Here is a 53,976-nt window from a genome sequence, read left to right on the forward strand (position 1 = left end):
GAGCCCGACCATGGTGTCCACGATCTTGGCGTGCAGTGCGGCCACCCGGAAGTCGTCGTCCACCACCAGGATCCGGATGTCACGTGGCATCGTCGAGCACCCCCTGCGGCAGCGTGGCCATGACGGTGGTCGGCTCGTCCGCGCCGGGGCCGCCGCGCTCGACGACGGTGACCTCTCCCCCGTGCCCGCGGGCCACCTGCCGCGCGATGACGAGGCCGAGGCCGCGGCCGCCGGGCACCGTCGGATCGGTGCGGGTGCTGACGCCCTCGACGAAGGGATCTTCGACCGTGAACCCCGGACCGCTGTCGGTGACGATGATCGCGAGATCGTCTCCGTCGCGCAGGACGTCGATCTCGACCTCCCGGGGCTCGTCCCCGTCGGCGGCGGCGTCGATGGCGTTGTCGAGGAGGTTGCCCACCAGGGTGGTGGTGTCCACGGGGTGCGTGAGGACGCCGACCAGCGCGGTGTCGGCACCGACGCGCAGCACGACGCCCCGCTCGCGGGCGCGCGCCGCCTTCGCCGACACGAAGGCCTTCAGGTGCGGCTCATCGAGACTGTCCAGCCCGGAGACGGGCAGGACGCCCGCGCGGCCGGCGATCTCGTCGAGGTAGGCGATGGCCTCGTCGGTGCGGCCGTCGCGGAGCAGGCCCGCGACGACGTGCACCCGGTTGGCCGACTCGTGCCGCTGCGCGCGCAGCGCCGAGCTCATCGCCTGCACCGAGTCGAGCTCGCGGGTGAGCGCCTCGACATCGGTGCGGTCGACGGCGGTGAGCACCGTGCCGAGGTCCGTCTCGCCACGGTGCACGCGGCGCGAGGCGACGAGGACGACCCGCTCGTTCACGGCGGCGGCGACCGGTGTCTCGGTGGGCGTCGCCACGACCCCCGAGACCCGTTCCGTCAGGCCCAGATCCGCCAGCGGCGTGCCCGCCTCCGCGGTCACGCCGAGCAGCTCGCGGGCACGGTCGTTGATCACCCGGACGATCCCCTTCGCGTCGATGGCGATGACGCCCTCCGAGCCCGAGTGCAGGACGGCGTTCTGCTCCCGGATCAGCTCGGCCATCTCCTCCGGCTCGAGCCCCAGCGTCAGGCGGCGCCACCGTCGGGCCAACAGACCGGAACCGACGATCCCGACGGCGAGCGCGAGGGCCGCGAGGCCCGCCAGCAGGAGCAGCGTGCGCCGCGCGGCCTCGGCCACCGTCTCGGTGGAGATACCCACGCTGACCAGGCCCACCACCGTCCCGTCGGGACCGAGGACCGGAGCCTTGGCACGGACGGAGTCGCCGAGGGTTCCGCGTTGCTGGGTGAGCTCGACATCGCCGCCGAGCGCCGTCGACGGATCGGTGCTCAGCGGCGCGCCCAACTGGGACGGGTCGGGGTGGGCGATCCGGTAGCCGGCGTCGTCGGCGATGACCACGAACAGCACCCCCGTGCGCTGGGTGATCGCGACCGCCTGGCGTTGCAGCGGAGCGGCGGCGAGCTCCTCCTGCGTGGCCGGACGGCCCGCGCGCCGCGCCGCGGACTGGGCTGCGGCGCCGGCACGGACATCGGTGTCGGAGGCGACCGTCTCCGCGATCGCCTCCGCCCGGTGCCCGTACTCGGTGCGGGTGTCGGCGTCCACGCGGTGCACCACGATGCCGAATCCGGCTGCCAGGCTGACGATGATGATCACCACCTGGAGCAGGAGGATCTGCGTCCGCAGCCGGATCCTGGGCATCGCCTCAGCCTAGTCATCCGATCCGCGCTCAGAAGGGGATCTGACCGAGGAGGACGCCGACCACGAGCATGACGATCGACACGACGACGGCGCGCCACAGCACCTTCTTGTGGTGATCGGCCAGGCCGACACCCGCCAGCGCGACGAGGAGCAGGATGGCCGGGACCAGGGGGCTCTGCATGTGGAAGGGCTGTCCCGTGATCGAGGCGCGAGCCATCTCGGCGGCGCTGATCCCGTAGTGGCCCGCCGTCTCCGAGAGCACCGGCAGGATGCCGAAGTAGAAGGCGTCGTTGGACATCAGGAAGGTGAACGGGATCGAGAGGATGCCGGTGATGACGGCCAGGTGCGGCCCCATCGACGCGGGGATGATGCCCGTGACCCAGGCGGCCACCGACTCGACCATGCCGGTGCCCTTGAAGACGCCCGTCAGAACCGCTGCGGCGAAGACCATTCCGACCACCGAAACGATCGACTTCGAGTGCCGCGTGATGGCCTCCTGCTGCTCCGCCACCTTGGGGAAGTTCACGGCCAGCGCGATCGCGGCGGCGATCATGAACAGCACCGGGATCGGCAGCAGGTCCAGCGTGAGAACCGCGAGCAGCGCGATGGTGATCGCGGCGTTGAACCACAGGAGCTTCGGGTTGCCGTGCACGCCGAGGGCCGCGGTCAGCGCACCGTCCTTGGTGCCCGACGAATCCTCGTCGGTCCCACCGGTCCCCGCATCGCCACCGATGGTGCCGCCCCCACCCCCGGAGCCCACACCGGAGAGGACGCGATCGCGGATCACGATGCTGCCGATCCGCTTGCGCTCCATGAGCCCGAGGTGCCAGGCGAAGGCGAGGACCACGACCATACCGGCGATGAGCGACGGGATCATCGGCACGAACACCTCGGACGGCGAGATCTTCAGCGCGGCGGCGGCGCGGGCGGTGGGGCCGCCCCAGGGCAGGATGTTCATCGTGCCGTTCGCCAGTCCCGCCACCACCGTGAGCACGACGGGGCTGACGCCGAGCTTGAGGTACAGCGGGAGCAGCGCGGTCGTGGTGACGATGAAGGTCGTGGAGCCGTCACCGTCGAGCGAGACGACCGCGGCCAGGACACCCGTGCCGAGCACGAGCTTGGCCGGGTCCTCGCCGACGACGCGGACGACCGCGCGGATGACCGGGTCGAACAGGCCGACGTCGATCATCACCCCGAAGAAGATGATCGCGAAGAACAGCATCGCCGCGGTGGGTGCGAGGTCCTTGATGCCGTCGGTGATCATCTTGCCGATGCCGGTGCCCGCGCCGGCGAGCAGGCCGAAGACCACCGGGACGGCGATCAGCGCGACGATGGGCGTCGCGCGGCGGGTCATGATGACGACCATGAACGCCGCGACCATGGTCAGTCCCAGGACTGTCAACATGGGATTCTCCTCGTGAGTGAGTGATCGGGATAACACGAGGAGCATGGACGTGATGGGCTTCACAGCGCGCTCTTGTGCGTGTTAGTCGCACTTCTGCGCGTTTCGCGCGGCGACTCCCGAGCACCCCGACCTACCCTGGGTCCCGTGCACTTCACGGAGTTCCACGTCCGCCTCGCCGCCTACGGACTCGCGGTGAACACTGCCGACGAGGTCCTCGTGACCTGGTTCAACGGAAGCACCGGCGCACCGGCCTGCTGGACGATGCCGGGCGGCGGCGTCGAGTTCGACGAGAACTGTTCCGACGCGGTGATCCGGGAGTTCTTCGAGGAGACCGGGTATCACGTGACGCCCGGCCCGATACTCGGCGAGCACCACACGACCTTCCCCGCCACCGCCGACCGGGCCCCGGTGCGCTCGCAGCGGTTCCTCTTCGCCGTCACCGTCGAATCGGGCGTTCTCGGCACCACCGAGGTCGGCGGGACGACCGAGTTCGCGCGGTGGGTGCCGCGACCGGAACTCCGGTCACTCACGCCTCGCGCGGACATCGTCGACGTGGCCGCGGACGCCCTCGATCGTCCGGCACGCGGCGACGGTCAGCCGAACGTGAACGAGTAGGCCGTCAGGCCGGGGCTCAGGTCGACGGTGACCGTGCCCGTCCCCGAGGCCGGCCGGTCGACGACGGTGCGGATGTCCGGCGGACCGTCGACGGCGATCGTGCGGGTGGCCCCGTCCTGGCTGACGGTGAGCGTGCCCGTGCCGCCGACGTCGAGGTACACGCGCTGCGCGGTGTACGCCAGGGTGAGGCTCGCCCCGCTCCCCGCGCGGATGTCCTCCGCGCCGACGGTCCACGTCCCGGCGAGCGCGAAGGTGTTGGGCTGCACCGTCTCCGGGCGGCCGAACACCCGGGTGCCGACCTCATAGTCGCCGGTCCCGCCGTAGCCCTGCTGCTTCCCGGCGCCGAGGTAGAGCTCGGGCGTGCGGTCGGCGTTACGCGGGGTCGCGTCCGGGACGTCGGTCGCGGGCGGCAGGACCGCGCCGGGGTGCGCCGCGAGCAGCAGGGACCGGATCGCCGCCTCGGTCCGGTCGTAGTGCCCCTCACCGAGGGTGACCAGCCGGATCGCGCCGGTCGCGTCGACGAGGTAGCCGGCGGGCCAGGCCACGTTGCGGTAAGCCGCCCAGGTCGCGGACCGGTTGTCGACGGCGATCGGGAAGGTCAAGCCCAGCTTGCGCGCGCCCGCCGTCACGTTGCCGACGTCGTGCTCGAAGGCGTACTCGGGCGTGTGCACGCCGATCACCTCGAAGCCGAGGTCGCGGTAGTTCTTCCACCAGGCCTCGGCGTGCGGCAGTTCGCGCTGGCAGTTGATGCAGGAATAGGCCCAGAAGTCGACGAGCACGACCTTGCCGCGCAGCCCGTCCATCGTGCGGGGCGCGCCGCCGATCCAGGGGTCGATGCCCGCGAACTCCGGTGCCCGCCCGCAGTCGGCGAGCTGCGCCGTTCCGGTGAACGCCGCCTGCTGGCACTGCTGCAGGGACCCCGTGCCGGAGACCCGGGGCGCGATCGCCGCGGCCCCGAGCCGATCGCCGACGGCCTGTGTGTAGTCGGGCACCCGGCGCTGGATCAGGTCGGTGACGTTCAGCGCCAGCGCGACGGCGAGCGCGATCACCAGTACTCCACCGACGGCGCGGATCAATCGCTGGCGCCGCTGCAGCGCCCGGACCCGGTCCGCGAGGCGGTGCCCGGTGAGCGCGATGGCCAGCAGCGGGATCGCAGTGCCCACGGCGAACGCCGCGGTGAGCACCAGTGTGCGCGGGCCGATGGTGTCCGTCGCGCCGGCCAGGGCGATCGCCGCGAGGACCGGGCCGGCGCACGGCACGTACACCGCGCCGAGCGCGACGCCCAGCGCGAAGCCGCCCGCGGCACCGTCGCCCCGCAATCCCGGGACGCGCTGCGGAAGTCGGGCGAAGGGCCGCTCGAGCAGGCGCTCCATCGGCGGGACCAGCATGGCAGCGCCGAGCAGGAGCAGGGCACCGATGCCCACCCAGCGGATCAGTCCGGTGGGCAGGCGCAGGAGCGAGAGGACGACGGTGCCGAACAGCGTGAACAGCGAGAAGCTCAGGACCAGGCCGGCCACGATCGCGACCGGGCGGGCCCGGGAGGTGGGGGCACCGTCGGGCCCGGTCCCGGCGCTACCGAGCAGGACGACCGGGAGCACGGGGAGCACGCAGGGCGAGACTCCCGCGAGGACGCCGCCGACCAGTCCGACCAGCGGCAGCGCGAGGTCGGTCACGTCACCAGGTGGTCCCGTTCATGCCCGGGATCACGCAGTGCCCCCACTTGTCGACGCGACCGATGATCATCATGTCGTAGCCCGTGCAGTTGGAGTTGATCGTCGCGCAGGTGTGGACCGAGGTGATCACCTTGTTCTCACCGGGCTTGCCGCAGTGGGAACCGACGGGTGGCTGTGCGGGCGGCGGATCGGCCGACGCCGTCCCGCCGCTGCCGAACAACGCGGCCGCGCACGCCGCGACCGCGAAGATCCGTACTGATCGCTTCATCGAGCACCTCCTGTGAGGCCCCCACGTCCAGTGCTGATCGTAACGCCGCGCACCGGCTGCGCGACACCCCATTTCACCCGATTTCCGCAGGTCACATCCTGTACGCGTACGCACTGTCGAGTGCCGTCCTGTGCGCCCCCGGCAGGAATCGAACCTGCGACCTAGAGATTAGAAGGCTCTTGCTCTATCCAACTGAGCTACGGAGGCTGGTGGTGCGGTGGTCATCCTATCGGCAACCTCCCATGTCACTGAGTCGTGCATCGACATGATGTGCAACTAGTTGCATATTTGTCGAGGCGACGGTAGCGTCGACAGCGTGGCCCTCGAACACGCACTGCTCGTCTCCCTGAGCGAGCGCTCGGGCACCGGGTACCAGCTCACCCGGCGCTTCGACCGCTCGATCGGGCACTGGTGGCGGGCCTCGCACCAGCAGATCTACAAGACGCTGGCGCGGATGTCCGAGAACGGCCTCGTCACCTACGTCGAACAGGCGCAGGACGGTAAGCCGGACAAGAAGGTCTACACGATCACCGACACCGGGCGGAAGACGCTGTCGGAATGGATCCGCACCCCGGGGAAGGATTCGACGGACCGGCGCGAGCTGGCCACCAGGATCCGGGGCGCGGCACCGTCGGACCTGCCCGACCTGGCGAACGAGGTCCGGCGCGTCCGGGACCTGCACGCCGAGCGGGCCGAACTCTTCCGCACGCTCGAGAGCCGCGACTACCCGACCCCGGCCATCCTCACGGGCACGGAGCTGCAGCAGTACCTCGTACTGCGCGGCGGCGTGCTGTCCGAACAGGGCACCGTCGACTGGCTCGACGAGGTCCTTCGAGCCCTACCCAGCCCAAGCCCTGAATCAGCGGATTAAGGATCAACCATGTCAGCCAAGTACCCCCACCTCTTCGAGCCCCTCGACCTGGGCCACACGACGCTCAAGAACCGCGTCGTCATGGGCTCGATGCACACCGGGCTCGAGGACATGCCCTGGGACATCGGCAAGCTCGCCGCCTACTTCGCGGCGCGCGCCAAGGGCGGCGTCGGCCTCATCATCACCGGCGGCTACTCCCCCAACATCACCGGCTGGCTACTGCCCGCCGGGGCCAAGATGTCCTCGCCGATCGACGCGATCCTGCACAAGCGCGTGACCGACGCCGTGCACAAGGAGGGCGGCAAGATCGCGATGCAGCTGCTGCACGCCGGCCGCTACTCCTACAACCCGCTCAGCGCCTCCGCCAGCGCGATCAAGGCTCCGATCAACCCGTTCAAGCCCCGCGCGATGTCGGGCTTCGAGGTGCGCAAGACCATCCGCGACTTCGGCAACGCCGCGCGCACCGCGCAGAAGGCCGGCTACGACGGCGTCGAGGTGATGGGCGGCGAGGGCTACCTGATCAACCAGTTCCTCGCCGCGCACACCAACAAGCGCACCGACGAGTGGGGCGGCTCCGCCGAGAACCGGCAACGCTTCCCCGTCGAGATCGTCAAGGAGATCCGCAAGCGCTGCGGTAAGGACTTCATCGTCGTGTTCCGGCTGTCGATGGCGGACTTCGTGCCCGACGGACAGACCCGCGACGAGATCCTCACGCTGGCGCACAAGCTCGAGGACGCCGGCGTCGACATCCTCAACACCGACATCGGCTGGCACGAGGCCCGTGTCCCCACCATCGTGACCTCGGTGCCCCGCGCGGCGTTCACCGCGTTCACCGCCGACGTGACCCGCGCCGTGAACATCCCCGTCTGCGCCGCCAACCGGATCAACATGCCCTCCACCGCCGAGGAACTCCTCGAGCGCGGCGACGCGCAGCTGGTCCAGGTCGCCCGCCCACTGCTCGCGGACCCCGAGTGGGCGAACAAGGCGCGCGACGAGCGAGCCGACGAGATCAACACCTGCATCGGGTGCAACCAGGCCTGCCTGGACCACGCCTTCGTGCACAAGAAGGTCTCGTGCCTCGTGAACCCGCGCGCGGGACGCGAGACGGATCTCGTTCTGGCGCCGACCCGTTCGGCCAAGCGCGTGGCGGTCGTGGGCGCGGGACCGGCGGGGCTGTCGGCGGCCGTCAGCGCCGCGGAGTGCGGACACAAGGTGGAACTGTTCGAGGCCTCGGAGAAGATCGGCGGCCAGTTCGGCTACGCCGCGAAGATCCCGGGCAAGGAGGAGTTCAACGAGACCATCCGCTACTTCACGACGATGCTGGACCGGAACCAGGTGGCGGTGCACCTGAACACGCGCGCCGACGTCGAGACCCTGGCCGGCAAGTTCGACGAGGTGATCATCGCGACCGGCGTCGTGCCGCGCGTCCCGTCCTTCCCCGGCGTGGAGCACCCGAAGGTGATCACCTACGCCGAGGCGATCAGCGGCGCCAAGGAGATCGGCGACACCGTCGCCATCATGGGTGCCGGCGGCATCGGCTTCGACGTGGCCGAGTTCGTCACCACCGACAAGTCCCCCACCCTGCACCTCGACGAGTGGAACGCCGAGTGGGGCGTCACCCGCCAGGGCGACGTGCCCGGCTTCATCACCAAGCCGGCCCCCGCACCGTCGACCCGGTCCAAGGTGTATATGCTGCAGCGCAAGAGCACCCCGCAGGGCATCGGCCTCGGCAAGACCACCGGCTGGGTGCACCGCGCGACGGTGAAGATGAAGGGCGTCGAGCAGCTCAAGGGCGTCAACTACGAGAAGGTCGACGACGCAGGCCTGCACATCACCTTCGGCGAGGAGCGCACGGACGCGCGCGTGCTCGACGTCGAGACCGTGATCCTGTGCACCGGTCAGGAATCGGTGCGCGACCTCGACGAGGCGCTCGCCGAACGCGGCGTGAAGACGCACGTCATCGGCGGCGCGGCGCTCGCCGCCGAGCTGGACGCCAAGCGGGCGATCCGGCAGGGCACCGAGCTCGCCGCGTCGCTGTAGCGCGGCGGACGGGTACGGCGCCCGCCACCGCGGTCAGCCGGCCGCGCGTCCCGACAACCGGACGGGGCGCACCGCGATCTTCACGCGGTGCGCCGCGTCCGCCGGGACGTGCGGCCCCTCGCCGTAGTGCTCCGACAGGCGCGAATGGAAGGCGCCCGTGGGGTCGGGCTCGATCCGCTCGACCCGGCCGCGCACCTCGAGGTAGTTCTGCGGGTCCGCGGGGTCCGCAACGGCGATCGCGACCCGCGGCTCGTGCCGGATGTTCCGGTACTTCTGCCGGGCGTCGGTGTGGGAGAACCAGATCAGGCCGTCCTCGAACAGGAACCACATCGGGTTGACCTGGGGCGCGCCGTCCGGGCGGACCGTCGCGAGGTCGACGATCAGCGGGCGTTCGAGGAGCGAGCGGGCGGAGTCCGGGATCGGTACGGTCACACTGCAGACTCTGCCGCATCCTTCTGGTCGGCACTGTCGGACGAGACGATCGCCTCGTCGCGATCTCGTGCTCGGAGGCGGCCGATCACAGCATCGACACTGATCGGACCGGCACCGGTGAAGGCGAACAGCAGCAGCACCCAGCAGTACAGGACGGACAGCTCGCCGTCGTTCGCGAGCGGCGAGAGGCCATCGGCGGCGTGGAACGCGAAGTAGGCGTACGCCATCGATCCGGACGTGATGATCGCGGCGGGCCGAGTACCGGCGCCGATCGCGACGAGAAGACCGCCCACCAGCTGGATCACGGCGCCCCACCAGCTCGGCCAGGCGAAGACCTCCGGGCTGGACTGCCGCCCGCCGAGCAGGCCCCAGAAGGTGGCGGCGCCGTGGAGGGCGAAGAGCACGCCGATCACGATCCTAAGCACGGACAGGTACACAGGGGCCCAGCGGTTCATCATGGTCACCTCGAGCGTATCGGTAGAGTGGTGAGGCTAACCTAAACCACTCGCACCGGGTTCGCCATCCGAGTCGTGGCCACCCGGGCGGAGCTCACGGTGGCGCACTGCCGCTCACCAGCCAGGACCGTCGTCGTCACAGCGCGATCTTCGCGATACGGCATTGCCGACACCCTCCCGTACGATCTTCCCCATGCCTGTACCCGCACCCAACACGTCCGCCCGCGCCGTCGTCACCGGTGGCTCCTCCGGCATCGGTGTCGCCCTGGCCACGGAACTCGCCCGGCGCGGCCACTCGGTGATCCTGGTCGCCCGCAGTACCGGTCCGATGGAGGAGCTGGCCGCGAAGCTGCGCGCCGAGTTCGGCGTCGAGGCGGAGGTCCGCGGCGTCGACCTGTCCGATCACGCGGCCCGCGGCGTGCTCTGCGAGGAACTCGCGTCGCGCGAGATCTCCATCCTCTGCAACAACGCCGGCACCGCGACCTTCGGCCGCGTCATCGACCTCGACTTCGACTACGAGCGCGCCCAGCTCGAGCTCAACGCCAACGCCGTGCACGACCTGACGCTGGCCGTACTGCCGCAGATGGTCGAGCGTGGCAACGGCGGCATCATGATCACCGGCTCCGCGGCCGGCAACATGCCGATCCCGAACAACGCCACCTACGCCGCCTCGAAGGCCTTCGCCAACACCTTCTCCGAGTCGCTGCGCGGTGAGCTCAAGAACACGGGCGTGCACGTCACCCTGCTGGCCCCCGGCCCCGTGCGCACCGAGCTCCCCGATCCCGAGGACCGCTCCACGGTCGAGAAGGTCGTGCCCGAGTTCCTCTGGGTCAACACCGAGTACACCGCTCGGGTCACCCTCGACGCGCTCGAGCGCAACAAGATGCGCGTGGTCCCCGGGCTGTTGTCCAAGGGCATGTCCATGGCGGGCCACTACACCCCGCGCGCGATCATGGCGCCCATCGTCGGGCAGATGTACAAGAAGCTCGCCGGTAACTGACGAGCCCGCCCCGCACCGAGAAAAGTCCGGTCATTCGTCTCCAGGATCCTGGAGACGAATGACCGGACTTTTTCTGGCGTGCCCGCTCAGCGGCGTCGCTTGGTGCCGAAGATGCTGCGGGAGAGCTCACGGCCAGCACTCGAGGCCGCGGACCGCAGGAAGGACTTCACGGCCGGGTTGCTCATCACGTCCGAGACCCAACCGGACTCTTCCTCCTCCTTCTTGGGCGCGGGCGCGGGCGGCGGCGCCTGCTCGGCCGGCGCGTTCTCCTGCTGCGCCTGCTGGGCGTTCTGCGCGAGCTTCTCGAACGCCGACAGGTTGTCGACGGTCTGCGAGTACTTCGCCCACAGCGGCGAGGCCTGCGCGGCCGAGCGGATGGCATCGTCGCCGATCGCAGACATGAGGGAGCGCGGGGCGCGCAACCGGGTCCACGCGACCGGCGTGGGCGCTCCCTTGTCGGAGAGGACCGTGACGATCGCCTCGCCGATGCCGAGGCTGGTCAGGGCCTCGTCGAGCTTGTAGGCGGGCGAGGTCGGGTAGGTCTTGACCGTCTTGGACAGCGCGGCCTGGTCCTCGGGGGTGAAGGCGCGCAGCGCGTGCTGGATGCGGGCGCCGAGCTGGCTGAGCACCGGGTTCGGGATGTCGGTGGGCAGCTGCGAGCAGAAGAACACGCCGACGCCCTTCGAGCGGATCAGCTTGACCGTCTGCTCGACCTGGTCCTTGAAGGCCTTGCTGGCGTCGGCGAAGAGCAGGTGCGCCTCGTCGAAGATGAAGACGAGCTTCGGCTTGTCGAGGTCGCCCGCCTCCGGCAGGTACTGGAACAGGTCGGCCAGGACCCACATCAGGAAGGTCGAGAACAGCGTGGGCCGAGCGGCCTGGTCGCCGAGCTCGAACAGCGTGACCACACCCTGGCCACCCGCGGTGCGAAGCAGGTCACCCATGTCGATCTCGGGTTCGCCGAAGAAGGTGTCGCCGCCCTCGGCCTCGAGGTTGACCAGGGCGCGCAGGATCACGCCGGCGGTCTGCTTGCTGACACCGCCGATACCCTCGAGATCCGCCTTGCCCTCGGCCGAGGTGAGGTACGCGATGACCGAGCGCAGGTCCTTGAGGTCGAGCAGCTCGAGCTGTTTCTGGTCGGCCCAGTGGAAGATGAGGCCGAGCGTCGACTCCTGGGTGGCGTTGAGCCCCAGCACCTTCGACAGCAGGATCGGGCCGAAGGAGGAGATGGTCGCGCGGATCGGGACGCCGACACCCTTCGTGCCCAGGGAGACGAACTCCGTCGGCACTCCTGCCGGCTTCCAGTCGTCGCCGGTATCGGCGGCGCGGGCGGCGGTCCTGTCGTTCGCCTCGCCGGGCTTGGACAGGCCCGCGAGGTCGCCCTTGATGTCGGCGAGCACCACGGGGACACCGTTGGCCGACAGCTGCTCGACGATGAGCTGCAGCGTCTTCGTCTTACCGGTACCGGTGGCGCCGGCGACGAGGCCGTGCCGGTTCATCATCGCCAGGGGGATCCGCACCTTCGCGGACGGGTCGACGGTGCCGTCCACCAGGACGGTGCCGAGCTCCAGCGCGGGGCCCGAGAATTCGTAGCCGGCCGCGATGGTCTGCGCCGGGGAGTTCGCGTTGTCAGTCACGGGGGAAACACTAGCTTGGATACGCTGAACCGCGTGGACGACAAACTCGTATGGGTCGATTGTGAGATGACCGGCCTCGACCTGACCTCCGACCGCCTCATCGAGATCGCCGCATTGGTGACCGACGGGGACCTGAACATCCTGGGTGAGGGCGTGGACCTGGTGATCCACGTGGACGACGACGCCCTGGCGGCGATGCCGCCCGTGGTGCAGGACATGCACGCCCGCTCCGGCCTGACCGAGGAGGTCCGCAGGTCGACGGTGACCGTGCGCGAAGCGGAGGAGGCCGTGCTGGCGTACCTGCGTGAGCACATCGAGGCCGGCGCCGTGCCGCTCGCGGGCAACTCGATCGCCACCGACCGCAGGTTCATCGCTCAGGAGATGCCCGAGCTCGACGGCTTCCTGCACTACCGCATGGTGGACGTCAGTTCGATCAAGGAGCTCTGCCGGCGCTGGTATCCGCGGATCTACTTCGGCCAGCCCGACAAGGGCCTGGCGCACCGCGCGCTGGCCGACATCCGCGAGTCGATCCGGGAGCTCAAGTACTACCGCGGAACGGCCTTCGTTCCCGCGCCGGGACCGTCGACCGACGAGATCTCCGCAGTCGTCACCGAGCTGGGTCCGGCCTGATCGTGCAGGTCAGGTAGCCCGGCCGCGTGGAAGCCATACCGATTAGCTTCCACCGGAGCCGTCGGGTAAAGTTCTTCGAGCCTGGCGATCCCAGGCACCTGGTGGGTGTAGTTCAGTTGGTAGAGCACCAGATTGTGATTCTGGCTGTCGCGGGTTCGAGTCCCGTCATCCACCCCAGTCGGTGAAGGCCGGTCGATCAGCAGAATTGCTGCCCGACCGGCCTTCGTCGTACCACCGGATGCGCAGCGCCCCGGCCGATGTCCGATCTACGCGGGCACCTTCGCCGCGAGCGCGGCCGCACGGTCGAACTCGGCGTCGACGGCACCGTCGGCCTTGAAAGTGGCGAGGCTGACGCCGATGGCGACCACGAGGTTCGCGAGGAAGCCCGGGACGATCTCGTAGAGATCGAACGGCGGCCACTGGCCCCAGACGAAGGCGACGGCCGCACCGACGATGAGGCCCGACAGCGCGCCCGCGGCGGTGAGCCGGCGCCAGAACAGGGCCAGGATGACGATCGGGCCGAACGAGGATCCGAAACCGGCCCAGGCGAAGCCGACGAGTTCGAGGATACTGTCGGACGGGTCGATGGCGAGTAGCACCGCGATCACCGCGACGATGAGCACGCCGAGGCGCCCCAGCAGCACGTAGGTCTTGTCGGAGATCTGAGTGTCCCGGCCGGTTTTCTCGGCGAAGATCTTGAACAGGTCCTCCACCAGCGCCGACGAGCACACAACGAGCTGCGAGGACACCGTCGACATGATCGCGGCGAGGACGGCGGCCAGCACCAGACCCGCCACGAACGGGTGGAACATGATCTGGGCGAGCACCAGGAACACGGTCTCCGGGTCCTTCGGCGCCTTCTCCGGATGCAGAGCGAAGTACGCGATGCCGATGAACGCCGTGGCGATCGCGCCGAGCGCGGTGGCGACCATCCAGCTGATGCCGAACCGTCGGGCCGTCGTGGCCTCCTGCGGCGTGCGCAGCGCCATGAACCGCACGATGATGTGCGGCTGCCCGAAGTAGCCGAGGCCCCACGCGGCGGCGGAGATGATGCCGAGGGCCGTGCCGCCCGCGAACAGGCTGAAGAAATCGGGGTTCACGGAGTCGACGGTGTCGATGGTGATCGACGGTCCGCCGACCTTGATGAGCGCCACGATTGGGACGGCGACGAGCGCGGCCAGCATGAGCAGGCCCTGCGCGACGTCGGTGAGCGTGGCACCCAGGAAGCCGCCGAACAGGGTGTAGATCATCGTGACCACGGCGACGATCAGCATGCCGTGCATGTACTGCACGCCGAAGGTGCTGTCGAAGAACTTGCCGGCGGCCACCATGCCGCTGGAGACGTAGAACGTGAAGAACACCAGGATGATGAGCCCGCACACGATGCGTAGCGACCGGGACCGGTCGCGCAGCCGATGCTCGAGGAAGCTCGGAATGGTGATCGAGTTGCCGGCTACCTCGGTGTACGAACGCAGGCGCGGCGCGACGAACTTCCAGTTCAGCCACGCCCCGACCGTCAGTCCGATCGCGATCCACGCCTCGACGAGCCCCTTGGCGTAGATGGCACCGGGCAGGCCCATCAGCAGCCAGCCCGACATGTCGGAGGCGCCCGCGCTCAGCGCCGCGACCCACGGCTTGAGACCTCGACCGGCGAGCATGTACTCGTCGAGGTTGTCCTTGGTGCGCCGGTAGGCACTCCAACCGATGTACAGCATCGCGGCGAAGTACAGCGTCACGGCGATCGTCTGATAGGTCTGGTCCGACACAGATGTCCCCTCTTATCCGAGAACCGGAACTGGCTGTTCGTGCATGGTTTTGCCGGTGACGAAAGCCCAGTTCGGCACACTGATCTCGTTCGAAGCAGTGCACCGGGAATGGTAGGCTCGGCGACGATTTTCTGCGGCGCTTTCGACGCGCGCCGATTCACGACTGGAGACCGAGACCCTAGGAGGGTTCGACCTTGGCCGACGGGACGCGCAACGGTGCGGCACTGCGACGCGGAACGATCGGGGTGGTCACCGCTCTGGTAACGGGAGCCCTGCTGATCCCGGGGACGGCGACCGCGGCTCCTGCTCCCTCGCCGGCGGTTCCGTCCTCGCCCAAGCCGAGCGCCCCCGCCAAGCCGAGCGCCCCCGCCAAGCCGAGCGCCTCCGCGACGCCGAAGCCCGCGGCCCCCTCCACGCCGAGCACGAGCGCACCGTCGGCCCCGAGCACCGCACCGACGCGGACTCCCGCCCCGAAGTCCGTGGCGCCGGGTGATCGCATCGACATCCTGCAGCGCTCGCTCGGTGGCGGCCGCTTCGAATCCCTGCAGTGCACCATGGGTTTCGCGGTCACCGCGCCGAACGGCGAGCGGCTGGGCGTCACGGCGGGGCACTGCGGTGCGCCGCAGCAGCCGGTCGGGGTGAAGAAGTGGATCGTCGGCGAGGTCGTCCAGTCCCAGGCCCCCGAGGTCAAGGAGGACCCGAACCGCCCGGGGCACTACTCCCCCGTCGACCCGTTCGGCCCGGACTGGGGCACCTTCCGGCTCACCGACCCGGACGTGAAGCTGCTGGCGTCCGCGCCCGGCATGGCTCCGCGCTCCGTGGGCACCGCGCGCGTCGGTGATCCGGTGTGCCAGCTGGGATCAGTGAACGGCCGACGGTGCGGCAAGGTCACCAAGGTCATGAACGACTGGGTGGTCTCGGACATCGTCACCACGCAGGGCGACAGCGGCGGGCCGCTGGTGCGGACCTCCGACAACGCGGCGATCGGGATCATCACGGACGCCGTGACCCTCACCGACAGCGACTCCGGCCAGGTGACGCAGCGGCTCACGCAGTACTACTCGCTGAACGCGGTGCTCCGCGCTGCGGGCGGCGCCCAGCTCGCGACGCGCTGACACGCCGATCCCCGCGCGGCGGGGCTCGGATGTCATTACACTGCCGCCATGGCGATCCTGGACGACCTCAAGACGCGGTTCCTGCAGCTGGGCAAGCACAAGGCGGTGTCCCGCATGGTGCGCGCCACCGTGCCGCTGGACAAGGCCGTCACCCGGATCAGCGGCGGCGCGGTGCATCTCATCCCCGAGGCGCTGCTCCCCCAGCTCACGCTGACCACGGTGGGCAAGCGCAGCGGATTGGCCCGCACGGTGCCGCTGCTGTACGTGCGCGACGGCGATGACTACGTGGTGATCGCGTCCAACTTCGGCCAGAAGCACCACCCGGCGTGGTCGTACAACCTCGAGGCGAACCCCGACGCGGAGGTCCTGCTGGGCACCCGCCGCACGGCGGTGCGGGCGCGGCGGGTCTCGGAGTCGGACCGGAAACGGTTGTGGCCCAGCATCGTCGCGGTGTGGCCCGCGTACGACGACTACGTGGACTGGGCGGGTGGCCGCACGATCAAGCTGTTCCGGCTCACGCCTCGCTGACGACGCTCCCACTCGCGGTCAGGAAGGGCGTCACGATCTCGGGTTCGACGGTGCGCGCCGTGGCCGCGGCCCGGGAGGGGGTCACGTCGACGGCGCCGAACGCACCCGCGGCGGTCGCCACCGTCAGCGTCGCGACGCGAGCCCGGCGCTGGAAGAAGGTCTCGGTGGTGACGAAGCCGATCACCCCGTCGAACTCGAGCGCGGTCCGGGTCCGCGCCAGCGTGCCCGCCCCGACGATGACCAGTCGCTCGTCGGTGACGGATCCCAGGTTCGCGTAGCGCACTCGCGCGCAGAACGCCGCCAGCCCCAGGACAACGCCCACCAGGGGCAGTACCTTCCAGATCCACGTCCCCGGCACGACGACGGCGACAGCAATCAGCGCCGCGACGGGAATCACCGATGCCAGCAGTGCTCGGGTGTACCTCCGGCGCAGGGCCATCGGACCGTGCGCGACGAGCGGCGTCTCCACCGCGCCGGGCCGGCCCAGGATGGCGTCCGCGACGTGCACCGCCTCCTCGCGCGGCGCAGGTGGGAGCAGCGTCGGATTGCGATCGGTCCCCGTCGCGATCGCTCTGAGCTTCGCGCCGCCCGGGATGCGCATGAGCACCGGTTCGTGCAGCTGGACACCGCGCACGCGCTTGCGCTCGATCGTGGCCGCCACAGTGGAGATGAGGCCGCGGGTGGAGTGCAGCGCACCGTCGGACCGGCGGACCAGGCGGAAGCCCCAGAACGCGAGCACGTAGGCGACGACCGACACGAGAACCGAGAGCACCACGACCAGCACGATCGCGCCCGGAATGATCACAGCCGCACCGAGATCGAGGATCCGGGCGAACCAGGACTCCGCGAGCTCCGAGCCGCGCTCGCGCAGGCCCGCCTCGTCGACGATCCGGAACCCGATGCCCGCGCCGGCCGCCACCACGGCGAACCCGGTGAGCGAGAAGGGGGCGAAGCGGATCCAGCCCGGGCGCAGGCGCGCGAGCTCCTCCTCGGGCCGCTCAGGGGCTATTACGGGCGCGTTGTCGCCGTCGGCGTGCGTGTCCGGGTTCGACGGTGTCGTCGGTGCCGCCGTGCGCCGCAGGAGGTCCCGGCCCAGCTGCTCCGCGAGCGCGGCCGGGATCGGGTCGAGCACGAGCGCGGATTCCTTGCCGCCCACGCCCGTGCCGACGACGACCTTGCGCAGCGACAGGGCGCGCTCGATCGGGCCGGCGGTCACGTCGACGCTGCGGATCCGGTCGCGGCGCGCGGTGGCGGATATCTTGCGCACCAGGCCGTGTCGTAGTTCGAGCTGATCCTCGGTGACGCGCCAGCGGGTGGTGAGCCACGGCAGGAGGCCGACCAGCACGCTGATCGCCACACCGGCGATGACGAAGAACACCGGTCCCGCGGCGCGCCCCAGGAAGAAGACGCCGATCAGCGCCGGAATGAGCGACGGGATGGACTTGATCACCCGGGTCCCGATCCCCCACGGCGACAGTCGGTTCCACTCGGTCTCGTCAGGTCGCGTCATCAGCGTCCTCCGCCGCGCTCACGGTCAGGCTCGCCGCAATGGACTGCGCGGTCTCCGTCGGCAGGCCCGAGATCCGCACGGTGCCCGCCGACGAGGCCGTGGTCACCGTCACCGTCGAGAGGCCGAAGGCGCGCTCCAACGGTCCGGCGACGGTGTCGATCACCTGCACGCGTGAGACGGGGATCAGTACCCGCGTGCGGGTGAGCCAACCCGCCTGCGAGTACACCGCGACCGGGTTGATCTCCCAGCGGTGGAATGCGTACCGGAACCGCGGCATGACGATCAGGTGCGCCGCCGCGCCGGCCGCGAGTACCAGGAAGGCCAGGACGGCGACGAACCACGGCACGGCGGGAATGACGGCGAGAACCACTGTGACCACGGGGATCACGACGACCCAGCGGATCCCGGCGCGCACCGTCCACCAGGTCTTCGCGCGGGGCGAGACCTGATGAGCGGGTGGTCTGAGCACCTCGGCAGTGCCGGTGGCACCGGACGCTCCAGGGTCGACGGGGATTCCGGGGACGGCCATGCGCCCAGCTAAGCAGAGGGTCCGGCGCGGTGCCAGCGCCCACGCGGTGGGCCAGGCGCGCGAGCTCGGCGACAAGCGCAGAAACACCACCTGAACAGCCGATTTCATGTTTCCCGTTCCGTCTTGCTAGAGTACTTCAGCACGCAGCGAGCGAGAGCACGAGGCGAGCAAGTACGCGCCATTAGCTCAATTGGCAGAGCAGCTGACTCTTAATCAGCGGGTTCGGGGTTCGAGTCCCTGATGGCGCACAATAGTAGCAGGTCAGACCGGGTATCTTACCCGGTCTTTTCTCGTTCCTGAGGGTCGGCGGGTCGAATACGGGTTGAATACTCCGCCAGCGCTTCCCGGTTGTCAGGTGCCTTCTCGCTCGGCTTCACGTAGTGCCTGCGCGTCGTCTCCGGCGTCGCGTGCCCGAGCTGACGCTGCGCAGCTTCAAGCCCCTTCGCCTCGTACACTGCCGTCGATACTGTCTTGCGCATGGTCTTCGGGACGACCCAGCCCATGTCGTCTCCGCGCGCTTCACGGAGGTGACGGCGGACATTGCTCTCGCTTTGCGCAGTCCCGTTCCTGGTCGGGAAAACCAGGTCGAACGGCAGCTGCAGGTCGCGCTGCTCCTTGAGCGCCTCCACCGCCAGCGGCGGCAAGCTCAACTCGTACGGCGCCCCGCCACTCTTGCGGCCCTCAACACGCTTGCTCGCCTTATCCAGGTGCCAGCCGACGTACAGCGTCGGGTGGTCCGAATCGAGATCAAGGACATCGGCCCATGCCAACGCCAGGACCTCCCCGATCCGGATACCCGTGCCGAGCAATACGTCAACGATCCTGAGGCGGTCGTAGCCCCGCTTCGGGCCGTGCGTCGCACCCTGATGCATCCACGCGTGGACACGCTGCCGAAACTGCACCGCTGCCTCGGGCGTGAGCACCCGACGATCTGTCTGAGCGCGCGGCGGCACGTACCCACGCAGCGTGGGGTTCACGTCCAGCGCCTCGTACCGCACACCGAGATCACAAATTTGAGACAGCACCGTTTTCGCCATGCGTCCGTTTGCCGGCAGGGTGCGCAGGAAGCGGTCAACGCGCTGCGGCCGGAGCTCGCGCAACGTGACCTTCCGCAGTGCGGGCACGATCACCTTCTCGAGACACCGCTCATACTGGGAGATCGAGTCTGAGGACTTCGACGGCTTCGCGCCGCGCTCGACCGCCTGGTCGTGCTCGAGCCGGACGTGCGCGAGCCACAGTTCCGCGAGCTCTTCAACCGTGCTGTCAGGCGTCAGATCTCCCCCGCCGCCGTTGGTCCGCTTGCGCTCCTTGAGCTTGCCGCGGAGCGCCGCCTTGGCCTTCGCCTGGCTGGCTCCGTGCGCTTTCACCCGGCGGGTCACTCCGTCGAGGTCCCGGTACCGGGCGACCGCCTCCCACACACCGGGACGGAGCTCTGCGGTAGTCAGCTCCCCGTAGGTGCCGATCTCAAGTTTCGGCCTACCCATGACCACCGCCGCCGTCCTCAAGCTCAGCCCGCACGGCCTCAACCAACTCCTTCACAATCGGCCTCCCCATGGCCCCGAGCCGCTGCGGCGACGGATCTAGTCCGGCACGCCGCGCGCGCTCTTCTGTCCCGGAGTGCCCATACAGGCGCCGCGCAACCCGCAGTACGACTTCGGGATGGTCGCCGACCTGCTTCACGACAAGGTCCTCCACAACGCCGTAGGCGCGGTCATCTCTCGGATCCGGTTCAGGAACAGTGCCGATCTCCGGAGAGCGCGGAGGAATCATCGGCACTGGCTCGCCGTGGAGTGCGATACGCAGCGCTGCGACCTCCCTGCCGGTGGTCCATTCCGGGAGCAAGTCCGCGAGGCGGACAGCGTTTCCACCGAGCAATGTGAGCGCTCGTGCAACCGCCATCATCGTCTCCAGATCTGGGACCCCGCGACCGGCTTCGACCTGGGCAACACGTGCGCGACTCCAGACAACACCGAACCGGGCGAGTTCGCGCGAGAGCTGTTCTTGCGTCGCGCCGGCCGCTTCTCGTAGCGCCCGGACACGTTCTCCGTACGCCTTGCCGAATCCCAGGATCATTCCCACAGGGTAATTGATGGTTGCGCTGTTCGCGAGTCCTATGCTTTCATGGAGTCACAGAGTAACCATCAGGCACGCCGTGATCCGAAGGATTCCCATGTCGCTTCCCAGCCCCGCCGACGCCGAGCGTCAGGTCGTGACCCGTACCGCCGTCAACCTGGGCGTCGCGGCCGTTCTTCTCGGCGTCAGCCAGGCCACCGCCTCGCGCACCGTCGCCGACGGCACCTTCCCCGTCCCGGTCGTCCGAATGGGCACGCGCGTCATCGTGCCGACCGCCCCGCTCCGCGACTTGCTCCACCTCCGTGCCTCCCATCCGGCGGCTTGACTACCCGCGGCGCAGGTCGCCGCACCCGGTACAGGGCACCGAACCCCCGCTGAAATCACCGAAAGGAGCACTCACATGACCGATCTCATTAAGCCCATCCCCATCAACGACGCCCACCTGGACCGCCTCCGCGGTGCGATCGACGTCGCCGAGGGCCGAGCCACGGCATTCTGCGTGCACCCGGAAATCCTCGCCGAGATCGCGACGCGGGCCGAAATGCGTCTCGCCGTGCTGCCTCAGAGACTGTGGTCCGGCACCAAGGTCACCTACCTGCCGGCCGGGCCGTGGGCTCGCAGCTATAACGGCGGGCGGTCCGTCAAGGCCACACAGGTGACGCTGGTCCGCCGGTCGCGGGATTGGGTGCTGACCTCCGTGTCGCGCCAGTGGCAGCACAACGGTAAGCGTGAGCGCCTCGATGTCACGCTCCCGGCGAAGGTGAGTCCCGAGGTGTTGAACCGCTACCTCGCCGCGGCCTCCGGCCTCACTCTCAACTCCAGCACTGTCGAGGCGGCCTGATCCGACCGGCACGATGGCCGGCCTCGCCCCAGAGGCCGCTCGCCGCGTCGGCCGGACCCGCCGTCGACCATCCCCTAAGGAGCAACCGTGAAACCTCTCCGAGCGACGCAACTCCCGAAGCTGCGCGCCGACATCTTGACCGAGTTCGATCGGTCCGTGGACTACTGCGCGGACGCTCTCGAATTTGCGCGAACGGTCGGTGTCAACAACCTTCACCCCGACGACCTCGCCGAGCTACCGACGATCACCTCGCTGGCCCTCTCGATCGACATCCAGAGCGCGGGGATCTCAACTGGCGACATGTGGTGGGTGTCGGCCGACATGGCTACGCTCGCCGTCGACACCGCGATCGATGACATGGAACTCCCGGCACTGCCCGAGCTCCAGCCTGGGGAGGCTGGTGGCCTCATCTACTTTCAGGGCGGCATCACGATCCAGCTCGGCCCTACCGCCACCGCCATCGACGCTCTCACCTGGGCCCCGTACCACGGAGCCCAGACGGGAATCGCTGTATGGCAGCGGACCGAACACGGTGTGCGCAGCATCGGACTGGACGCCATGGGTGTCGACGCGCACACAACGGCAGAGTTCCTGGGCCGCTTGGCGATCGCGACCACTCTTCTCGCCGGCGAGACGACCGTCGCCGAAGCCCGCCAGGCTACGTTCGCGCGAGACGGCGACCCCCGCGACACGCGCAATCGACCGGTCCCCGGCGTGACCGTGATCAACGTTCGCCCTCGCCCGAACCCGACCAGGGGGCCGAACGGCGAACCGGTCACCGGCGAACGCGAGTACACCCACCGCTGGATCGTCCGCGGGCACATGCACACGTACAGACACGGCAAGGGCCGCGCACGGACCAGGAAGCGGTGGGTCGCCCCGTACGTGGCCGGCCCCGAAGACAAGCCGCTGATCGTAAAGGAGCACGTGTGGGCCCTGCGCGGCACCGGCGCACGTGATCGCGCAGCCTAGCCGACCCGGCACCGAGACACACCACCTGACCCCTTAACGGAAGGAATCACATGCACACGAACACCAACCCCACCGCGCCGTTCTGGAACCTGTCGCAGCTCACCATGACCGGCGACGTCGACGAGTCCTGCGGGTGCACCTGGTACAGCTGGCACGACACCGACCTCCTCGTCCACAGTGCCGACTGCGCATCCGTTCCTGGCCGCACGTGGTTTTCCGACCCCAAGCTCGCCGAGCTCCTGCAGCTGTCGACGGGGAGCGATGGAACCGCCGACACCGCTGACCTGATGGGCGCGGTCATGTACATCGTTGGCCCCGCTCGGGTCCACGCCTGACCAACCACCCTCACAACGGAAGGACCACGTGTCTAACCTCAACCGCTGCAACGGCTGCCGGCGCCGTCTGCACAGCAACATCGAAGGCTGGAACGCCCAGTTCTGCAACGGCCGGATCGCGTGGATCCTCTGTCCTGCTTGCCAGACTCCTGGGGAGAACGCCGAGGCCGAGGTCAACGAGGCGACCCTCGACTACGGGACCGGCCCCCTCGGGGAGCAGATCGCTCGCCCGAAGACCGGTCGCTGGTAACAGCGTTCCGCTACTGGGCCACGGCGCACACACCGCGGCAGTATGCGCATCGATGGCTGCACGGACCGTTCCCGCCATCTCCGTCCTGAATTCGTCAGTGCCTCAAAGAGAAGCTGACAGCGTGGACGACCTCCCCGAGCTGATCCACTTCGCCCGACAGCACCATGCAGCACCGGAAGCGTCGCGCACACCCGCGCCTGATCCCGCCGCCCGGCATCGAGCACCCCGCGATCACGGTGCCGTCATCGCCGTCGGACTGGCGTTCGTGTCGGAATGCTGCCGCGCAGTTGCGACGGGCTGGGGTGCCGGTGCCACACCGAGGCGGTCGAGGCTAAGGGATCGACTCCCCTACTCAGCCCGCCGCACCAGCACCGTGTGCTCCGCCGTCCACCCGCGGCACATACCACCGGGACACTGCCCGATCACGGCGTGGGCGTGAAGCGCGTCGGGCGCGAGGTCGATCACGGTGCCGTCGGGCAAGATCCAACCGACCGTGCCGTCGACCAGCTGCGCTCTCGGAGTCATCTCGGCGGTGAGCGCGGCGAACACCCCGTCCCGGCCGAGCAGGTAACGGAAGTCGTGATCCGCTACGGTGCCGTCCGCGTGCCAGATCCGCACGACGGTGCCGCCGCGACACTCGACTGCCGTGATGGGCCACGGAACCGCCACTACTTCTTCTCCTCGATCATCCGCTGAATCTCGGCCTCGAGCTCGCCACGCTGAATCGCCGTGCGGATGCGCTCCCGCTCCGCGCCGCTCACCTCGTCACCCGGGCCGATCAACCGGATACAGTTCCCAGCCACCGTGTCCCACCGCCCGCCGTAGAGGTGCCGCTGCACCCCGCCGGTCTCGATGTGCAGACGCTCGGCCGCATCCGGGGCTTCTGGGCCGCGGAACTCCATCCTGGTCACGGTGGACACCTCCCCGGCATCAACGGGCCGAAGCTCGATGGTAAAGCCAGCGGCGTCGGTCACCTCGACGTACGCGCCGCGCTCATCCTCACCGCAGATCGGCTCCGCGTTCAGTACCGCGGCGTAGGCAGACGCGACGTGACTCAGAACCGGCGCCAAGGTGTAGAGCGTGATCCTGGACAGCCGCAGCGGCGCTGCCGGTCCCAACTCGACCGGACCCGCCGCCGTGTACTCGCCGCGCTCGACCGACTCGCTCATACGTTGCCAGTAGGCGTCGTCCCTGGCCATCAGCGTCCCTCCCGACTCAGCACCACGGCCGTGACCGGCACACCGATCAGGCGCGGCGGTTCGCCGCCCACCATCGTCTGCCACTCGGCACCGGGACCGCCGTCGATCTCCTCGGCGGCGGCCTCCGGTGTCGCGTAGCGTCCGAGGTACGTCTGCTCTTCGCCGCGTTCCAGCTCCTGGACCTCGACCACGCCGGCGCCCGCCACCCGGGCGAAGCCGCCTTCGTATCCGCTCCCCAGCACCAGGGTCTCGCCGGGCAGGCCAGCGAGCAACGCCCCCAGTTCCGCTAGCGTCATCGCTCCATCACCGCTTCCTCATCTCGATCTCGAGTTCCTCTTCCGACGCCGGCCGCAGGTCCCACGCCTCCAGACTCACGCAGATCGACCTCTTCGCGCTGCGGCGCGCCGAGCTATGTGTGTGCCCGTGGACGAGCCATCGACGCAGGTCAGGGAGCTGCCACTGCGTGAACTTCTCGCGCGCGTAACGATCTGGCGTCCCGGCGTTGGGAAAATGAGACAGCAGCACCTCGGTCTCGCCGAGGTTGATCCGGCCGGCGATGCTGACCGACGCGAACACCTCGGCGTACCGGGCGCGCCACTCCTCGCTGCGGCCGTTGAGAGGGTGGCTCAGATCGTGGTTACCGGCGACGAGGTGCATCGGCGCCGGGACCGAACGGAGCTGCGCCAGAGCAGATTCCGCCACGCTGTGCCCGCCGCAGGACACGTCGCCGAGCACCCACAGCTCATCGTCCGGGTCGAGCGCGTACAGCGGCGCAGTGATTTCGGCGTCATGCGCGCCGACGCTGCTGAAGCCCCGCAGATCCGCGATCAGGCGGTGCCCCAGGTGCAGATCGGCGGTGAAGAACCTGGTCACGGCGTCTCCTCGCCGGGGTCCGCGGGCGGCCGGAGCCAAACCACGAGGTTGCCCATCCCCTCGGCGAACTCACCGCACGACGGGCAGAGCCGCCGCTGGGAGTCCAGATACACCGCAGGTACCGGCTCCGCGCACCACTCGCAGGTCCTGAGGCTCTGCTTGCGGGCCCAGCCGATCGGTCCGCCGAACCGTGCGACCACCTGCCGATCCTGGTCGTACGCGGCGATCCGCAACTCGCCGTCCTTCGACTTCACCTCGGCCACGAGCACGTTCGGGTCGATGCGCCTGAGCTGCCGCCAGCACTGGACCGCGAGCCCATACCAGCCAGGTTCGATCGACAAGAACCGGTCCTCGGCGGGCATCGCCGCGAGCATCTCCCGCAGGTCCGCCTCGTGCTCGCCGGCATCGAGCAGGCGCCACGGCGGGCGGGGCCGCTCAGTAGCGTGCCACCGGCCCCAGTCCTCGATCTCCCGTGCGATCGGGTCCCCGATCAACGCTGCGGGACAGGGCAGCTCGGCAACGCGACCGTCCTCGAACAGCACAATGAACAGGTTCCCGGTGCGGGTGCTCTCCATGGGTGTGGTCACGGCGCCTCCTGCTCGGCTGCGAGCTCCGCGGCCCGCTCGATCACACGCTGCGCGTATGCGTGCTCGCCCCGCTGATTCAAGTCTGCGGTCGAGGTCCAGAGACACCGCGAGGCCAGCAATGAGATCGCATCCTTCTCGCCACCAGTGACTCGCTTCGCCGCGTCCGGGGGCAATGAGCACAGGAGGCGATGCAGGGCCGCGGCCTGCTGCATGACGCGGTACAGCGCGGCGCGGGTCTCGAGGTCGTCGTCGAGTTCGGTCATAGTTCCTCCTGCATCACAATGAGTTTCACGCCATCGAGGTGTACGACGATGAACCCCTCCATGTCCGCTGCCCTGATTCCCGCCGCGGCGAGGGTGGCGGTCACCGTGGCGAGATCAGGCACAGCAAACTCGAGCACGGCCGGGGCCGACACCGATCTGCGCCGGCGCACCACCACCGCGGCGTCACCGACCTTGACCCGGCCGCGACCGGGCTCATGCGTGCTCGCTTCCACCTCGCTGCCGGTGATCAGCGCGAGAGCGGTCGTGACCGCGGCAGGATCCGCAGCGGCGAAGCTGACCTGGGTGAGGGAGGCGGGCATGTACCCAGTCTGGCTCCAGGGACTGACATCCGCGATCGGATTCTCGTCGCGCCCCCGGACCGATCGGCGCACCGGCCAGGTGCACACTGCGGGGATGAATGGCGAACCGTTCACCTACGCCGTCCCTAACTCTGCTGTCCGCAGAGACATCGCCGAGGCAGTTCGCGGCGGGCCACCCGTCGAGCAGTTGGCCGCTGAGGTCGGATCAGCGAGTCCACCGTCCGCGGTTACGTCCGGCAGTTCGAGAACGCGGAACGCACGATCCGCCGTCTTGACCCCTGGCAGCGCGACAGCATCGGACGCAGCTGACGGAAGCGGTGGGAGCGTGAACTCCGGGGCAGAAGTCGTGAGGCAGCTGCTCGGCGAGTAACCGCTCAGGCTGGTGCCGAAGCGCGCTTCTCGATGCGGTCCCTGTCGTGGCCGATCGCCGTCGTAATCCGCACGCACGCCGCGTCGCTTAGCTCCGCCGGGCCGCAACGACTATGGGATCGGTCAAGGCCTCCCGCACCGCCTGCTCACGACCGCCGGACAGGCGGCTCCACCGTGCAGCGGCGGAACTCGCTGTGCAGATGAAAGATTCGCCGCTGCCGCGGTCAGGATCCGTCCTCTGTTTCAGAGAACGGATGCTGTCGCATGGCGCGAGGAGGCTTGAGCGGCAACGTGTTCGAATGCTACGAGCTGCTCGCGTGTGCTACCCTTTCCATAAGTCGCGAGTCCGAGCGCGGCGTCGGTCCATGAGACCGCCACAGGCACGTGCCGAACACGTTGGCAACTGCTCAGCTCCCGCCTCGGAGGGGACTGCGGAGGGTCGGCCAGCATCGATCACTCGATGCTGGGAGTATCCTTGTCCACCAGTCTCACCGCCCCCATGTACACCGACGTTGCTGGCGCGGCAACGCACTTCGCCGTCACCCCCTGGACGATCCGCCGCTGGATCCGGGCCGGCACCCTGCCCGCCGTGCGTGTCCCCGGCGGACAGCTGCGCATCCGCCTCTCCGACCTCGACGCGGCCGCCGTCCCCGTCCCGTACGCAAGCACTATCGCCGCCATCCGCGACTGGCTCGACGGGGGTCGGGCGGGAGCGCTCGCGTTGGTCGGCCCGGCCCGTTCCGGCAAGACCACGAGCATCCGCACCGCTCTCGGCGGGCGCACCGACGTCACCTGGACCACGCCGGGGCTCCTGGCGACCCGCTCCGGGTTCATGGAGGCGAACAACCCTGCGCCGGGGGTCATCGTGATCGAGGGCGGGCATTTCGACGAGCCTGCCACGACGGCGCTCGAGACCCTGTCCGCGCCGATCGCGGGCATCGTCCGGGGCCACGTCGTCACTAGAGCCCCCGTGCTGATCGAGGCCAACGAGCTGTGCTTCTCGGGCGAGTACGCAGACAGCATTCAGGAGCGGGTAACCGTGCTGCACCTCGACGGTCCGGCAGGTGCCTGATGCGCGCACCGACCATGCAGGTCACCGTCCCGCTGCCGACTGGCCACCCGATCCTGGTACGCACCCTCGCCGACCTGAAGCCGCTGATCCGAGGGCTGGTACCGCCGGACGCCGTGATCATCTCTGCCGACGTCTCCGCGATCGACGTGCGCTGCACCGTCGCGCTGCCCGAGCAGCTCGCCCTCATCCCCGCCGCCTGAACAGCGAAACGGCGCCGGGGTTGTAGGCCCGCCGCCGCTCACATTCGCTGTTCCCTCGCCAGAAGGAACTGCCTTGATCGTACCCCAGTCCACCCCGAACGACCCCGCGGACGCAGAAGGCCCTGGCTGCACGTCGGCCACAGGCGACTCGACTGGTCAAGTCACCGAACAGCCGAACGTCGCCGCCACCGACCTGCCGGGTCGACCCCTTACCGATGCGCATCGCCGGTACCTCGCCGGTGAAGGCATCGGCTCCTACGTGCGGCACCTCGCCGATGCGGGGTGGGTCCGCAGCACAGAGCCGGGGGACCCGCTCCCGGACGACTTCAACCTGCGCGAGGAGCGGCAGCGCGGAATCTGGTTCGCGTATCCGAAGGCCGATGGGTCGATCCGGTGGCAGATCAAGCCCGACGTGCAGGACGACGGCGAGCCCAAGTACGTGAGCGCCAAGGGCGGCCCGCTCGGCTATGCCCTCCGGCGGCGGGGCACCTCGGACCTCGTTATCGTCGCGGAAGGGACCAAGCAGTCCCTGGCGGCGGCGGCCGCTGTCGAGGCCGCCGCGACCGGCTTCGCGCGGGACGCGGTGGAGGTCGCCAACTCCACCGTGATCGGCATCCCGGGCGTGACCGGGTGGTCCGAGGACGGGGCACTGCCGTTCGACTTCCACCGCCTCTGCCAGGGCAAGCGCGTCGTCATCATGACCGACAAGGACGCCGCCACGAACATCGACGTGTACCAGGGCGCAGAGCGTCTGGGGCAGGCCCTCACACTTGCCACCTCCGTGGCCTACGCACCGAACCCCGGCGGCGGCAAGGACGGCCTCGACGACGTCCTCAAGCAGGTCGAGGAGGCGGAGCGCCCCGGTCTGCTGGCCGCCATCGTGGCCGGCGCCTCGAACAAGCCCGCTACGAAGAAGCCTCCCGCCAAGACGATCGTCACCGACGACATGCTCCCCGCGTCCGGGGCCTCGCTCGTCATCACGTCGGCGGACGCCTACGACAGGATCGCCCGCGAGCTGATCGACCGGTGCTTCATGCATGCGACCGAAAAGGCGCCTACCTTGGCGTTCAACGGCGGTCTGTGGTGGACGCACACCGGGTCTCGGTGGGAGGCACTGGAGGACAACACCATCCCGGGCATGGTGTGGACGCTGTTGGCGTCGGCCGTCATCGTCGACAACCCCGGCGATGCGTTCGGCCGCCCGTATCCGATCTCGAAGTACCGCCGCGACAACGTCCTCGAAGGCCTGCGGGCTCGTCTCGCGACGGACCCGCCGAAAACGCAGACCGCGGCGTCGTACTGGATCGCGTGGCACAACGGGAAGTGGCGGCACACCGCTGACCCCGCGGGGCCGGTGATCGCCTGCTCGAACGGGCTCCTCACCCGCAGCCCGGATCCGGCCACCGGCCAGCGCAACTTCTACGCGCATACCCCGCGGTACTGGAACCTCACGAGCCTGGCCGTCGCCTACGACCCGGCCGTGACGGAGTCCGAGGCGCTGGACAAGCTGCTGATGGGCGCATGGCCCGACGATCCCGACTGCCGTCAGCTCGCGCTCGAAGTCATCGGGTACATCGCCTCGGGGGACATGAGCCTGCAAAAGATCTTCTTCTTTTGGGGCCCGAAGCGCGCTGGCAAGGGCAAGCTGCTCGACGTGCTGACTCTGCTCGTCGGGGAGTCCCAGGTCGAGGCCTCTGGCCTGTCCGAGATGAGCCGCCCCTTCGGCATCGAGAACTGGATCGAGAAGGGGCTGGCGATCCTCGACGACGCCCGCGACGAGCACGTCGATGTGGGCCTGCTGAGCCGCCGGATGCTTTCGGTCTCCGGCTGCGCGATGACGCCGGTCGAACGCAAGGGGATCAAGAACTGGTCGGGCCGCCTGGCTACCCGCATCGTCATCACCTCCAACTTGCTCATCGAGCTGCGCGACCCCGCCGGGGTGCTCGCCTCGCGGCTGGAGGTGTTGCCGTTCGCCAAGTCGTTCTACGGCGCCGAGGACCTCACGCTCGGCAACCGCCTCGAGGCGCAGATGTCGGCGATCCTCAACCTCGGGCTCGCGGCGTACGACCGCATGACTGCGGAGTCCCGGGGCTTCATCCGTCCCGCCTCCGCCGCGCGGGATCACGAGATGCTCGCCACCACCCAGTCCGCAGAGGAGCAGTTCCTCGAGGAGAGCTGTGTACTCGGCCCGGAGGAGCGCGACAGCAAGATCGAGGTCTACAGGGCCTACACCCGCTGGTGCGATGAGACCGGTCGCAAGGGTGCCCGCACGGAGGCGTCGTTCTTTCGCGTCATCTACTCGATCACCGGACGCGCGGTGTACCCGGTCAAGGCCGCCCCGTCCGAGGGGCGGCAGCCGATGGTCCAGGGCATGCGGATCCGCCGCGCCACCGACGGCCTCAACGCCGCGATTCGGAACGGGTCGCTAATCCCGACCGACCCCGGACAGGTCGTCGTGCATCCGCAGTTCGCGGCGGCAGGTGTCCGGGATGGTGTACGGGATGTGTCCGGGGTCGCGAATCTGGCGGGACATCCTGAAACCCCAGGTCAGAGGGATTCCCTGTCCGGGGTGTCCGGGGTGTCCGGGCAGGGCGGCGGTTGCGGAAGAAATGACGGAATCGCATCGAACGACGCCAACGCCTCTGTTTGTTTCACCGACCAGGCCCCTGGACACCCTGGACACCCCGGACAGGTGGATAGCGCCGCGCAGCTCGCGTCCGTGACCACCGACGCCGCGATCGTCGGCCTGCACTTCGCCCCCGCCAACGGGGATCAGGCGGCCACCGTTACCGTCGCGACCGACCTCGCTGCAGTCGCCTTGACGCTGGACAGCGCCGAGAGCATGGCGGCTCTGCGGAGCTGGCTGAAGAGCCCTGCCTGCACCCTCTCGGTGTACGACGGCCCTAAGATCCTCGGGGCTCTCGCTGATGCGGGTCTGTGTGACCTCGGCAAGCTGTGGTCACACACTGTGGACGCGCGGATCCTGGATCAGCTCCTCCAGCCGGGCGATGGGAAGACCTTCGCCCACCGTTCGCTGGGGGAGGCGATGCGGCGCTGGTTCCCGCACGTGAAGTTCGTGCGCAGTATGGAGGCTTCGGCCACCGCGATGCTCGCAGCGCACCTCCTCCCCGGCGTCCCTGATGAGACCCGGGTGCGCGAGCACACAGTCGCCGCGACCGTTCACGGGGCTGCCCGACGCGGCATGGTCGTGGACAAGACCGCGGTGACCGAGGCGGCCAAGGTCGCCCGGGCAGAGTCGGATGCACTGGCGGTGACGCTCAGGGACCGGTTCGGTGTCTACAAGCCTGAGGCCAGCGGGGCGGTGAAGGACGCGTTCGCGAGGCTCGGGGTCACCCTCGCCGGCGACACCTCACGAGAGACCCTGCAGTCCCTGCCTCTCACCGGGGAGGCCGCGGAGCTGCGGACTCAGATCATCGGGTGGCGCCAGGCATCCGCCGCGGTCAACAACGACCTGGCGCATCTGGCCGCCACCAAGGCCGACGCCGACGGGGTGCATCGGGCTCGCCCGATCGTGGACACCCTGGGCGCGGTGACCGGCCGGTTCACCACCTCCGAGCCTCCGGTGGCTGCGCTGCGGAAGGACTTCCGCCCGGTGCTGTGTGCGGAACCGGGGCACGTGCTGGTGTCGGCCGACTACGCATCCATCGAGATCCGGGTTGCTGCGGCTCTCTCCGGTGACACTGCGCTGATCGAGCGCCTGAAGGCCGGGGTGGACCCGTACACCGCGGCGGCGGAGCTGGCGTGGGGCGCACCCGCCGATGAGATGCAGGCGGCGGAGCGGCGGCAGCGCGCGAAGGCGGTGCTGCTGGGCTGGCTGTACGGCTCCGGCGACGAGCTCACCGCCACGCAGATCCGCACGACCGTCGAGGAGGCGAAGCGGGTTCGAACCGAGCTGGCCGCCGCCATGCCCCAGCTCGCCGCGTGGGTCGCCGGGGAGATCGAGCGGATCCGCAACGGCGGCGCGGTCGCCACCGCTACGGGCCGCCTGTTGGCCGTGCACCCGTCCCGCGCGGCGACGTGCGCCGTGAACCGGCAGGTGCAGGGCACAGCCCGCGACCTGCTGGCGCTGGCGATCGAGCGCCTGGTCGGCATGGGCTGGGGCAAGTTCCTCTGGCTCACCGTCCACGACGAGGTTGTACTGCAGGTTCCGGAAGGCGCGGCGGCGCAGGCAGTCGTGATGCTCGAACAGGCGATGGCCCTCTCCATCGGCGGTGTCGCACTCCCGGCGAAGGCTGAGGTCCTGGGTACCAACTGGGGCAAGGTGTAGTCGACGAGGTTGCTGGCCGCGCGCGCCACATGCGCGGCACAGCACGGCGCCCGGTAGACCGGCGAAAACGGTGCGAGCGCGGAGGTATCGGTGCCACCGACCGCGCTGAATCTAGATCATCCCGGCTCGCGTGCTCCGCCCCGGCCTCCCCAGCGACGGCGTCGGGGCCGTGCTGGAGGAGGCCAGGTCCGGGCTTCTTCGCGGCCGGCGAGGGACGCGGCGAGCTGGGCGAGGTCGCGGTGGATCAAGCCCGGGGAAGGTGACTGCGGGAGGGTCGGGCCTCGGTCGGTGCGCGGATCGGCTACGCGGGATCGCGTGCGATCTTGATGTGCGCGCCGGCCTCGCTCCGCGCGGTGCCCGTTGCGCCGGGCTTCGGCCAGGCCCGCCGTACCAGCCGCCGAGCCTCCGTCAAATAGATCGCGCCACTGCTGTACTGCACAACCGCGGCGACCACCTCGGCCTCCGTATTCAGCCACAGGGCCGCTTCTACGCCGCCGACTGGCCTGTGAACCTCGAGGGTGATGGCCATCGCCCATTTCCTTTCGCTCGGTGGACTCCGCATCCACCGTGCCCGGGGGCCTCGCTCCCGCGCCACTCGCGACACGCAACCCCTTCGGGCCGGACCTCCTTCGCAATGTCACGAAGAAGGTTCACCGCTCCGTCACCCGCCGCACACCTTCCCCCGTGGACACCACCCCGCCACGCCGTCCGCGGTCGGGAGAGCACCTTCGTTACTGCCCACGCCGCCGAGACCTCGCCGCCGGCCCCGCTTGGCACGATCTGGACATGATGATCAGCTACCGAGGCCGCGACGCCCGCGTCGACGTCGACCCCGAAGCCGGTTCCGTGACGGTGACGCCGTCGAAGGCCGACGGTCCGTGGTCGGTGCCGCTCGGGCAGGTCGAAACAATCGGCGTGCGGCGTTCGACGTTGCTCAAGCGCGGCACGCTGCGGTTGCTGGTCCGCGGGCAGTCGTGGACTGAGCTGTCGGATTCGTCGCCGAACGCGGTGGCGCAGCTTCACGCGGTGCCCCACGGCCTCGACGACGACCCGATCGCCTTCGCGTCCGCCCTGGCGGAGTTCCGCATTCCGATGGTCACCCTCGACGCGAAGGGCCAGCCGATGAAGGTCGGGAAGCCGAGCAATTGGGGGCGGCGGACTGGGCTGATCGGCCTGGTACGTGCAGGCTTAACGGCGTGGCTGCGGGCCTCGTTAGAAGAGGAGCGCGTCGAGTACGCCGCCGGTTGCAGCGGCCGCGACGATGAGGTCCCACGATCTGAGGTTGAACGCGTCGGTCAGTCGGCAGGCGGCGATCACAGCCAGAATGGTGATGGGCATTGTGAGTTCCTGTCGTTGGCGTGAAATGCGTGACAGGATCAGTGAATTCACTTGCGTAGGGATATGCAACCGGCGTGGCGGGCTCGAATCGTCGCCTTTAGCGACGATTGTAGACGAGTCGCGCGCCGGGCGTGTCGGTCTCGACCCAGGGGTGATACTTCGGATGTATTGGGCGACTGATCGTTGGGCACGGCGGTGGTCTCCGCGTCAGCCGTCGCCGTCGCCCTCGGCGGCCTCAACGAGGTCCAGGAAGTCCTCGTTGGAATGCACCGCCAGCCCGAACTCCCTCGCCTTGGCCTGCACGGCCTTGTCGCTCGTGACGACGGTCCAGGTCGGTGCGAACAGCTTCGCGTCGTCCGTGCGCTGGCCGTCGAGTGCGGTCGCGACCACGAGAGGGTCGGCGTTGCCGAGGTTCGCGTAGAGGTCCACGAGCTTCGTCTCGCCGACTGGCACGGACGCCATGACTTCGATGAGGTTCGCGATCACGCCCGGGGTCGTCGGGTACTCGAGCTGCCGCAGTTGCCCGATGTCCGGGAAACCCTGGGCCTCGTGGAGCACCTCGCTCGGGATGCGGCAGTGCTGCCGGAAGAAGTCGCCGGCCCGGCGCTCGCGCTTGATCTGGGACAGAGCGTTGTTGTCGATGACGTACACATCCCCGAAGGCGCTCATCGCACGGCCCCTCGGAAGTCCTCGATCTCGTGGGGCTTGATGTGGCGTAGGCATACGGCCCGGCAGAACTCTCGCGGGGAGATCCTGCCCGCGTCGAGCGCGTCCAGCATACGGCGGGAGAGCTCGCGGCCGTTGTAGGTGCGCACTGCGTTGACGGGCTTGGGCTGCCGTGCGGGCGTCTTCTCGCGGCGGGCGTACTCGTGGCGCAGTTCCTTCAGGTGGGCGGACGAGTCAGCGGGGGTAATTAGCCCGAGCCGCATCGCCCTGACCGCCACGGCGCTCGGCGTCACCTTGAACAAGTCGGCCGCGGCCTTGACACCGTCCAGCGAGTCGAGCGCCGCGCCGCGAAGGTCCTGCTTCGGCATGAGCATCGCGCCGACGACGTCGTACTCGCGTCTCACGTCGGTGCCGGCGCTGGAGCCGTCGTAGGTGACCGGCGCGAAGATTCTCCGCGCGACCAGAACGCTCAGGAGGGCGAGCGTGAAGACCATCCGGCCGGTCGGCTCCTGGTAGTCGCCGTGGTCCCCGCCCGAGAGGAAGACGTAGGGGACCTTCGGGTCCTTGATCGTCATGCCGCTGAAGTTCTTCACACCCCTGATTCGCTGCGGCATGAAGTTGTTGACGCTGCGCGAGACGAGGACCTGGTTCGCCTCGAGTCGGGCGATCAGCAGTTCGAGCGCATCCTTCTTGGTGCGTGCTGACCGGATCGCCGAGCCGGACAGGCCGAGTGCCCGCATGAGCTTGTCTGCGTCCTCCTCGACCGACCTGCCGCCCCTACGGAGCAGCCCGACGATCCTGTTCTCCTCAAGGGTCGGGTCCTTCTGCTTGAGCAGCGCCTGCTTGCGCAGGAGGTCTTTGACGATCAGCTCGACGTCCCTGAGCATCACCTTGTCGCGCGAGTTCACGGAGAAGTTCTCCTTCGTGAGGCCACCCAGCAGCTTGTCCGTCTTGATCCTGATCTGCGCCTCAACGACCGGCAGCGGGGCGAAAAACAGCACCCAGGGAATCTCGCCCTTCCTGGCCAGGAAAACGAGATCCGAGAAGGTGATCGAGGAGGACGCGACCGCATTGCGATAGGCGGCGTAGGCGCTGGCGACCGAGTTGTCGAGGAGCGCGGCGAACACCGCCTGGTCGACCCGTATCCGATCGCCGCTCAGCAGAACCTCAATTGCCATGTGCGGCTACGTCCAAGCGGCGCGTAAGGCCGCCACGAGCGTCGGAATTGTCCTCACGCTTCCCCCAGGGCTCGTCGATCTGGGTGCGACGATAGTGGAGCACGACGCGGGTCGGCGGCGCAATCAAGGATCAGAAACGGGTGAGCTGGTGAACACGGCGACTAGGTGTAGCGGTCAGGGAGGTTGTGAACGGCGTGGCGTTCGGTAGATGAGGTGAGGGCCTCCGGTATCGATGTGGTTACCACACACACGCCGATCACCAAGAGGCCCTCATGTCCCACGGTAATGCCTTCCTGACCGAACGTGGCCGTCTGGCCCTAGCGCAATGCGTCGTCGATGACCAGTGGCCTCTGCGCCGCGCCGCAGAACGGTTCAACTGCTCGCCGGCGACGGCGAAGAAATGGGCCGACCGCTACCGCCTCGGCGGTGCCGCGGCGATGGCCGACAGGTCCAGCCGGCCGCGACGATCACCGAACCAAACCCGGCAACGCCGAGAGCGGCGGATCATCGCACTGCGGTTTCAGCTCCGGTGGGGCGCAGCACGGATCGCGGCCCATTTGCACCTGTCCCGATCGACCGTCGCGGCCGTGCTGCGCCGTTACCGGATGCCGCTGCTGCGCCACCTCGATCAGTGCACCGGACTGCCGGTCCGCAAACCGCAGCCTCACCGCTATGAGCACAGCGCCCCAGGCGATTTGATTCACGTCGACATCAAGAAGCTCGGCCGCATTCCCGACGGAGGCGGACACCGCAAGCTCGGCAGAACCGCAGGAAACCGCAACAACAAGAAGCAGGGCCGCGGCTACAGCTACCTGCACCACGCGGTCGACGATCACACCCGACTGGCGTACTCGGAGATCCTCACCGACGAGCGCAAAGAGACCGCGACCGCCTTCTGGCGGCGAGCGGAACTGTTCTTCGCTGAGCACGGCATCATCGTGCGCAGGGTGCTTACCGACAACGGGTCCTGCTACCGATCGACAGTGTTCAACACTGCCCTGGGCACCGCAGCGCACAAGTGGACGCGGCCGTACAGGCCTCAGACCAACGGCAAAGTCGAGCGGTTCAACCGGACCCTCGCCGCCGAGTGGGCCTACGCGCAGCTCTACCGCAGCGACGAAGCCCGCGCGGCCACCTACCAGGACTGGCTGCACCACTACAATCACCACCGACCGCACTCCGGCATCGGCGGACTCACCCCGATCGAGCGGCTACGCGTTCACAACGTCCCCGGCCTCAACAACTAGGCGCCCAATAGTCGTCACGCGGATCTCTGAGGGAGGATCACGGCTGCTGTCATTTCCTAGCCGAAACACCCTCTCACCTGGCAGCCCTCCTCGCCGCGGCTCATCCCTCGCCTACCAGAATCGCCCGTATGTCCGTGACCGAGATCGCCGGGTACCGCATCATCCGCCAGCTCGGCGCCGGGGGGATGGGGCAAGTCTTTCTCGTCGAGCATCCGCGACTGCCGCGCCAGGATGCGCTAAAGCTTCTGGACGCTGGCGTTTCGCGTAACGACGACTTCAAGCGGCGATTCCAGCGGGAGGCCGATCTCCTCGCACAGCTGAGCCACCCGAACATCGTGACCCTGTACGACCGTGGCGAGTACGACGACCGGCTCTGGATCACGATGGAGTACGTCGACGGCACCGACGCAGGCGAGCTCGTCAAGGCTCACGGGGCCCTCGACCCCACCCTGGCGCTGGAGCTCATCGCCGGTGCCGACGCCGCCCTCGATTACGCGTGGCGCAAACACCGGATCACGCACCGAGATGTAAAGCCCGCCAACATCCTCGTCGGCATGGACGGCACCGAACTCGAGGCGGTGAAGCTCGCGGACTTCGGTATCGCCAAGGCAGCTGGCGAGGCCACGTCGCTCACGTCGACGGGCATCACGGTCGGGACGATGCAGTACATCTCCCCGGAGGCGATAGAGGGCGAGGACGTCGACAACCGTGCCGATGTCTACTCCCTGGGCTGCACGGCGTTCCACCTTCTCACCGGTCGGCCGCCGTACACCGGCAAGTCGATCACAGCGTTGGTGACCGCGCACCTGACGCAGAATCCGCCGTCGGTAAGCGAGGTTGCGCCGCAGCTGCCGGCCGGCCTCGATCCGGTGTTCGCGAAGGCGCTCGCGAAGTCGCCGGAAGATCGGTACCAGTCGTGCGCCGAGTTCGTTGATGCGCTGCGCGCCGCGCTCGAGGACCAACTCGGCGATACCCGCACGATCGTGGTGCCTGCTGTGCCGAAGCGGGAGATCGCTCCGGACGCGGTCACCGAGCTGCGGGCTGCGGGGTCGGACTCCGACGCGGAGGCGACGCACCTGCGACCCGCCGCGGAACCGGCGAGCCCGGCCAGCAAGTCGCGCACCGTGCCGGTCCTCGCGGCGGTCGTCGCGGTGTTCGCGGTCGCTGCGGTGGTGCTCGGCGTGTACGTGACGCGGTCGGGCAGCGAGCTATCGGCCTCCGCGCCAACCAGTTCGACCACGGCGATGCCCGCGTTGGCGCCGGCGGTCACGGTCAGCGCGACGCCAACGACCACGACGACTGCGGCGCCGGCGGTAACCACGACGGTGCCGGTGACGACGGCAGTCTCAGGCCCGAAGGCGTGCGGCACATACTCGCGCGCCACTGTTCCCGGCTCGTACTCGTTGTCGGTCACCAAGGGGGCTGTGACCTGCGCTTCGGCACGGCAGACAATGACCGATTTCTACGACGGCAAGGGGACGAACAAGGCCCGTAGCTACGCAGACGTCGGCATCTATCTCTGCTGGTGGAACTCGGCAGGGGAGATCGACCGGACCGGAGTTGTGAGCTACTGCGAGGGAGGCGGCGCGCGCTTCGAGGTGAGCCAGCAGTAACGGGCCCGGAGGCCGCAGACGGTGGCGAGCGGACGGCAGGATCGGCGGCCGGGTTACGTAGTGGCTCCAGGCCCCGCAGACCCAACGCGCGAGCTCGTTCGATGTGCATACTGATTCCATGGCCGACTCCGGACAGATCAAATCAGACGACTCTGGTTCGAGTTGTCCAACGTGCGGCCGCCCGTTGGCGCCGGCCGCACCGCCGACAACGAACGCGCCTGTCGCGCTCGCACCAACGGCGCCACCGATCGCGCAAGCGCCGGACACCCATGAGCCGAGGATCGTTGCGCATACCAGACGCGAAGTTGCTGAGATCGCCGGCGTCGCAACGATCACCGTCCGCACGTGGATCACAACAGGGAAGCTACCGGCCGTCGGGCCCTGGAGCGATCTGCAGATCGCGCATGCGAGCGGCATCTCGCGGGGCGGTTCGCCACGTGGCGCTCTCTCCGAGCACGGCACCACTAGTCGCTGGAGATTCGGGTGCCGATGCGGTGCGTGTCGTAGAGCACACAACGCCGAGACGACGAGGCTCCGAGGTCCGAACGTCGACTGGGCGAACGTAACTCCCGTTTTGCTCGCTGAACTGACCCGAGGCTCCTCGTATCGCGCCGCAGCCGAAGAGGCAGGCGTCACCATGCAGGCGATCGCCCGGCACCGCCCGCGCGATCCAGAGTTTGCCTCGGCGATCGATTCCGCGCTCCGCGCCGGCCGTGATCCCAGCCTGGCTCACGGTTCCCACGGAGGCTGGAGGGCAGGCTGCCGTTGCCCTGAGTGCCGCACCTATCACGAAGCGACGCGCTAGGCCACCTGCCCTGCGTAGTCGTCCACGGCACTCAGCGTCCGAGGTTCGGAGGTTCCGATGCACCACCGTTGAGGTAGTTGCACATTCTCTTCGCGAGCGTGAGATCCTCCGTTTCCCAAGCCTTTCGGTTGCAGGAATCCTCGGAGTGCAACACCCAGTCACCCTCTTGCCGGTCCCAGTACGCGATGCCCCAAAACTCGGTGTTGCCCCAACCTTTGCGCTTGCCGAGCGCGCGAATCACGTAGCTCATGGAGACGATTCTGGATCGACCATCTAATCGCTGGCTTCGATTCCACTTGTCGCGCTGAGTGCCCGGTATAGGGTGCTGCGCCCGACCCCGATCCGCTCAGCAGCGACGGTCACGCTCTTCCCACTCGCGATGATCAGCTGCGCAGTCTCGAGCTGGTCCGGCGTCATCACCGGCTTCCGACCCCACCTGTTATGCCGTTCCCTGTAGCTGGCGACGCCGGCGGCCACCCGTTCGGCGGTGAGCTCGCGCTCGAACGCGGCGAGGCTGGCCATCACGTGGAAGATCAGCCGCCCGGTCGCGGTCGAGGTGTCAATGGTCTCGTGGAGCGACCGCAGGTGGATCCCGCGGTCGGAGAGCTCACCCACGACATCGAGCAGGTGCGGCAGGCTACGGCCGAGGCGGTCGAGACGCCAGATGACCAAGGTGTCCCCCGGCTCGAGTTCGGCAAGGCAGCGATCAAGGTCGGGCCGTGAGGTCTTCGCCCCCGAGCAGTGATCCTCGAACAACACCGTGACCCCGGCACGACGGAGGGCATCGCGCTGCATGTCGGATTTCTGCCGACCGTCGGTGGTGGACACGCGGCAGTAGCCGATGGTGCGGCAGCCGTCAGACTTCGGATTCTCGCTCATGACCGGATCGTCCCACTCACCCCTGACACTTCCCGTCCGGGACACCTTGAGCCGCTATCGATTCCGGGACGGGTACTCGGGACGAAGTGAGCTGGGACAACAACGCCGGGCCACACTGTCCCCATCAGAGGTGTAGTCGAGACGAGCGCTTGCGCTGACGATACCCGCATGTTAGCTTCCTTATGTGAGCACGACACGCTGCTCACTGCGATTACCTAACAAGGGGGTAGAAGATGGCAAGACAAGTAGTGAGTGACCTGGGCGCGCGGAGCGTCTTCACAGAATCGGCGGAGCGGTACCTCGATGCCCGGAAGGTGGTCGATGCATCCCGCGGCGAGCTCGTCGAGCGTGCGAGCAGGCACCCGTACCTCGTGCCTGATCTCGTCGAGGCGGGCCTCCCCGACATGGTGGCCCGCGGCGTTCTCAAAGACGCAGACGCGCTGGGGATCTGGACCGATCCCGACTATGTCGCAGCCCGGGACGTGCGTCCGACCGATGTGGTGGGCGTGGTTCCAAGTGGCAAGCGCGTGGCACTGCTGATGTTCACGGAGTACCTGGTGTACCTGCGGTCCACGGGATTCGGTGAACCACAGCAGCTTCGTGACAACGTGGCCTACCTCGCCACGGACTCCAAGCAGCGTCTCCAGCACGTTCACCCCGTGGAGGCTCGTTACACGATCGGGTCGGGCGCGGCGGTGGTCAACGCTGCATCAGCCCTGGGGATGGACCGTGTCGCGGCGTATCTCGATACTTCCGACCTCGAGTGGGGCCCCACGGATGTCTTCATTCTCGGAGACCGCCTCGACATCGATCTCCCGCTCGGTTTCGCGAACAGGGGCGGCGTCGCGGGTGTGCGCCACGTCCGACTCGACGACCTGATGCTTGCCGCGCAGTTCAAGGGCATTCCGAGCATCTGAAGGTTCCGAGACAAGGGGACCCCCGCCACTCGCGATGGCGGGGGTCCCCTCCGCGTACGGTACGCCCACACGACATTCAGGTCGATCGCAACCGCGAGGCGGCATCACCAGGCGGACGGAAATCAGCCGGGCGCCCGCCGATTCCCGATCGCCCGCCGTATCGCCGCCGCGAACTCCCCCGCGCTCTCGTACCGGTCGCGCGGATCCGGCGCCAACGCCGTGGCCAGCACGACGTCGAGATCGCCCAGCAGGTCCGTGGCCGGCGCCGGTCCCCCGCTTGCCCGCGCCATCATCTCTGCCGCCGTCCCACCCGCGAACGGCAGTGAGCCGGTCAGCAACTCGTACGCCGAGCACGCCAGCGAATACGTGTCGGCGCTTGGTCCGAAGAGCGTGCCATTCAGCACCTCCGGTGCGAGGTAGCGGGCATTGGACATCAGCACAGTCGGGCTCAGAATCTCTGACGGACTGGGGAAGCCGCTGAGCGCCGTGGTCACCAGAATCTCCCCATCGAGCAGTACATCGATCTCAGCTGGCTGCACCGTGCCGTGGACCAGTCCGTCCGCGGTCCAGGCATCGATCTGGTTAGCGACCGCAGTCACGATATCGACGACGAGCTCCGCCGGCAAAGGACCACGTGCCCGCAGGAGCGCAGACGCGTCGGTCGCGGTCGACATCGGTTTCCCCTACGCCGCCACGACGACCTTGGCGCCCACCCTCGAGAGGATCGGCTCGATCGCGGTGGCGACTCCTTCGTTGCCCTCCCAGCCGCGGTGCACGCCGATGAGGATCGCGCTCTTCGTCCGAGCGTCGACCACGAACACGGGAGCTCCGGAGTCGCCCTCCTTGGTCGCGAGACGGGTGCGGATCTGGGTCCCCGTCACCGAGACCAGCGGCGAGCAGACCACCTTGCTGATGGCACCGTCTACGCAGACGGGGGTGCCGGCGGGGAGGCGCTGCAGCGGGGCGACGGTCATCACGCCGCCCACCTTCCAGGTGCCGGCAATCGTGTCGTCGCCAGCGGCCGCGCGGGTCCAGATCACTCCGGCGTCGTCGGTGGGCGTCGCGGAGATCTGCTCGATGACGCCCAGCTCCAGCGCGCCCTTGCCGTCGGGGTGGACCTGCGCGGCGACAGGGCCGACCGCTCCGCTCCACCGCTCGGGGTGCTCGGTGTCGGGCGTCGCGCAGTGGCCAGCGGTGAGGAAACCCGTACGGCCCACCGCGATGATGGCCGGGCCGATCGTGCACTTGCGGTCGTGCACCTGCGCGTCCCACAGCGCGATCTTCACGCCCGGGGCCGGGGAGCCGTACTGCTCGAGCTGGTGGTCCAGCTGTGCCACGCCCTGCCCCGACACGTTCAGGTACTGCTGCGCGAGCGGCACAGAGTCCGTTCCGCCGACCGGATTCGCAGATGTCGGATCGACGGTCGGAGTCGCGGTAGCGCATGCAGCAGCAGCCAGGGACACAGCGCCCACCAGGGCCACACGTCGCATCAGCTGATTTCCTTGACCGACAGCAGGACCATCTCACCGTTGCTCAGGTGGAACGCGATGCTGCCATCCCAGGCCGCGACGCCACCGACGGCCTTGGTCTCGGTCGGAGGGTACAGACGCAGCTGCTCTGCGGCCTGTTCCTGCGCACGGCGGCGGTCTGCCTCCTGAGCAGCGAGCCACGCAGCGCGCTCGCGTTCCTGCCGGTGCGCCTGCTCAGCCAGGAGACGCTGCTGCTCAGCGAGGTTCGCTGCTTCTCGCTCGGCGGCAGCAGCACGGGCAGTCTCCGCAGCGAGGTGATCGGTTGCCTGAGCCTGCGCCTGCTGACGAATCGCGGCGGCGTTGCCGCCGTTGAGGAGGTTGACCTCGTCTTCGGCTTCTTCCTGGGAGAAGTTGCACGAGTGCACGATCCATTCGCCGTCGGGTGCGTAGTGACCGACCCACCACTTGTCCTTCCCGAGCCAGCCGCCACGCTCGAACTGAATCACGTACGCCACGGGTCAGCCTTTCGCCGTCGCGATGTTCAGCTGGATCTGGCCGCTTCGAGGCTCGATCACTTCGAGCCGCTCGGCCCGAAGCCCGGCGCGCAAGATCTCAGCGACATCGCGCCAGTGTGCGACGGTCTGGCCGACCTCGAGCTCGAACAAGACGCCCATGCTGGTTCGGTTACAGGCCATGCCAAGCAGCTTCGGTACGTGCGTCGTCGTCACTTGAGTGGTGGTGCCGGTCGGGTTCACGCGTGTCTCGGTGGTGGTTCGGACGAGCCCCGCCGCACTCATCAACGCTGTGACGGCCTGCTGGTCCCGGAGTATCTCAAGCGTTCGGCCGAACGTCGCGCCGATGTGCTCAATCACCAGTCGCCGCTGCGCTTCGTCACGAACCGACGCGGCGTCCCGCTCCACCTGTGCCAGTTCCTCGGCCGCTCGCCGCTCGAACTCGGCGCGCTCCGCTTCGAGTCGCCGCTGCGCTTCCTCGCGGATCTCGTCGTCTGTCGTCACAGCCCGCCGCCGCTCTTGCGCAGACGGTCCATCTCTTCCCGGACCGCGTTGTCTCTCTCGGCAGCCGCAACCTCCGCGGCGGCACGCTGGTCGGCCTCGGCGCGGAGCCGCACCTGTTCGGCCGCGCGCTGGCGGGCCTGCTCAGCGGCGCGTGCTTCCGCTTCGCGCTGCCGCTGTTCCTGCTCCTCCGCCGCGCGGACCATGTTCGCACGAGCATGCGCGCCTTCCGCTGCGAGCCGCTCAGCCTTAGCTGCCGTCTCTTGAGCCTTGCCGCTTCGCAAACCTGCAATCACTGCCCACGCGATCAGGGCCGCCACTACAAGAACGACCAAACCAGCGTGCTCGGAGACCCAGTCGCCGAGGCCACCACTGGCCGACCCGCCACCAGTCGACGTGGACGGCGTGAGAGTCGGTGTCTCACGCGCCTCCCGCTGACAGATCTTGATTTGCTCCGGCGTCACGCCGGGGCATTCCCAGGCGTACGCAGGCGCTACCGGCATAGTGGCTGAGACGCCCGACACGAGCACCGTTAGCAACACTGCCCGAGGTATCGGTCGTCCGATCATCCTGGCCATGCCCTACTCCCTCGAAATCGCCGCGGCAGTGCGGAGCGTTCTCTGTTTTAGAGAACCAGACTCCACCGACAAACTAGCTGATTCCGATAGGCGCTGGAAATAGCTGGTCTACTTTCGCTCTGGCTGGCAGCGAACCAGGCGGCTGTAGTGGACAGGCCATGAAGCCCGACCAGCAGCCATCTCTCGACCCGACCCTCGCCGCCCTGGGGAAACGCATCAGGAGCCGCCGTGAACAGCTTGGGCTCTCACAAGAGCAGGTCGCCGAGCGCGCCACCATGCACGTTTCAAACTTGGCACGCCTAGAGCGCGGTCGGCAGGGTCCACGGGTCCACCTGCTACTCCTCCTGGCCGAGGCGTTGGAAACCACGCCAGGCGTTCTCCTAGACGGGTTACCGTTGCCTGCCCTCGAAGTCGAAGAGGTGCAGATCGTCACCCGTGTTCGGCGGAAGCCCGCGCGATAGCCCTCTGAATCGACGTATCGCAACACTGCCAGTCCACGACGAAGACCCGCCACCTAAACGGTGACGGGCCTCCAGTCCGGGCGAGTAGCTACGCGGCGAGCGCGGCCAGGAGACCGGCGCGCTGCCGCTCCCCGAGGCCGGCGACGCGGCGGGTGGGAGCGATCTCCACCCCCGCCATGATCTCGCCAGCCTTGATCTTGCCGACCTTCGGCAGTGCTTCGAGCAGCGCCGAGACCTTCATCCTGCCGACGATGGGGTCCTCGGCGCGGGCCAGGACGTCGGCCACGGTGACGGTGCCGGACTTCAGGTCGGCCTTGAGCTGAGCGCGGGCAGTGCGGGCCGCAGCGGCATTCGCGAGCGCTCGGGCACGCTGCTCAGGGGTGAGCTCAGGCAGGGGCATGGTGTTCCTCCAGGTAGTGGACGTCGCTTTCGATCGGGACGGTAGCCGGAAGGTGCGACAGGAACCGGGTACGGCGCGTCGAGACAGTCGGGGCGCACCAGGCCCGTGTCTAGGAGGCGATGGGAAACTCCCGTCCGCGCTACAGCTGGTACCAGGAGCGGTGGGTGACGTACGCGGGCTCGAGGAGTCGTCGGCAGTTTCCGCAGACTCGGTGCTGGTGCCGTTGCGCGTGGCCGCAGGTCTGGCATCGGCGACGCCCGACGATCCGCATCCTGTGACGTACGACGTACGCGATCGCCACCAGCATGACGATGAGGGCCAGGCTGATCGGGTTCCTCCGCGAGCCGAGGTACCAGCCGACAAAGCTGAGCGCGCCGATGGCGTACGCGGCGAGGCAGAGATAGTGCACAAACATCCAGGCTGCGATTCGCGAGTACTCGGCGGTGACTGCCCGGAGACGTTCAGGGGGACGGTAGTCCACTAGTCGCGCCCCTCGGGACCCGCGGTGAAGCTGCCGGTCGCGTTGCTGCAACCGATCATCGCCTCGGATGAGGACGGCGCCTGGGAAATACGGAGCGCGCAGGACCACTCTCCGGTCCGGTAGTGCAAGCCGCGCCCCTCAGTGCGTCCGGCGGTGATCGCGGCGTTGTACTCGCGCGCGACAGCCAGTGCCTCTGCACAGTCGACGGTGCCCGTGTCGATGTAGATGTACTCGTTGGCACCTGTCGGGCTGGTGACGGTGCCGCAGGTGGTTCCGGCCTTCGAGGGTGCAGCGGCGGCAAACCCGATCGTCAGGGGGCTGACCGCGAGAGAGGTAGCGATGAAGGAAACGGCTGACGCGATGAACCGGGCAGACATGGCTCCGATCTTTACATGGCGCCCGACCGGGTGCAGGTCGATCATCAAGGCCGCGGGCGGGAACGTGCCGTTTGCGGCCTCTGCGTCGCGCCGGCCACGCCACGAACGAGTTCGGAACCGAACCGGGAGCTGGTGCGTCAAATGGGTATGGAGCATGAAAGAGACGACGACGCCCCCGCCCTGCCAGCGTGGGTGGAAGCTGAGCTGGCGGAGCGCCGGGAATTCTGGGCGGCGCTCCGCGACGGGGGTGCCACGACGCCCGCCGAAGAGTTGGAGTCGATCTGGCGCGAGATCGCGGGCGCGGAGCCGACGCCGTGACCCGCTGCGTCTGCAAGAATCCGGTCACGGACGCGGCAAGTGCTGGGCAAGCGCGCGCCAAGGGGCACCCGAGAACGTTCAGGTGACCACGGCTACAGGAGATTGGGGATGCGATGCAGCGGCGGAGGCTGTTCTGCCTGACCATGGCGGCGGTGCTGGCCACGACGGGGTGCGGCACGGCGATCTCCGGCGAGGCGACAGCTCCGGTGTCCGTCGCTGGTTCGTCATCGGTATCGCCGCTCCCCGCTGGGCTCGACGTCGGGGACAACCCGACAACGCCATACAAACCCGAACAGGGCAACCCTGACTCGCAGTGGATCGCCGAGGGCAACCGGATGCTCGAGATGCTCGTTGAGCCTGCCGATGCCGATCCGAGGCTGGTTGAAACGGTCAAGGACAAAGATCCGGTACCGAACATCGACGCGGTACTCGACAACTCGGTGACGGAGAAGCTGCACTTCATCGCGGGTACGAGCAAGGTCAGCATCGCGCTCAGCCGCGCCGACCGAGCCGACGCGCCCACGACCCAGGTGAGAATGTCCGCGATGCGTTTTAGCTCGGAGGTCGACAGCTCCGTCGCGTTCACCGCCGCGACGACGGTCTTCCGTGAGTCCACGGCAGTGACGGTCCCGAACCTGGGCGACGGCATCGCCGCCGAGATCGAGCCGGGCGCGGTCGACGTTCTGTTCAGACGGGGGTCGATCATCCTCAACGTGCACGTCAAGGGGCCCACGATCCAAACCTCGACCCAGCTCGCCGCGGACCTGTACGCCCGCCAGACGGTTGCGACTTCCAGGTTCAAGCAGACCCCCACGGAGTCGATCTTGTCGCTGCCGCTCGACCGGGACGGCGTGCTTGCCCGCTCGCTGGGGCTCGGGGGAACCGTCACGGATCGTGACCGCCAGCGGATCGGTCTGCTCGCGATGCCGGCCTTCGAGCGCCGCGTCGGCAGCGCCCCGATCATTGCTCAACTTCGTGAAGCCGGCGCGGATCTGGTCGGTTGGAACCTGGGCGTGGTGATCCGGCTGCGCGACGAAGCCGCCGCTCTCCGCTTCATCGACCAGGTTCGCGCGACGTCCAAGCGCAAACGTATCGACGGCGTGCTGCACATCGGTGACACTCTGCAGTGCACTCAGGGTGATCGAGCAGACGATGTCTCGTGCGCGATGATCGTCGGCCGCTATTACGCGAACGTGCACGGATCCGACCCGTACGTCGTCCGCCAGATGGCCGCCGCGCAGTGGGCGATACTCACCCAGAACCCGTAGCCAGGAGACCACGTGACGCATCTTGCTCGGATGATCCTCAGCCTCGGAGCTATTGCCGTGCTCGCGACAGGATGCGGCACAACGGTGGCAGGGACCGCGGTGCCCGACCCGAACGCCCCGGCGGTCAAGCTCGACACCGGTGGCCTGTCGACGAAGCCGCGGACGCCGACTGCGCCCGGCTCGCAGCGCAAGGTCCTCGCAGCGAACATGGTCTCCGAGCGGGCGGTGCTGCTCTCGGACATCGCCCCCACCTATGTCGAAGGCGGCGCGCAGACTGCGGTCACCGCCCGCAACTTCATCTCCCTCGGAACCGACGACACGGACCGCCTGTCCAAGCGCGGCTTCGTCTACGGATTCTCCGACCGCCGAAGTCCGGTGAAGAACTCGAATGAGGGTTTGGCGATCTACCTGATCCGCATGACCGACGAAGCCGCCGCTAAAGGGGCCGTCGACGACTTCCGCGCCGAGGGTGGGGCCACCGAGCCGTTCCCCGAACGGCCTGAGGTCTCTGTCCGAAAGACTGCGCCCGACGACACGTTCAAGTTCACCCGGTACACCGCCTACACCGCGGTCGGCCCTCTGCTGATCATCGTCTCGCCCTGGGCCACCGACGAGAACAACGCTCGCGACTTGATCACCAAGGCCATCGACGCACAGAAGGTCAAGCTGACCGGATTCACCTCTCCCGGACCATCCGACATCGCGGGTCTGCCACTCGACAAGGATGGGGTCGTCAGCCTCACCGTCACCCCCGAGCAGATCGACGGCGGCACGTTCAACAACTTCTTCGGGTTCTTCGAGCGCCCCGCTGCCCTGCACTGGGATGACAACCCGGTGGCTGCCGCGAAGATCTTCGGCGAGACGGGCATGGACCTCGTCGGCCTGGGCAGGAACACCGTCTACCGCACCCGTGACGCCGCCGCGGCTAAGCGATTCGTCGACCTGGCCGAGTCGGAGTGGCTCGGACACCTGGTCTCCGCGCAGCCCTTTACGATCGATGGCCTCCCAGATGCCAAGTGCCGCACGCATAAACTGTGGGAAGGGTCCGATAAGCAGCTGGTCACCTGCTACCTCGCGGTCGGAAGGTACGTCTCGGCATTCACCGATAGCCAGGCGGTCCGGGTCCGGCAGGTCACCTCGGCGGCCTACCTCATCTTGAAGCACGCCGAGTAACCGTTCACACCGCCCGCACAGCGGCCTGGTGCGTAGTTGGCGTGGACTAGCGTCCACGGGTCGGTTCAGCGGCCGCAAAGACCGATGCCCGCCACCGGATCATCGGCGGCGGGCATCAGACCGGCGAATAGGCGCGTCAGCGCAGGTTCACGACGATCACGGTCCCGTCCAGGTCAGTCAGCCGGCGCGGGAACGGATCCGGCGCCTGTTCCGCGCCGCCGTACATATCCGGTACCACGAGCTCGATCCGCACCCGGCTCGCCGCCCGGTCCCCTGCCGGATAAATCTCCACCAGCACCTCGCCCAGCTGCGCCGAGACGTGCTCAGGTCCTCCCCCGTGTCGCTCGCGCGTCCACTGAATCCCCAGAGCCGCGCGGTACCACTCCGCCGATGCCTCGACATCGCTCACGTAGAGCACCAGTGTCGAAAGCCGCGGTACCCGGCGAGCCCGCATCGCCGCGGCCGCCCACTCCCTCGCCTCGGAGACGGCGGCGTCGATCCGGGCCCGCTCCTCCGGCGTCATCGGGCGCGGAGCCAGCGCCTGCCGGCCCCACCGCACATCCTCGGCGAGCCTGTCCCGGTACGCCCGCAACTGCGGCAGGATCCACTTCGCGCTGCCGGCGGGCGGGCACCCGTAGCCGCTCAGCCAGCGCTCCGCAGCCGCCGCCAGCTTTTCGTCGGTGTCGGTCGCGGCCACCGGAACCCGCTGCGCCTGGGCCTGATCGAGATCCATCGGATGTGTCCGGTCGATCCACTGCAGCCACATCCCTTCCGGCGTAGTCCACGTCCGCATCCGACCCGGCATCGGACACGGCGGGCCAGCGACGGCGTCTCCCGCCACGACGGGTGCGGGCTCCGGCCCTCCCAGCTCGTGACGAAGCAGCTCGAGCTCGCGGCGCCATCGTGTTCTCCACCGGACTCCCTCGACTTCCACCTCGCGGTGCTGGTCGGCCGCGCGCCGGGCCACCGCCTCAGCGACCAGGGCCTCGATCTCGGCGTCGCTGGTCTCGCTCGTTACGGTAAGCGGGATCCATCGCTGGTCCGCGGCATTGGGCGCGAGGCCGCCGCCCGCGGCCCAGTGCGCGTGGTGGGTTCGGCTGTGTCCCGGCTTGCAGCGGTCACGCTCTGCGATCACCGCAGCTGTCCAGCTCGCCTTCCAGCCGTCTGCAGCGACATCCACGGCATCGTGCAGCCTCTTCATGTGGAACTCACTGGTGGATGCCACGAGCCGATCGATCTCGGCGTCGGTCACCGCTGCACTCACAGTGAATTCGACATGACCGCCGGCAGCGATGTCGGTGAAGGTACGGGTAGGCTCGTCGCCGGTCACTTCGCCCCCTTCGAGACTTCGAGAGCGGGGTGGATCGCCCCGTTCTCGTCCGCTGCGTACCAGGCGTAGGCGGTGTAGGTCTGGGTGGCGCCGAAAAGTGTTGCGCGCCCGGAGAGCAGGCTCCCGCTGAGCCGGACGCGGCCACCTTCTTCAGCCCACTTCTCGAGGGCCTGCCGGAGAATTCTCGGCCCCTCGCGGCGCCAGTCGGCGATCGGGAACGTCGACTCGACCGGCTCGGCACCGCTCCGATCGACGAGCACGACGCGATCCGCGTGGTGCAGAGCTGTCGGCGGGTGCTCGGTGTAGCCGAGCGCGGCGTCAACCGCTTCGACAAGCCGGTCCAGGGAAGAGCTGACCGCCAACTGCACCGCGAACGTGTCCTCGGACAGCCCCTTTCGCGTCAGGCCCAGCACCTGCTCGTGGACTGCCGCCATCTCTGCGTCTACGGCGTCGAGAAGTTCGATGCGGCGGCGGTATCCTTCACTGCTCACGCTGCGCCTCCTCGATCTCGGCCTCGACCTCCGCGACGAGACGCGCGATTCCGAGCCGGACAGCAACGTGGCTTGACAGACCACGCGGGCTCGGCGGGACCAGAGCCTTGAGCTGCGCTACGGCGAGGTCGATCGTGGCCTTGATCTGGTGAGCGTCGATCAACGACCTGCGCCAGTACGCGTAGTCGGCGCCCGGGCGCTCCGCCGAAGCCAGCCGGTCGAAGAGGAACGAACGGAGCTCCGCCTCCGAGGACGGGGACGAATCGAGGTCGTGACCGGTGGGCGCCGCGCGGCCGCGCACGACGACCGCGACCTTCCCGACGTGGGCCGTCACGGCCTCGATCCGCGCGTCCGGATCACTGGGCTCGCTGGTCGCGCTGCCGTGCACGGCAACCACCTCGTCGAGAACGACTTCGAGGTTCCGTTCGGTGCGCAACTCGATCAGGGCCGGCGCGGCGGGTTCGCCGACCGCCACCTCGATCCTCGTGCCGCCGATCGTGACGGTGGTGGACTCCGAGTCCGTGCCGTCACCGCCGGTGTGCGGGGACCACGGCGGCGGGGCAGTGCTGGCGATCGCGGCGAGGACGCCGACCAGGTCGCGGGCGTCGTTGGCCTCGACGAGCAGCAGGACGCGTGTGAGAACAGTAGCGGGCATGGGGGATGCCTTCCGGTGACAACGATCTCGCCGCACCCCGGGTGAGGGTGCGGCTAGCGTTGGTTCCCGCTGCTCGCCGTCATCTGCACAGGTTGAGCCTATCGCGAGCAGCCGACGTCCAGGCAACTCGCGCCGTACTCGTCGATTCCAGTCTCGGCCACCGAGCCTGCCGGCCATGGGAAACGATCTCAAGGACCTACTCGACACCGCCCGCGCTCAAGGCTGGGAAGTCTCCCGCACCGGCAGCGGACACTGGCGCTGCGTGCCGCCGGACCGCGCAGCGCAGATCGTCATCGTGCCCAGCACCAGTGCGCGGCTCGACAACGTGCGAGCTGACCTGCGACGGAGCGGACTCGTTCTCTAAGTTGGCGAGAAGTTGGTCGGCAAGTCCCCGTACCAGCGGGAATCTGCAGAAGTCGACCAGCACCGGGCAACGGGGCCAGATCCAACGTTTCGTTAGTTCCGTACCTTGACGACCCAGATCAGCTGGCCCGCCGACTCGCCGTCGGTCGACCTGATACACGTGAGAGTCTGGCCCGATGCGCCCCGCCTCGTGGTGCCCACCTCGTAACAATTGTGTCCAGGCTGAGGAGCATTCGCCGCTTCCTCCGCTCGGGAGTACGCCGGGCCGCCGTTCTTCTGGTAGCAGTACTCGGAGTACCTCATCGTGCCGTCGCTCCACAGTGCCGGGCCCGGCGTCCCCTCCAGGCACTTCAGCACTGTCGGGGTGGCAGCGGGCGCAACCGTCGTGGCCGCTGCCACGGTTGTCGTGACCGGCACCGACGTCGTAGTCAAAACCGGCGCAGACGACGACGTCGAGATCGACGTGGTCACCGTCGGGGGCGCTGTCGTTGTCGAGTTCGTGACCGCAGCGGAAGCCTCATCCCCGGCTCGGCTCACGTACACGCCGAGCACCGTCGCCGCGACCGCGAACACCGCCACGACCGCAGCCAGAATCGGCACCATCCGCGACTTCCCCTGCGCCGGGCCACCGCCCGACTCCTTTACCGAACGCAGCTCCGTCACCGCATTCGGCTCCAGCCCGGCGGCACGCGCCGGCAACGTCGCAGCTGTCATCGTCCGCACGTACGCCGGGTCCACCTCGGCGCCGGCGGCTTCCTGCAGCGCCGCGACGAACTCCGCGCACGACTGATACCGGTCGTCGGGTTTCTTCGCCAGGACCTTCGCGAAGACGGCGTCGAGCGCGACCGACAGCTTCGGCGCGACGGTGCCCACCGACGGCGGAACCTGGTTCAGGTGCGCGTTCATCAGCGCGGTGATCGACCTGCCCGAGAACGGCGGCTGCCCCGTCAGCAGGTGGAACGCGGTGCAGCCGAGCGAGTAGATGTCAGCACGGTTGTCGAGGTCCTCCCCCTCGATCGCCTCCGGCGAGATGTACTGCATCGTCCCGACCGTGATCCCGGTCGACGTCAACGACGTCGCCTCCCCCGCGGCCTTGGCGATGCCGAAGTCCGCAAGCTTCACCGACTCGATCTGCGGCGCACCGTCCGTGTCGTCGATCCCCACCAAGATGTTGGCGGGCTTGACGTCCCGGTGTGTGATCCGCTGCTTGCGCCACGCGTAGTCCAGCGCCGCACCGGCACCCGAGACCAGCTGCACCGCCAGGTCAGGGTCGAGCGGACCGTCAGCCTTGAGCAGCTCCGCGGCGTCGGTGCCGGCGACGTACTCCATCGTGATCCACAGCCGGTCCTCGAACTCACCCCGGTCGTGCAGCGTGACGATGTTCGGGTGGGACAGCTGCGCGAGGAGGTCGGCCTCGCGCTGGAACCGAGCCTTGAAGTCGTCGTTGCGGCTCACACCGGAATCGAGCAGCTTCAACGCATCCTGGCGGGGCAGCCGCGGGTGCTCGACCAGGAACACCTGCCCCATGCCACCGGCACCCAGCTGGCGGATGACGCGGTACCCGGCGATCTCGGTGATGGACATGTGGGCGATTCTGGCAGGTGGTCACGGCCGGCGGCTCGGGCGGGGGGTTCGCAGGCCAGAGGGTGTTTCGACTGATATGTAGATCCGTTTGTCAACCGCTCATGGTGAGACCGCCCCGATCGTGGGATCGGGGCGGTCTCGGTGTTGGTCGTCGCGGGTGGGGGTGCTTGAGGTGCCGTTGTTCTCGACGGTGGGGTCGGACTGATATGCGCGGGTTGGGTACCGCAGAACGGTGTTCGACTCCGGAACGCTTGCCGCGGTCTAGGGACGTGCGTCACGCAACCTTCAGCGGAAGGTGTTGTGGCACATAGTCGAATCGCGGGTTCGTTCGGTCTGCTACCTCGGGTTCACCTACGGGCGGCGGCCAAGTCTCTTGGTGGGGCTCGGCTGGTTAGGCGACTGCTTGCTCAGTGGTGTCGAGGGTTGCCAGTGACCAGCACCAGCCTGCGAGTTCGCGGGCGATCGCCACGTTGGCGGTGTTGGTGTTCTTCCGGCGGTCGTCGAAGGCGACCCATCGACGGTGCAGGCGCCGGTTCCCGGCGTGGCCGCGGTCCTTGAGCGTGGGGCCGGCCTCGGCCCACCGTGCCCGCATCACAGTGCCGGGGTTGGTGTAGGCGCGGCGGTGGTGCCAGGCCGCCTCGACGAGCAGACGCCGGGCGTGGCCGTTACCTGCCTTAGTGATCGATCCCTGGCTGCGGCTCTGCCCGGACGAGTACTCCGAGGGCACCAGGCCGACGTACGCGCCGATCGAGGACCCGGTGAACCGGCTCCAGTCGCCGATCTCCACCGCCAGGCCCATCGCGGTCAAGGTCGAGATGCCCCGCAGGCACCCCAGCCGGGTGACGATCGGCCGATAGGTGTCGGTCGCAGCCATCGCTTCGATCTTCTCGTCCAGCGCGTCACGCCGGGCCACGGTGGTCAGCACCGCATCGAAGTTGTTGTCGAAGGTCGCGGCCAACGCCGACTGGTCGAACTTCTGCTGCCGCAGCCAGCGCTCATGCGCGCAGGTCCATGCGTGACTACCCGAGTAGATGATTCCCTGTCGCAGCAGCAGTTTCGACAGGCGGTGCCGTGCCCGCATCAGATCACCACGGGCATCCTCGCGGGCACGGAGCAGGTCCCGGGCGCCACGTCCGGGACGGTCACCGCGGTGACCTCTCCGAGCCGCAGCAGCCGCGCCAGATGCTCCGCATCGCGGGCATCGGTTTTGACCCGGTCGCCGGACGGGCGCAGCAGCTTCGACGGGGCCGCAACCACGCACTCGATTCCCGCTGCGGTGAGAAACCGGGCGAGACCAAAACCGGTGGGTCCGGCCTCGTAGACCACCCGCACCGGGCCCGCCAACCTGGTCAGCCACGCCAGGATCACAGGCAACTCCGGGCACAGTCGATCCCGCAGCACCTTTCCCGACTGCTCATCGATCGCGTGCGCGACCACGGAACGGGCGTGCACATCCAGTCCGACATTCGTACGATAGGTAGTCACCGGGGGCCTCCTGACCTCTGCAATGTGGCCCTACCAGGATCAACCTTCCTGGCAACCCAC

General features: G+C 68.4%; 62 protein-coding genes, 3 tRNA genes and 1 pseudogene (1 of these 66 running past the window's edge). 26 read left to right on the plus strand and 40 right to left on the minus strand.

The features are described 5' to 3' along the window. The 3 genes in view from AXK60_RS13420 to AXK60_RS13430 are tightly spaced (at most 28 nt apart) and all read right to left on the minus strand, a layout consistent with a single transcriptional unit that may run on beyond the window. On the minus strand, positions 1-90 hold the 5' portion of the coding sequence (locus AXK60_RS13420) for a response regulator (RefSeq protein ID WP_068571643.1). It extends 570 nt beyond the left edge of the window; the window shows 90 of its 660 coding nt (coding positions 1-90); it begins with the start codon at positions 88-90; its stop codon lies beyond the left edge, outside the window. Next, positions 80-1,714 (minus strand): sensor histidine kinase, encoded by a 1,635-nt coding sequence (locus AXK60_RS13425; protein ID WP_175400018.1) that lies wholly within the window; start codon positions 1,712-1,714, stop codon positions 80-82. Before AXK60_RS13425 ends, AXK60_RS13420 begins: the two co-directional genes overlap by 11 nt. A gap of 28 nt (positions 1,715-1,742) precedes the next feature. Further along, a complete protein-coding gene (locus tag AXK60_RS13430; protein WP_068571644.1) occupies positions 1,743-3,119 on the minus strand; it encodes a CitMHS family transporter in 1,377 nt (458 codons plus the stop codon). A gap of 144 nt (positions 3,120-3,263) precedes the next feature. Between AXK60_RS13430 and AXK60_RS13435 the strand changes: the two genes are divergently transcribed. Then, positions 3,264-3,734 carry an NUDIX hydrolase gene (locus AXK60_RS13435; RefSeq protein ID WP_068571645.1) on the plus strand — a complete coding sequence of 157 codons (471 nt, stop codon included), beginning with the start codon at positions 3,264-3,266 and terminating at the stop codon, positions 3,732-3,734. Here AXK60_RS13435 and AXK60_RS13440 read toward each other — a convergent pair. The 3 genes from AXK60_RS13440 to AXK60_RS13450 all read right to left on the minus strand — a co-directional run bounded on the left by AXK60_RS13440 (position 3,713) and on the right by AXK60_RS13450 (position 5,882). Further along, on the minus strand, positions 3,713-5,407 hold the full coding sequence (locus AXK60_RS13440) for a redoxin domain-containing protein (RefSeq protein ID WP_068571646.1): 1,695 nt from the start codon (positions 5,405-5,407) through the stop codon (positions 3,713-3,715). The two genes, AXK60_RS13435 and AXK60_RS13440, sit on opposite strands and share 22 nt — an antisense overlap. Position 5,408: 1 nt before the next feature. Beyond that, entirely contained in the window at positions 5,409-5,675 is a 267-nt protein-coding gene (locus tag AXK60_RS13445; protein ID WP_068571647.1) for a hypothetical protein, read from the minus strand. A gap of 133 nt (positions 5,676-5,808) precedes the next feature. Then, positions 5,809-5,882 (minus strand) — tRNA-Arg (locus AXK60_RS13450). Between the two features lie 109 nt (positions 5,883-5,991). Here AXK60_RS13450 and AXK60_RS13455 point away from each other — a divergent pair. Together AXK60_RS13455 and AXK60_RS13460 are read left to right on the plus strand one after the other, a co-directional pair. Continuing rightward, entirely contained in the window at positions 5,992-6,546 is a 555-nt protein-coding gene (locus AXK60_RS13455) for a PadR family transcriptional regulator (protein ID WP_068571648.1), read from the plus strand. A 9-nt stretch (positions 6,547-6,555) separates the two neighbouring features. Next, complete coding sequence (locus AXK60_RS13460; RefSeq protein ID WP_068571649.1) at positions 6,556-8,586, plus strand: NADPH-dependent 2,4-dienoyl-CoA reductase; 2,031 nt, start codon at positions 6,556-6,558, stop codon at positions 8,584-8,586. A 33-nt stretch (positions 8,587-8,619) separates the two neighbouring features. Here AXK60_RS13460 and AXK60_RS13465 read toward each other — a convergent pair whose 3' ends face one another. Both AXK60_RS13465 and AXK60_RS13470 read right to left on the minus strand, forming a co-directional pair. Beyond that, the gene (locus AXK60_RS13465) at positions 8,620-9,018 is read right to left on the minus strand and encodes a PPOX class F420-dependent oxidoreductase (RefSeq protein WP_068571650.1); all 399 of its coding nucleotides are present in this window, start codon (positions 9,016-9,018) and stop codon (positions 8,620-8,622) included. After that, positions 9,015-9,476: a DoxX family protein gene (locus AXK60_RS13470; RefSeq protein WP_244881108.1), complete on the minus strand. Its 462-nt coding sequence runs from the start codon at positions 9,474-9,476 to the stop codon at positions 9,015-9,017. Before AXK60_RS13470 ends, AXK60_RS13465 begins: the two co-directional genes overlap by 4 nt. 190 nt (positions 9,477-9,666) lie before the next feature. Between AXK60_RS13470 and cmrA the strand changes: the two genes are divergently transcribed. Then, on the plus strand, positions 9,667-10,473 hold the full coding sequence (gene cmrA / locus AXK60_RS13475; protein ID WP_068571651.1) for a mycolate reductase: 807 nt from the start codon (positions 9,667-9,669) through the stop codon (positions 10,471-10,473). A gap of 86 nt (positions 10,474-10,559) precedes the next feature. Here cmrA and AXK60_RS13480 read toward each other — a convergent pair whose 3' ends face one another. Next, entirely contained in the window at positions 10,560-12,107 is a 1,548-nt protein-coding gene (locus AXK60_RS13480; RefSeq protein WP_068571652.1) for a helicase HerA-like domain-containing protein, read from the minus strand. A 33-nt stretch (positions 12,108-12,140) separates the two neighbouring features. On the opposite strand from AXK60_RS13480, the gene orn reads away from it, so the two are divergent. Together orn and AXK60_RS13490 are read left to right on the plus strand one after the other, a co-directional pair. Then, positions 12,141-12,737, plus strand: a complete 597-nt coding sequence (gene orn / locus AXK60_RS13485) for an oligoribonuclease (protein ID WP_068571653.1) — start codon at positions 12,141-12,143, stop codon at positions 12,735-12,737. A gap of 101 nt (positions 12,738-12,838) precedes the next feature. Continuing rightward, positions 12,839-12,914 (plus strand) — tRNA-His (locus tag AXK60_RS13490). Positions 12,915-13,003: 89 nt separating this feature from the next. Here AXK60_RS13490 and putP read toward each other — a convergent pair. Both putP and AXK60_RS13500 read right to left on the minus strand, forming a co-directional pair. After that, positions 13,004-14,503 (minus strand): sodium/proline symporter PutP, encoded by a 1,500-nt coding sequence (putP, locus tag AXK60_RS13495; RefSeq protein ID WP_068571654.1) that lies wholly within the window; start codon positions 14,501-14,503, stop codon positions 13,004-13,006. Positions 14,504-14,681: 178 nt separating this feature from the next. Next, on the minus strand, positions 14,682-15,002 hold the full coding sequence (locus AXK60_RS13500; RefSeq protein ID WP_068571655.1) for a hypothetical protein: 321 nt from the start codon (positions 15,000-15,002) through the stop codon (positions 14,682-14,684). Here AXK60_RS13500 and AXK60_RS13505 point away from each other — a divergent pair. Together AXK60_RS13505 and AXK60_RS13510 are read left to right on the plus strand one after the other, a co-directional pair. Beyond that, the gene (locus tag AXK60_RS13505; RefSeq protein ID WP_068571656.1) at positions 14,983-15,618 is read left to right on the plus strand and encodes a S1 family peptidase; all 636 of its coding nucleotides are present in this window, start codon (positions 14,983-14,985) and stop codon (positions 15,616-15,618) included. The two genes, AXK60_RS13500 and AXK60_RS13505, sit on opposite strands and share 20 nt — an antisense overlap. Positions 15,619-15,666: 48 nt before the next feature. Continuing rightward, a complete protein-coding gene (locus AXK60_RS13510) occupies positions 15,667-16,146 on the plus strand; it encodes a nitroreductase/quinone reductase family protein (RefSeq protein WP_068571657.1) in 480 nt (159 codons plus the stop codon). Here AXK60_RS13510 and AXK60_RS13515 read toward each other — a convergent pair. Continuing rightward, the gene (locus AXK60_RS13515) at positions 16,133-17,656 is read right to left on the minus strand and encodes a PH domain-containing protein (RefSeq protein WP_068571658.1); all 1,524 of its coding nucleotides are present in this window, start codon (positions 17,654-17,656) and stop codon (positions 16,133-16,135) included. The genes AXK60_RS13510 and AXK60_RS13515 overlap by 14 nt on opposite strands. Next, positions 17,643-18,185 (minus strand): PH domain-containing protein, encoded by a 543-nt coding sequence (locus tag AXK60_RS13520; RefSeq protein WP_068571659.1) that lies wholly within the window; start codon positions 18,183-18,185, stop codon positions 17,643-17,645. The genes AXK60_RS13515 and AXK60_RS13520 overlap by 14 nt, the downstream gene beginning before the upstream one ends. Before the next feature lie 175 nt (positions 18,186-18,360). Between AXK60_RS13520 and AXK60_RS13525 the strand changes: the two genes are divergently transcribed. Then, positions 18,361-18,433: transfer RNA gene (locus tag AXK60_RS13525), tRNA-Lys, on the plus strand. Between the two features lie 27 nt (positions 18,434-18,460). On the opposite strand, the gene AXK60_RS13530 is transcribed toward AXK60_RS13525, so the two are convergent. Next, on the minus strand, positions 18,461-19,669 hold the full coding sequence (locus AXK60_RS13530) for a site-specific integrase (RefSeq protein ID WP_244881109.1): 1,209 nt from the start codon (positions 19,667-19,669) through the stop codon (positions 18,461-18,463). After that, entirely contained in the window at positions 19,662-20,258 is a 597-nt protein-coding gene (locus AXK60_RS25875; RefSeq protein WP_082778024.1) for a helix-turn-helix transcriptional regulator, read from the minus strand. The genes AXK60_RS13530 and AXK60_RS25875 overlap by 8 nt, the downstream gene beginning before the upstream one ends. Before the next feature lie 97 nt (positions 20,259-20,355). On the opposite strand from AXK60_RS25875, the gene AXK60_RS13540 reads away from it, so the two are divergent. The 5 genes from AXK60_RS13540 (at position 20,356) to AXK60_RS13560 (ending at position 22,656) form a co-directional block, all read left to right on the plus strand. Next, complete coding sequence (locus AXK60_RS13540) at positions 20,356-20,583, plus strand: hypothetical protein (RefSeq protein WP_068571662.1); 228 nt, start codon at positions 20,356-20,358, stop codon at positions 20,581-20,583. A gap of 75 nt (positions 20,584-20,658) precedes the next feature. Further along, positions 20,659-21,099: a hypothetical protein gene (locus tag AXK60_RS13545; protein WP_068571663.1), complete on the plus strand. Its 441-nt coding sequence runs from the start codon at positions 20,659-20,661 to the stop codon at positions 21,097-21,099. 87 nt (positions 21,100-21,186) lie between these two features. After that, complete coding sequence (locus AXK60_RS13550; protein ID WP_068571664.1) at positions 21,187-22,071, plus strand: hypothetical protein; 885 nt, start codon at positions 21,187-21,189, stop codon at positions 22,069-22,071. A gap of 50 nt (positions 22,072-22,121) precedes the next feature. Then, on the plus strand, positions 22,122-22,406 hold the full coding sequence (locus tag AXK60_RS13555) for a hypothetical protein (protein ID WP_068571665.1): 285 nt from the start codon (positions 22,122-22,124) through the stop codon (positions 22,404-22,406). Positions 22,407-22,434: 28 nt separating this feature from the next. Next, positions 22,435-22,656, plus strand: a complete 222-nt coding sequence (locus AXK60_RS13560; RefSeq protein WP_068571666.1) for a hypothetical protein — start codon at positions 22,435-22,437, stop codon at positions 22,654-22,656. Positions 22,657-23,004: 348 nt separating this feature from the next. Here AXK60_RS13560 and AXK60_RS13565 read toward each other — a convergent pair whose 3' ends face one another. Genes AXK60_RS13565 through AXK60_RS13595 form a run of 7 tightly spaced genes read right to left on the minus strand, consistent with a single transcriptional unit; the run spans position 23,005 to position 25,898 of the window. After that, positions 23,005-23,325: a hypothetical protein gene (locus AXK60_RS13565; RefSeq protein WP_068571667.1), complete on the minus strand. Its 321-nt coding sequence runs from the start codon at positions 23,323-23,325 to the stop codon at positions 23,005-23,007. Continuing rightward, on the minus strand, positions 23,325-23,855 hold the full coding sequence (locus tag AXK60_RS13570) for a hypothetical protein (RefSeq protein WP_068571668.1): 531 nt from the start codon (positions 23,853-23,855) through the stop codon (positions 23,325-23,327). Before AXK60_RS13570 ends, AXK60_RS13565 begins: the two co-directional genes overlap by 1 nt. Then, on the minus strand, positions 23,855-24,151 hold the full coding sequence (locus AXK60_RS13575; RefSeq protein ID WP_068571669.1) for a hypothetical protein: 297 nt from the start codon (positions 24,149-24,151) through the stop codon (positions 23,855-23,857). Before AXK60_RS13575 ends, AXK60_RS13570 begins: the two co-directional genes overlap by 1 nt. A 7-nt stretch (positions 24,152-24,158) precedes the next feature. Further along, on the minus strand, positions 24,159-24,728 hold the full coding sequence (locus tag AXK60_RS13580; RefSeq protein WP_068571670.1) for a metallophosphoesterase: 570 nt from the start codon (positions 24,726-24,728) through the stop codon (positions 24,159-24,161). Next, the gene (locus tag AXK60_RS13585) at positions 24,725-25,315 is read right to left on the minus strand and encodes a hypothetical protein (RefSeq protein ID WP_139057951.1); all 591 of its coding nucleotides are present in this window, start codon (positions 25,313-25,315) and stop codon (positions 24,725-24,727) included. The genes AXK60_RS13580 and AXK60_RS13585 overlap by 4 nt, the downstream gene beginning before the upstream one ends. Further along, positions 25,312-25,578 carry a hypothetical protein gene (locus AXK60_RS13590; RefSeq protein WP_068571672.1) on the minus strand — a complete coding sequence of 89 codons (267 nt, stop codon included), beginning with the start codon at positions 25,576-25,578 and terminating at the stop codon, positions 25,312-25,314. Before AXK60_RS13590 ends, AXK60_RS13585 begins: the two co-directional genes overlap by 4 nt. Next, positions 25,575-25,898: a hypothetical protein gene (locus tag AXK60_RS13595; protein ID WP_068571673.1), complete on the minus strand. Its 324-nt coding sequence runs from the start codon at positions 25,896-25,898 to the stop codon at positions 25,575-25,577. Before AXK60_RS13595 ends, AXK60_RS13590 begins: the two co-directional genes overlap by 4 nt. 844 nt (positions 25,899-26,742) lie before the next feature. On the opposite strand from AXK60_RS13595, the gene AXK60_RS13600 reads away from it, so the two are divergent. The 3 genes from AXK60_RS13600 (at position 26,743) to AXK60_RS13610 (ending at position 31,827) form a co-directional block, all read left to right on the plus strand. Next, complete coding sequence (locus AXK60_RS13600) at positions 26,743-27,339, plus strand: helix-turn-helix domain-containing protein (protein ID WP_244881107.1); 597 nt, start codon at positions 26,743-26,745, stop codon at positions 27,337-27,339. Beyond that, a complete protein-coding gene (locus AXK60_RS13605) occupies positions 27,339-27,539 on the plus strand; it encodes a hypothetical protein (RefSeq protein WP_068571675.1) in 201 nt (66 codons plus the stop codon). The genes AXK60_RS13600 and AXK60_RS13605 overlap by 1 nt, the downstream gene beginning before the upstream one ends. Positions 27,540-27,612: 73 nt before the next feature. Continuing rightward, positions 27,613-31,827, plus strand: a complete 4,215-nt coding sequence (locus AXK60_RS13610; protein ID WP_068571676.1) for a DNA polymerase — start codon at positions 27,613-27,615, stop codon at positions 31,825-31,827. A gap of 301 nt (positions 31,828-32,128) precedes the next feature. On the opposite strand, the gene AXK60_RS13615 is transcribed toward AXK60_RS13610, so the two are convergent. Continuing rightward, positions 32,129-32,356, minus strand: coding sequence for a hypothetical protein (locus AXK60_RS13615; protein WP_068571677.1), 228 nt, complete (start codon positions 32,354-32,356; stop codon positions 32,129-32,131). A 257-nt stretch (positions 32,357-32,613) separates the two neighbouring features. Between AXK60_RS13615 and AXK60_RS13620 the strand changes: the two genes are divergently transcribed. Beyond that, positions 32,614-33,189 carry a hypothetical protein gene (locus AXK60_RS13620; protein ID WP_068571678.1) on the plus strand — a complete coding sequence of 192 codons (576 nt, stop codon included), beginning with the start codon at positions 32,614-32,616 and terminating at the stop codon, positions 33,187-33,189. 183 nt (positions 33,190-33,372) lie between these two features. Here the strand turns inward: AXK60_RS13620 and AXK60_RS13625 are convergent, their stop codons facing one another. Next, positions 33,373-33,834, minus strand: a complete 462-nt coding sequence (locus tag AXK60_RS13625) for an NYN domain-containing protein (protein ID WP_068571679.1) — start codon at positions 33,832-33,834, stop codon at positions 33,373-33,375. Further along, on the minus strand, positions 33,831-35,009 hold the full coding sequence (locus AXK60_RS13630) for a hypothetical protein (protein WP_068571680.1): 1,179 nt from the start codon (positions 35,007-35,009) through the stop codon (positions 33,831-33,833). Before AXK60_RS13630 ends, AXK60_RS13625 begins: the two co-directional genes overlap by 4 nt. Before the next feature lie 272 nt (positions 35,010-35,281). On the opposite strand from AXK60_RS13630, the gene AXK60_RS13635 reads away from it, so the two are divergent. Both AXK60_RS13635 and AXK60_RS25885 read left to right on the plus strand, forming a co-directional pair. Beyond that, a complete protein-coding gene (locus tag AXK60_RS13635) occupies positions 35,282-36,256 on the plus strand; it encodes an IS481 family transposase (RefSeq protein ID WP_068571681.1) in 975 nt (324 codons plus the stop codon). A 128-nt stretch (positions 36,257-36,384) separates the two neighbouring features. Further along, on the plus strand, positions 36,385-37,869 hold the full coding sequence (locus AXK60_RS25885) for a serine/threonine protein kinase (protein ID WP_082778026.1): 1,485 nt from the start codon (positions 36,385-36,387) through the stop codon (positions 37,867-37,869). An 836-nt stretch (positions 37,870-38,705) separates the two neighbouring features. Here the strand turns inward: AXK60_RS25885 and AXK60_RS26500 are convergent. Next, complete coding sequence (locus AXK60_RS26500; RefSeq protein WP_139057952.1) at positions 38,706-38,924, minus strand: hypothetical protein; 219 nt, start codon at positions 38,922-38,924, stop codon at positions 38,706-38,708. 23 nt (positions 38,925-38,947) lie between these two features. Continuing rightward, complete coding sequence (locus tag AXK60_RS13645) at positions 38,948-39,553, minus strand: recombinase family protein (protein WP_068571682.1); 606 nt, start codon at positions 39,551-39,553, stop codon at positions 38,948-38,950. 233 nt (positions 39,554-39,786) lie between these two features. Between AXK60_RS13645 and AXK60_RS13650 the strand changes: the two genes are divergently transcribed. After that, complete coding sequence (locus AXK60_RS13650; RefSeq protein WP_139057953.1) at positions 39,787-40,470, plus strand: hypothetical protein; 684 nt, start codon at positions 39,787-39,789, stop codon at positions 40,468-40,470. Positions 40,471-40,592: 122 nt separating this feature from the next. On the opposite strand, the gene AXK60_RS13655 is transcribed toward AXK60_RS13650, so the two are convergent. From AXK60_RS13655 to AXK60_RS27020, 5 genes are read right to left on the minus strand one after another with little or no spacing between them, the layout of a single operon-like run. Continuing rightward, positions 40,593-41,144 carry a protein kinase domain-containing protein gene (locus tag AXK60_RS13655; protein WP_068571684.1) on the minus strand — a complete coding sequence of 184 codons (552 nt, stop codon included), beginning with the start codon at positions 41,142-41,144 and terminating at the stop codon, positions 40,593-40,595. Between the two features lie 9 nt (positions 41,145-41,153). After that, on the minus strand, positions 41,154-41,960 hold the full coding sequence (locus AXK60_RS13660; RefSeq protein ID WP_139057954.1) for a chymotrypsin family serine protease: 807 nt from the start codon (positions 41,958-41,960) through the stop codon (positions 41,154-41,156). After that, the gene (locus AXK60_RS13665; RefSeq protein ID WP_068571686.1) at positions 41,960-42,454 is read right to left on the minus strand and encodes a hypothetical protein; all 495 of its coding nucleotides are present in this window, start codon (positions 42,452-42,454) and stop codon (positions 41,960-41,962) included. The genes AXK60_RS13660 and AXK60_RS13665 overlap by 1 nt, the downstream gene beginning before the upstream one ends. 3 nt (positions 42,455-42,457) lie before the next feature. Then, positions 42,458-42,955 (minus strand): hypothetical protein, encoded by a 498-nt coding sequence (locus tag AXK60_RS13670; protein WP_068571687.1) that lies wholly within the window; start codon positions 42,953-42,955, stop codon positions 42,458-42,460. After that, complete coding sequence (locus AXK60_RS27020) at positions 42,952-43,530, minus strand: hypothetical protein (RefSeq protein ID WP_175400019.1); 579 nt, start codon at positions 43,528-43,530, stop codon at positions 42,952-42,954. The genes AXK60_RS13670 and AXK60_RS27020 overlap by 4 nt, the downstream gene beginning before the upstream one ends. A 158-nt stretch (positions 43,531-43,688) precedes the next feature. Here AXK60_RS27020 and AXK60_RS27950 point away from each other — a divergent pair, with 158 nt between their 5' ends. Continuing rightward, positions 43,689-43,991 (plus strand): helix-turn-helix domain-containing protein, encoded by a 303-nt coding sequence (locus AXK60_RS27950; protein ID WP_068571689.1) that lies wholly within the window; start codon positions 43,689-43,691, stop codon positions 43,989-43,991. Between the two features lie 88 nt (positions 43,992-44,079). Here AXK60_RS27950 and mihF read toward each other — a convergent pair whose 3' ends face one another. From mihF to AXK60_RS13695, 3 genes are all read right to left on the minus strand, one after another. Continuing rightward, positions 44,080-44,391 carry an integration host factor, actinobacterial type gene (gene mihF, locus AXK60_RS13685; RefSeq protein WP_068571690.1) on the minus strand — a complete coding sequence of 104 codons (312 nt, stop codon included), beginning with the start codon at positions 44,389-44,391 and terminating at the stop codon, positions 44,080-44,082. 139 nt (positions 44,392-44,530) lie between these two features. After that, positions 44,531-44,800: a hypothetical protein gene (locus AXK60_RS13690; protein WP_139057957.1), complete on the minus strand. Its 270-nt coding sequence runs from the start codon at positions 44,798-44,800 to the stop codon at positions 44,531-44,533. 71 nt (positions 44,801-44,871) lie between these two features. Next, a complete protein-coding gene (locus tag AXK60_RS13695) occupies positions 44,872-45,294 on the minus strand; it encodes a hypothetical protein (protein WP_068571692.1) in 423 nt (140 codons plus the stop codon). Between the two features lie 102 nt (positions 45,295-45,396). On the opposite strand from AXK60_RS13695, the gene AXK60_RS27025 reads away from it, so the two are divergent. The 3 genes from AXK60_RS27025 (at position 45,397) to AXK60_RS13705 (ending at position 48,008) form a co-directional block, all read left to right on the plus strand. Beyond that, entirely contained in the window at positions 45,397-45,567 is a 171-nt protein-coding gene (locus AXK60_RS27025) for a hypothetical protein (protein WP_175400020.1), read from the plus strand. Positions 45,568-45,680: 113 nt separating this feature from the next. Beyond that, positions 45,681-46,835 carry a DUF7373 family lipoprotein gene (locus tag AXK60_RS13700; RefSeq protein WP_068571693.1) on the plus strand — a complete coding sequence of 385 codons (1,155 nt, stop codon included), beginning with the start codon at positions 45,681-45,683 and terminating at the stop codon, positions 46,833-46,835. Between the two features lie 12 nt (positions 46,836-46,847). Further along, the gene (locus AXK60_RS13705; protein ID WP_139057959.1) at positions 46,848-48,008 is read left to right on the plus strand and encodes a DUF7373 family lipoprotein; all 1,161 of its coding nucleotides are present in this window, start codon (positions 46,848-46,850) and stop codon (positions 48,006-48,008) included. A gap of 136 nt (positions 48,009-48,144) precedes the next feature. Here AXK60_RS13705 and AXK60_RS25890 read toward each other — a convergent pair whose 3' ends face one another. From AXK60_RS25890 to AXK60_RS13720, 3 genes are read right to left on the minus strand one after another with little or no spacing between them, the layout of a single operon-like run. Next, a complete protein-coding gene (locus tag AXK60_RS25890; RefSeq protein ID WP_068571695.1) occupies positions 48,145-49,338 on the minus strand; it encodes a VOC family protein in 1,194 nt (397 codons plus the stop codon). Continuing rightward, positions 49,335-49,829 (minus strand): hypothetical protein, encoded by a 495-nt coding sequence (locus AXK60_RS13715; protein ID WP_139057960.1) that lies wholly within the window; start codon positions 49,827-49,829, stop codon positions 49,335-49,337. Before AXK60_RS13715 ends, AXK60_RS25890 begins: the two co-directional genes overlap by 4 nt. Continuing rightward, positions 49,819-50,484: a hypothetical protein gene (locus AXK60_RS13720; RefSeq protein ID WP_068571697.1), complete on the minus strand. Its 666-nt coding sequence runs from the start codon at positions 50,482-50,484 to the stop codon at positions 49,819-49,821. Before AXK60_RS13720 ends, AXK60_RS13715 begins: the two co-directional genes overlap by 11 nt. Positions 50,485-50,659: 175 nt before the next feature. On the opposite strand from AXK60_RS13720, the gene AXK60_RS13725 reads away from it, so the two are divergent. Next, entirely contained in the window at positions 50,660-50,848 is a 189-nt protein-coding gene (locus AXK60_RS13725; protein ID WP_068571698.1) for a hypothetical protein, read from the plus strand. 92 nt (positions 50,849-50,940) lie between these two features. On the opposite strand, the gene AXK60_RS25895 is transcribed toward AXK60_RS13725, so the two are convergent. Both AXK60_RS25895 and AXK60_RS13735 read right to left on the minus strand, forming a co-directional pair. Then, positions 50,941-52,431, minus strand: coding sequence for a serine/threonine-protein kinase (locus AXK60_RS25895; protein WP_139057962.1), 1,491 nt, complete (start codon positions 52,429-52,431; stop codon positions 50,941-50,943). A gap of 391 nt (positions 52,432-52,822) precedes the next feature. Next, positions 52,823-53,916, minus strand: a pseudogene (locus AXK60_RS13735) (IS110 family RNA-guided transposase). Between the last annotated feature and the right edge of the window lie 60 nt (positions 53,917-53,976).

It is taken from the genome of Tsukamurella pseudospumae, assembly GCF_001575195.1.
Lineage (GTDB): Bacteria > Actinomycetota > Actinomycetes > Mycobacteriales > Mycobacteriaceae > Tsukamurella > Tsukamurella pseudospumae.

Bases quoted from the DNA above. Each gene is read 5' to 3' on its own strand.
- AXK60_RS13515 (WP_068571658.1), bottom strand. From the start codon at position 17,656: ATGACGCGACCTGACGAGACCGAGTGGAACCGACTGTCGCCGTGGGGG.
- AXK60_RS13430 (WP_068571644.1), bottom strand. From the start codon at position 3,119: ATGTTGACAGTCCTGGGACTGACCATGGTCGCGGCGTTCATGGTCGTC.
- AXK60_RS13630 (WP_068571680.1), bottom strand. From the start codon at position 35,009: ATGGCAATTGAGGTTCTGCTGAGCGGCGATCGGATACGGGTCGACCAG.
- AXK60_RS13650 (WP_139057953.1), top strand. From the start codon at position 39,787: ATGGCAAGACAAGTAGTGAGTGACCTGGGCGCGCGGAGCGTCTTCACA.
- AXK60_RS13510 (WP_068571657.1), top strand. From the start codon at position 15,667: ATGGCGATCCTGGACGACCTCAAGACGCGGTTCCTGCAGCTGGGCAAG.
- cmrA (WP_068571651.1), top strand. From the start codon at position 9,667: ATGCCTGTACCCGCACCCAACACGTCCGCCCGCGCCGTCGTCACCGGT.
- AXK60_RS13590 (WP_068571672.1), bottom strand. From the start codon at position 25,578: ATGACCGAACTCGACGACGACCTCGAGACCCGCGCCGCGCTGTACCGC.
- AXK60_RS13700 (WP_068571693.1), top strand. From the start codon at position 45,681: ATGCAGCGGCGGAGGCTGTTCTGCCTGACCATGGCGGCGGTGCTGGCC.
- AXK60_RS27025 (WP_175400020.1), top strand. From the start codon at position 45,397: ATGGAGCATGAAAGAGACGACGACGCCCCCGCCCTGCCAGCGTGGGTG.
- AXK60_RS13555 (WP_068571665.1), top strand. From the start codon at position 22,122: ATGCACACGAACACCAACCCCACCGCGCCGTTCTGGAACCTGTCGCAG.
- AXK60_RS26500 (WP_139057952.1), bottom strand. From the start codon at position 38,924: ATGAGCTACGTGATTCGCGCGCTCGGCAAGCGCAAAGGTTGGGGCAAC.
- AXK60_RS13725 (WP_068571698.1), top strand. From the start codon at position 50,660: ATGGGAAACGATCTCAAGGACCTACTCGACACCGCCCGCGCTCAAGGC.
- AXK60_RS13445 (WP_068571647.1), bottom strand. From the start codon at position 5,675: ATGAAGCGATCAGTACGGATCTTCGCGGTCGCGGCGTGCGCGGCCGCG.
- AXK60_RS13635 (WP_068571681.1), top strand. From the start codon at position 35,282: ATGTCCCACGGTAATGCCTTCCTGACCGAACGTGGCCGTCTGGCCCTA.
- AXK60_RS13660 (WP_139057954.1), bottom strand. From the start codon at position 41,960: ATGCGACGTGTGGCCCTGGTGGGCGCTGTGTCCCTGGCTGCTGCTGCA.
- AXK60_RS13645 (WP_068571682.1), bottom strand. From the start codon at position 39,553: ATGAGCGAGAATCCGAAGTCTGACGGCTGCCGCACCATCGGCTACTGC.
- AXK60_RS25885 (WP_082778026.1), top strand. From the start codon at position 36,385: ATGTCCGTGACCGAGATCGCCGGGTACCGCATCATCCGCCAGCTCGGC.
- AXK60_RS13530 (WP_244881109.1), bottom strand. From the start codon at position 19,669: ATGGGTAGGCCGAAACTTGAGATCGGCACCTACGGGGAGCTGACTACC.
- AXK60_RS13695 (WP_068571692.1), bottom strand. From the start codon at position 45,294: ATGATCGACCTGCACCCGGTCGGGCGCCATGTAAAGATCGGAGCCATG.
- AXK60_RS13570 (WP_068571668.1), bottom strand. From the start codon at position 23,855: ATGGCCAGGGACGACGCCTACTGGCAACGTATGAGCGAGTCGGTCGAG.
- AXK60_RS13575 (WP_068571669.1), bottom strand. From the start codon at position 24,151: ATGACGCTAGCGGAACTGGGGGCGTTGCTCGCTGGCCTGCCCGGCGAG.
- AXK60_RS13605 (WP_068571675.1), top strand. From the start codon at position 27,339: ATGCGCGCACCGACCATGCAGGTCACCGTCCCGCTGCCGACTGGCCAC.
- AXK60_RS13620 (WP_068571678.1), top strand. From the start codon at position 32,614: ATGATGATCAGCTACCGAGGCCGCGACGCCCGCGTCGACGTCGACCCC.
- AXK60_RS13470 (WP_244881108.1), bottom strand. From the start codon at position 9,476: ATGATGAACCGCTGGGCCCCTGTGTACCTGTCCGTGCTTAGGATCGTG.
- AXK60_RS13500 (WP_068571655.1), bottom strand. From the start codon at position 15,002: ATGCGATCACCCGGCGCCACGGACTTCGGGGCGGGAGTCCGCGTCGGT.
- AXK60_RS25895 (WP_139057962.1), bottom strand. From the start codon at position 52,431: ATGTCCATCACCGAGATCGCCGGGTACCGCGTCATCCGCCAGCTGGGT.
- AXK60_RS13540 (WP_068571662.1), top strand. From the start codon at position 20,356: ATGTCGCTTCCCAGCCCCGCCGACGCCGAGCGTCAGGTCGTGACCCGT.
- AXK60_RS13545 (WP_068571663.1), top strand. From the start codon at position 20,659: ATGACCGATCTCATTAAGCCCATCCCCATCAACGACGCCCACCTGGAC.
- AXK60_RS13460 (WP_068571649.1), top strand. From the start codon at position 6,556: ATGTCAGCCAAGTACCCCCACCTCTTCGAGCCCCTCGACCTGGGCCAC.
- AXK60_RS13720 (WP_068571697.1), bottom strand. From the start codon at position 50,484: ATGCCCGCTACTGTTCTCACACGCGTCCTGCTGCTCGTCGAGGCCAAC.
- AXK60_RS27020 (WP_175400019.1), bottom strand. From the start codon at position 43,530: ATGGCCAGGATGATCGGACGACCGATACCTCGGGCAGTGTTGCTAACG.
- AXK60_RS13520 (WP_068571659.1), bottom strand. From the start codon at position 18,185: ATGGCCGTCCCCGGAATCCCCGTCGACCCTGGAGCGTCCGGTGCCACC.
- AXK60_RS13655 (WP_068571684.1), bottom strand. From the start codon at position 41,144: ATGTCGACCGCGACCGACGCGTCTGCGCTCCTGCGGGCACGTGGTCCT.
- AXK60_RS13595 (WP_068571673.1), bottom strand. From the start codon at position 25,898: ATGCCCGCCTCCCTCACCCAGGTCAGCTTCGCCGCTGCGGATCCTGCC.
- mihF (WP_068571690.1), bottom strand. From the start codon at position 44,391: ATGCCCCTGCCTGAGCTCACCCCTGAGCAGCGTGCCCGAGCGCTCGCG.
- AXK60_RS13625 (WP_068571679.1), bottom strand. From the start codon at position 33,834: ATGAGCGCCTTCGGGGATGTGTACGTCATCGACAACAACGCTCTGTCC.
- AXK60_RS25875 (WP_082778024.1), bottom strand. From the start codon at position 20,258: ATGATCCTGGGATTCGGCAAGGCGTACGGAGAACGTGTCCGGGCGCTA.
- AXK60_RS13615 (WP_068571677.1), bottom strand. From the start codon at position 32,356: ATGGCCATCACCCTCGAGGTTCACAGGCCAGTCGGCGGCGTAGAAGCG.
- AXK60_RS27950 (WP_068571689.1), top strand. From the start codon at position 43,689: ATGAAGCCCGACCAGCAGCCATCTCTCGACCCGACCCTCGCCGCCCTG.
- AXK60_RS13425 (WP_175400018.1), bottom strand. From the start codon at position 1,714: ATGCCCAGGATCCGGCTGCGGACGCAGATCCTCCTGCTCCAGGTGGTG.